The 47,260-nt window shown below is 72.2% G+C and carries 45 protein-coding genes (1 of these 45 only partly in view); 24 read left to right on the top strand and 21 right to left on the bottom strand.

Going from position 1 to position 47,260, the window contains the following annotated elements:
- Nucleotides 1-156 precede the first annotated feature (156 nt).
- Together ACIA77_RS05265 and ACIA77_RS05260 are read right to left on the bottom strand one after the other, a co-directional pair.
- Nucleotides 157-999, bottom strand: a complete 843-nt coding sequence (locus ACIA77_RS05265) for an undecaprenyl-diphosphate phosphatase (protein WP_395884532.1) — start codon at nucleotides 997-999, stop codon at nucleotides 157-159.
- Nucleotides 999-2,042, bottom strand: a complete 1,044-nt coding sequence (locus ACIA77_RS05260) for an LLM class F420-dependent oxidoreductase (protein ID WP_395884531.1) — start codon at nucleotides 2,040-2,042, stop codon at nucleotides 999-1,001. The genes ACIA77_RS05265 and ACIA77_RS05260 overlap by 1 nt, the downstream gene beginning before the upstream one ends.
- A 123-nt stretch (nucleotides 2,043-2,165) precedes the next feature.
- Between ACIA77_RS05260 and ACIA77_RS05255 the strand changes: the two genes are divergently transcribed.
- The 3 genes from ACIA77_RS05255 to ACIA77_RS05245 all read left to right on the top strand — a co-directional run bounded on the left by ACIA77_RS05255 (nucleotide 2,166) and on the right by ACIA77_RS05245 (nucleotide 4,470).
- Nucleotides 2,166-3,134 carry an aldo/keto reductase gene (locus ACIA77_RS05255; protein WP_395884530.1) on the top strand — a complete coding sequence of 323 codons (969 nt, stop codon included), beginning with the start codon at nucleotides 2,166-2,168 and terminating at the stop codon, nucleotides 3,132-3,134.
- Between the two features lie 98 nt (nucleotides 3,135-3,232).
- Nucleotides 3,233-4,249 carry a YncE family protein gene (locus ACIA77_RS05250; RefSeq protein WP_395884529.1) on the top strand — a complete coding sequence of 339 codons (1,017 nt, stop codon included), beginning with the start codon at nucleotides 3,233-3,235 and terminating at the stop codon, nucleotides 4,247-4,249.
- On the top strand, nucleotides 4,246-4,470 hold the full coding sequence (locus tag ACIA77_RS05245; protein ID WP_204096177.1) for a DUF5703 family protein: 225 nt from the start codon (nucleotides 4,246-4,248) through the stop codon (nucleotides 4,468-4,470). The genes ACIA77_RS05250 and ACIA77_RS05245 overlap by 4 nt, the downstream gene beginning before the upstream one ends.
- Nucleotides 4,471-4,488: 18 nt before the next feature.
- Here the strand turns inward: ACIA77_RS05245 and ACIA77_RS05240 are convergent, their stop codons facing one another.
- Genes ACIA77_RS05240 through ACIA77_RS05220 form a run of 5 tightly spaced genes read right to left on the bottom strand, consistent with a single transcriptional unit; the run spans nucleotide 4,489 to nucleotide 8,826 of the window.
- Nucleotides 4,489-5,238 carry an SRPBCC domain-containing protein gene (locus ACIA77_RS05240; RefSeq protein WP_395884528.1) on the bottom strand — a complete coding sequence of 250 codons (750 nt, stop codon included), beginning with the start codon at nucleotides 5,236-5,238 and terminating at the stop codon, nucleotides 4,489-4,491.
- Nucleotides 5,239-5,240: 2 nt separating this feature from the next.
- Nucleotides 5,241-5,849, bottom strand: coding sequence for an ArsR/SmtB family transcription factor (locus tag ACIA77_RS05235; RefSeq protein WP_395884527.1), 609 nt, complete (start codon nucleotides 5,847-5,849; stop codon nucleotides 5,241-5,243).
- A gap of 31 nt (nucleotides 5,850-5,880) precedes the next feature.
- Nucleotides 5,881-6,774, bottom strand: coding sequence for an alpha/beta fold hydrolase (locus tag ACIA77_RS05230; protein ID WP_395884526.1), 894 nt, complete (start codon nucleotides 6,772-6,774; stop codon nucleotides 5,881-5,883).
- A gap of 18 nt (nucleotides 6,775-6,792) precedes the next feature.
- Nucleotides 6,793-8,115, bottom strand: coding sequence for a M20/M25/M40 family metallo-hydrolase (locus tag ACIA77_RS05225; protein WP_395884525.1), 1,323 nt, complete (start codon nucleotides 8,113-8,115; stop codon nucleotides 6,793-6,795).
- Nucleotides 8,116-8,154: 39 nt separating this feature from the next.
- Nucleotides 8,155-8,826: a GntR family transcriptional regulator gene (locus ACIA77_RS05220; protein WP_395884524.1), complete on the bottom strand. Its 672-nt coding sequence runs from the start codon at nucleotides 8,824-8,826 to the stop codon at nucleotides 8,155-8,157.
- 144 nt (nucleotides 8,827-8,970) lie between these two features.
- Here ACIA77_RS05220 and ACIA77_RS05215 point away from each other — a divergent pair, with 144 nt between their 5' ends.
- The gene (locus tag ACIA77_RS05215) at nucleotides 8,971-9,780 is read left to right on the top strand and encodes a carbon-nitrogen hydrolase family protein (RefSeq protein ID WP_395884523.1); all 810 of its coding nucleotides are present in this window, start codon (nucleotides 8,971-8,973) and stop codon (nucleotides 9,778-9,780) included.
- Here ACIA77_RS05215 and ACIA77_RS05210 read toward each other — a convergent pair.
- On the bottom strand, nucleotides 9,777-10,427 hold the full coding sequence (locus ACIA77_RS05210) for an enoyl-CoA hydratase-related protein (RefSeq protein ID WP_395884522.1): 651 nt from the start codon (nucleotides 10,425-10,427) through the stop codon (nucleotides 9,777-9,779). The genes ACIA77_RS05215 and ACIA77_RS05210 overlap by 4 nt on opposite strands.
- 173 nt (nucleotides 10,428-10,600) lie before the next feature.
- Here ACIA77_RS05210 and ACIA77_RS05205 point away from each other — a divergent pair, with 173 nt between their 5' ends.
- From ACIA77_RS05205 to ACIA77_RS05155, 11 genes are all read left to right on the top strand, one after another.
- Nucleotides 10,601-11,461, top strand: a complete 861-nt coding sequence (locus ACIA77_RS05205; protein WP_395884521.1) for a TetR family transcriptional regulator C-terminal domain-containing protein — start codon at nucleotides 10,601-10,603, stop codon at nucleotides 11,459-11,461.
- A complete protein-coding gene (locus ACIA77_RS05200) occupies nucleotides 11,461-12,354 on the top strand; it encodes a 3-keto-5-aminohexanoate cleavage protein (RefSeq protein ID WP_395884520.1) in 894 nt (297 codons plus the stop codon). The genes ACIA77_RS05205 and ACIA77_RS05200 overlap by 1 nt, the downstream gene beginning before the upstream one ends.
- Nucleotides 12,347-13,300 (top strand): 3-hydroxyacyl-CoA dehydrogenase NAD-binding domain-containing protein, encoded by a 954-nt coding sequence (locus tag ACIA77_RS05195; protein ID WP_395884519.1) that lies wholly within the window; start codon nucleotides 12,347-12,349, stop codon nucleotides 13,298-13,300. The genes ACIA77_RS05200 and ACIA77_RS05195 overlap by 8 nt, the downstream gene beginning before the upstream one ends.
- Nucleotides 13,293-13,727, top strand: coding sequence for a thioesterase family protein (locus ACIA77_RS05190; protein WP_395884518.1), 435 nt, complete (start codon nucleotides 13,293-13,295; stop codon nucleotides 13,725-13,727). Before ACIA77_RS05195 ends, ACIA77_RS05190 begins: the two co-directional genes overlap by 8 nt.
- 43 nt (nucleotides 13,728-13,770) lie before the next feature.
- Nucleotides 13,771-15,366 (top strand): ABC transporter substrate-binding protein, encoded by a 1,596-nt coding sequence (locus ACIA77_RS05185; RefSeq protein WP_395884517.1) that lies wholly within the window; start codon nucleotides 13,771-13,773, stop codon nucleotides 15,364-15,366.
- A 5-nt stretch (nucleotides 15,367-15,371) separates the two neighbouring features.
- Nucleotides 15,372-16,328 carry an ABC transporter permease gene (locus ACIA77_RS05180; RefSeq protein ID WP_395884983.1) on the top strand — a complete coding sequence of 319 codons (957 nt, stop codon included), beginning with the start codon at nucleotides 15,372-15,374 and terminating at the stop codon, nucleotides 16,326-16,328.
- Nucleotides 16,329-16,345: 17 nt separating this feature from the next.
- A complete protein-coding gene (locus ACIA77_RS05175; RefSeq protein ID WP_395884982.1) occupies nucleotides 16,346-17,233 on the top strand; it encodes an ABC transporter permease in 888 nt (295 codons plus the stop codon).
- Nucleotides 17,230-18,825 carry an ATP-binding cassette domain-containing protein gene (locus ACIA77_RS05170; RefSeq protein WP_395884516.1) on the top strand — a complete coding sequence of 532 codons (1,596 nt, stop codon included), beginning with the start codon at nucleotides 17,230-17,232 and terminating at the stop codon, nucleotides 18,823-18,825. Before ACIA77_RS05175 ends, ACIA77_RS05170 begins: the two co-directional genes overlap by 4 nt.
- Nucleotides 18,822-19,922, top strand: coding sequence for a serine hydrolase domain-containing protein (locus tag ACIA77_RS05165; protein ID WP_395884515.1), 1,101 nt, complete (start codon nucleotides 18,822-18,824; stop codon nucleotides 19,920-19,922). Before ACIA77_RS05170 ends, ACIA77_RS05165 begins: the two co-directional genes overlap by 4 nt.
- Nucleotides 19,923-19,992: 70 nt before the next feature.
- Entirely contained in the window at nucleotides 19,993-20,532 is a 540-nt protein-coding gene (locus tag ACIA77_RS05160; RefSeq protein WP_395884514.1) for a putative immunity protein, read from the top strand.
- Nucleotides 20,533-20,640: 108 nt separating this feature from the next.
- Nucleotides 20,641-21,549 (top strand): cobalamin-binding protein, encoded by a 909-nt coding sequence (locus ACIA77_RS05155; RefSeq protein WP_395884513.1) that lies wholly within the window; start codon nucleotides 20,641-20,643, stop codon nucleotides 21,547-21,549.
- A 2-nt stretch (nucleotides 21,550-21,551) separates the two neighbouring features.
- Here ACIA77_RS05155 and ACIA77_RS05150 read toward each other — a convergent pair whose 3' ends face one another.
- The 4 genes from ACIA77_RS05150 to ACIA77_RS05135 form a co-directional block, all read right to left on the bottom strand.
- Nucleotides 21,552-22,412, bottom strand: a complete 861-nt coding sequence (locus ACIA77_RS05150; protein ID WP_395884512.1) for a hypothetical protein — start codon at nucleotides 22,410-22,412, stop codon at nucleotides 21,552-21,554.
- Nucleotides 22,413-22,447: 35 nt separating this feature from the next.
- Entirely contained in the window at nucleotides 22,448-23,302 is an 855-nt protein-coding gene (locus tag ACIA77_RS05145) for a LysR family transcriptional regulator (protein ID WP_395884511.1), read from the bottom strand.
- 94 nt (nucleotides 23,303-23,396) lie between these two features.
- Nucleotides 23,397-23,765, bottom strand: coding sequence for a DoxX family protein (locus tag ACIA77_RS05140; protein WP_395884510.1), 369 nt, complete (start codon nucleotides 23,763-23,765; stop codon nucleotides 23,397-23,399).
- A gap of 138 nt (nucleotides 23,766-23,903) precedes the next feature.
- The gene (locus tag ACIA77_RS05135; protein ID WP_395884509.1) at nucleotides 23,904-26,264 is read right to left on the bottom strand and encodes a glycosyl hydrolase family 95 catalytic domain-containing protein; all 2,361 of its coding nucleotides are present in this window, start codon (nucleotides 26,262-26,264) and stop codon (nucleotides 23,904-23,906) included.
- Nucleotides 26,265-26,535: 271 nt separating this feature from the next.
- Between ACIA77_RS05135 and ACIA77_RS05130 the strand changes: the two genes are divergently transcribed.
- Complete coding sequence (locus ACIA77_RS05130) at nucleotides 26,536-27,144, top strand: TetR/AcrR family transcriptional regulator (RefSeq protein WP_395884508.1); 609 nt, start codon at nucleotides 26,536-26,538, stop codon at nucleotides 27,142-27,144.
- Here ACIA77_RS05130 and ACIA77_RS05125 read toward each other — a convergent pair.
- Nucleotides 27,138-27,914, bottom strand: coding sequence for an SDR family oxidoreductase (locus ACIA77_RS05125; RefSeq protein ID WP_395884507.1), 777 nt, complete (start codon nucleotides 27,912-27,914; stop codon nucleotides 27,138-27,140). The two genes, ACIA77_RS05130 and ACIA77_RS05125, sit on opposite strands and share 7 nt — an antisense overlap.
- Nucleotides 27,915-28,008: 94 nt before the next feature.
- Entirely contained in the window at nucleotides 28,009-28,446 is a 438-nt protein-coding gene (locus ACIA77_RS05120; protein ID WP_395884506.1) for a winged helix-turn-helix transcriptional regulator, read from the bottom strand.
- A gap of 144 nt (nucleotides 28,447-28,590) precedes the next feature.
- On the opposite strand from ACIA77_RS05120, the gene ACIA77_RS05115 reads away from it, so the two are divergent.
- Nucleotides 28,591-29,784, top strand: coding sequence for a thiolase family protein (locus ACIA77_RS05115; protein WP_395884505.1), 1,194 nt, complete (start codon nucleotides 28,591-28,593; stop codon nucleotides 29,782-29,784).
- 330 nt (nucleotides 29,785-30,114) lie between these two features.
- Here the strand turns inward: ACIA77_RS05115 and ligD are convergent, their stop codons facing one another.
- From ligD to ACIA77_RS05085, 6 genes are all read right to left on the bottom strand, one after another.
- Nucleotides 30,115-31,056, bottom strand: coding sequence for a non-homologous end-joining DNA ligase (gene ligD, locus ACIA77_RS05110; protein ID WP_395884504.1), 942 nt, complete (start codon nucleotides 31,054-31,056; stop codon nucleotides 30,115-30,117).
- Between the two features lie 35 nt (nucleotides 31,057-31,091).
- On the bottom strand, nucleotides 31,092-32,630 hold the full coding sequence (locus ACIA77_RS05105; RefSeq protein ID WP_395884503.1) for a DUF2079 domain-containing protein: 1,539 nt from the start codon (nucleotides 32,628-32,630) through the stop codon (nucleotides 31,092-31,094).
- Between the two features lie 10 nt (nucleotides 32,631-32,640).
- Nucleotides 32,641-34,155: a hypothetical protein gene (locus tag ACIA77_RS05100; protein ID WP_395884502.1), complete on the bottom strand. Its 1,515-nt coding sequence runs from the start codon at nucleotides 34,153-34,155 to the stop codon at nucleotides 32,641-32,643.
- 56 nt (nucleotides 34,156-34,211) lie between these two features.
- Nucleotides 34,212-35,699 carry a hypothetical protein gene (locus tag ACIA77_RS05095; RefSeq protein ID WP_395884501.1) on the bottom strand — a complete coding sequence of 496 codons (1,488 nt, stop codon included), beginning with the start codon at nucleotides 35,697-35,699 and terminating at the stop codon, nucleotides 34,212-34,214.
- Nucleotides 35,700-35,856: 157 nt separating this feature from the next.
- The gene (locus ACIA77_RS05090; protein WP_395884500.1) at nucleotides 35,857-37,905 is read right to left on the bottom strand and encodes a DHA2 family efflux MFS transporter permease subunit; all 2,049 of its coding nucleotides are present in this window, start codon (nucleotides 37,903-37,905) and stop codon (nucleotides 35,857-35,859) included.
- Nucleotides 37,906-37,998: 93 nt separating this feature from the next.
- On the bottom strand, nucleotides 37,999-38,838 hold the full coding sequence (locus ACIA77_RS05085; RefSeq protein WP_395884499.1) for an SDR family NAD(P)-dependent oxidoreductase: 840 nt from the start codon (nucleotides 38,836-38,838) through the stop codon (nucleotides 37,999-38,001).
- 64 nt (nucleotides 38,839-38,902) lie between these two features.
- Between ACIA77_RS05085 and ACIA77_RS05080 the strand changes: the two genes are divergently transcribed.
- Nucleotides 38,903-40,015, top strand: a complete 1,113-nt coding sequence (locus tag ACIA77_RS05080; protein WP_395884498.1) for a pyridoxal-phosphate dependent enzyme — start codon at nucleotides 38,903-38,905, stop codon at nucleotides 40,013-40,015.
- A 19-nt stretch (nucleotides 40,016-40,034) separates the two neighbouring features.
- Here the strand turns inward: ACIA77_RS05080 and ACIA77_RS05075 are convergent, their stop codons facing one another.
- A complete protein-coding gene (locus ACIA77_RS05075; RefSeq protein ID WP_395884497.1) occupies nucleotides 40,035-40,973 on the bottom strand; it encodes a catalase family peroxidase in 939 nt (312 codons plus the stop codon).
- Between the two features lie 276 nt (nucleotides 40,974-41,249).
- On the opposite strand from ACIA77_RS05075, the gene ACIA77_RS05070 reads away from it, so the two are divergent.
- The 6 genes from ACIA77_RS05070 to ACIA77_RS05045 form a co-directional block, all read left to right on the top strand.
- A complete protein-coding gene (locus tag ACIA77_RS05070) occupies nucleotides 41,250-42,659 on the top strand; it encodes an amino acid permease (protein ID WP_395884496.1) in 1,410 nt (469 codons plus the stop codon).
- Nucleotides 42,660-42,770: 111 nt separating this feature from the next.
- Nucleotides 42,771-43,769, top strand: a complete 999-nt coding sequence (locus tag ACIA77_RS05065) for a LacI family DNA-binding transcriptional regulator (RefSeq protein ID WP_395884495.1) — start codon at nucleotides 42,771-42,773, stop codon at nucleotides 43,767-43,769.
- Nucleotides 43,770-43,863: 94 nt separating this feature from the next.
- A complete protein-coding gene (locus ACIA77_RS05060) occupies nucleotides 43,864-45,153 on the top strand; it encodes an extracellular solute-binding protein (RefSeq protein ID WP_395884494.1) in 1,290 nt (429 codons plus the stop codon).
- A complete protein-coding gene (locus ACIA77_RS05055; protein ID WP_395884493.1) occupies nucleotides 45,150-46,130 on the top strand; it encodes a carbohydrate ABC transporter permease in 981 nt (326 codons plus the stop codon). Before ACIA77_RS05060 ends, ACIA77_RS05055 begins: the two co-directional genes overlap by 4 nt.
- On the top strand, nucleotides 46,127-46,951 hold the full coding sequence (locus tag ACIA77_RS05050; protein WP_395884492.1) for a carbohydrate ABC transporter permease: 825 nt from the start codon (nucleotides 46,127-46,129) through the stop codon (nucleotides 46,949-46,951). The genes ACIA77_RS05055 and ACIA77_RS05050 overlap by 4 nt, the downstream gene beginning before the upstream one ends.
- A 9-nt stretch (nucleotides 46,952-46,960) precedes the next feature.
- Nucleotides 46,961-47,260, top strand: partial view of a glycoside hydrolase family 2 TIM barrel-domain containing protein gene (locus ACIA77_RS05045; RefSeq protein ID WP_395884491.1) — the 5' end (the start) only. It continues 2,547 nt past the right edge of the window; 300 of the gene's 2,847 nt are visible here — the first part of the coding sequence; its start codon is at nucleotides 46,961-46,963; its stop codon lies off the right edge, out of view.

The raw sequence follows: 47,260 nt of genomic DNA, 5'->3' as shown, positions 1-47,260 counted from the left end.
GCGGCGGCCGGCCGGCGGGGGGCGGTGTCTCTTGGCGGGGGGGGTTTTGCGGGTGGGGGGGGGGGGGGGGGCGCCCCCCCCCCCCCCCCCCCCCCCCCCCCCCCCGGCGCGATCTCGCGTTGTGGTTACGAAGGAGTGGCGAAGGCGGGTAGGGGTTCAGCTGCTGACGGGGCCGGCGTTGGGGTCGAGGACGCCGCTGAAGATCAGTGCGAAGAGGAGCACGCCGAGGACGATGCGGTACACGACGAAGGGCACGAAGCTGCGGCGCTTGATGTAGGCCATCAGCCACGCGATGACCAGGTAGCCCACGCCGAACGCCACCAGGGTCGCCAGGATCGTCGGGCCCCACTGCGCGGTCTCGCCGTTCTTGCCGATGTCGGTGAGCTTGTACAGGCCCGAGCCGAACACCGCGGGCAGCGCGAGCAGGAACGAGTACTCCGCGGCGTCGGCCCGCGTGTAGCCCATCAGCAGGCCGGCGCTCGTCGTGCCGCCCGAGCGCGAGACACCCGGGATCAGCGCCAGCGCCTGGGCGAAGCCGTACCCGAGGCCGTGGGGCACGGTCAGGTCGTCGAGCGTGCGCGTCTGCCGGCCGATGCGGTCGGCGATGAGCAGGATGATGCCGAACACGATCAGCGTCGACGCGGTGATGCGCAGGTCGCGGAAGGCCTCGTCGATCGCGTCCTGCAGCAGCAGGCCCAGCACCACGATGGGGATCGAGCCCACGATGATCAGCCAGCCCAGCCGCGCGTCGGGGTCGTGGCGCCAGCCGCGGCGGTAGAGCGAGAAGAACCAGGACCGCAGGATGCGGCCGATCTTCTTGCCGAAGTAGAGGATCACGGCGAGCTCGGTGCCGATCTGGGTCACGGCGGTGAACGCCGCGCCCGGGTCGTCCCAGCCGACCAGCGCGGCCACGATCCGCAGGTGCGCGCTGGAGGAGATGGGCAGGAACTCCGTGAGCCCCTGCACCAGCCCCAGCACCAGTGCTTCGAACCACCCCATCAGGCCACTCCCGCCAGCTCGATCGCGTCCACGGCGGTCCGCAGCGCCGCCTCGAAACCCGGTGACTCCCCGTACGGGGTCACCGACAACGTCGTCACACCCGCCCGCGCGAACTCCGTCATGCGCTCGGCGATCCGCTCGCGCGGCCCGAGCAGCGACGTCGCGTCGAGGAACTCCAGCGGCACGGCCGCCTGCGCCCCCGCGTAGTCGCGGGCCAGGTACTTCTCCTGCACTTCGGCGGCCGCGGCCTCGAAGCCCATTCGGGCGGCCAGCCGGTTGTAGAAGTTCTGCTCGCGGCTGCCCATGCCACCCAAGTAGAGCGCGGCGTGGGCGCGCACCGCGTCGGCGCACTCGCGCCAGTCGGTGCCGACCACGAGCGGCACCGACGGGGCGATGTCGAACCCGTCGAGCGAGCGTCCGGCCGCTTCGGCGCCGGCGCGGATGCGGGCGAGCTGCTCGCCGGCGTGGGCGGGCGAGAAGAAGACGGGCAGCCAGCCGTCGGCGACCTCGCCGGTCAGCTCGAGGTTCTTCGGTCCGATGGCCGCGAGGTAGATCGGCACCTGCTTGCGTTCGGGCCGGAAGGTCAGGCCCAGCGCCAGTCCCGGTCCGCCGGGCAGCGGGAGCTCGAAGTGCTCACCGCGGAAGCGCACGCGCCGCCGCGTCTGCACCGCGCGCACGATCTCGACGTACTCGCGGGTGCGGCCCACCGGGTCGGTGAAGCGCACGCCGTGCCAGCCTTCGGACACCTGCGGGCCCGACACACCGAGGCCGAGCCGGAACCGCCCGCCCGAGAGCGTGTCGAGGGTGGCTGCGGTCATGCCGGTCATGGCCGGCGTCCGGGCCGGGATCTGCAGCACCGCGCTGCCGACGTCGATCCGTTCGGTCCGCGCCGCGATCCAGGTGAGCATCGTCACGGCGTCGGAGCCGTAGGCCTCGGCCGCCCAGGCCACGGCGTAGCCGAGTTCGTCCGCTTTCCCGGCCAGCGCCAGGTTCGCGGAGTTGTCCCCGGTGCCCCAGTAACCGAGGTTGAGTCCGATTCGCACGGCCGAAAACGTACCGATCACGTCTCGGCGGCCCGGCCCTGGGTGCACCGTAGGGGTGGCGGGCCGCGACACGGCGTCACCTTGGTCAAGTCCGGGCCGCGTGGCCGACTAGGCTCGGCGGTCGTGGAAAAGCGACAGCTCGGCCGGTCGGGCCTGCGGGTCTCGCGCCTGGCACTCGGCACGATGACGTGGGGCGGGGACACCGACGCCGAGGAGGCGGCCAGCCAGCTCGTCGCGTTCGTCGACGCGGGCGGCACCCTCGTGGACACCGCGGACATCTACGCCGACGGCGAGGCCGAGCGCGTGCTCGGGAGCCTGCTGGGTGACCTGGTGCCGCGCGAGGACGTCGTGGTGGCGACCAAGGCCGTAGCGCGGCGCACCGACGGCCCGTTCGGCGGCGGGGCCTCGCGCGGCGCGCTGCTGGCCGCGCTGGACGGCTCGCTGCGCCGGCTCGGCACCGACCACGTCGACCTGTGGCAGCTGCACGCGTGGGACTCGGGCGTGCCGATCGAGGAGACCCTCTCGGCGCTCGACTACGCGGTGACCAGCGGCAAGGTCCGCTACGTCGGCGTCTCCAACTACGCGGGCTGGCAGCTGGCCACAGCCGCCGCCCGCGCGAGCGCGGCCGCGCCGATCGTGTCGGGACAGTTCGAGTACTCGCTGCTGGAGCGCGGGATCGAGCGCGAGGCCGTGCCGGCCGCGGTGCACCACGGCATCGGGCTGCTGCCGTGGGCTCCGCTCGGCCGCGGCGTGCTGACCGGCAAGTACCGCACGGGCACGCCCGCCGACTCGCGCGGCGCGTCGAGCGAGTACGCCGGGTACGTCGAGCACCACCGCACCGACCGCGCGGCGCGGATCGTGCAGGCCGTGGCGACGGCCGCCGACGGGCTGGGCACGTCACCGCTGGTCGTCGCACTGGCCTGGGTCCGCGACCGCCCCGGGGTGGCCGCGCCCGTGGTCGGCGCCCGGGACACCGGCCAGCTGACGGGGTCGCTCGCGGCGGAAGAGCTCACGCTCCCGCCGGCGATCCGCAGCGCGCTCGACGACGTGAGCTGCGTCGAGGTGGGCTATCCCGAACGAGGACTGAAATGAGGCGCAGGTGTCTGTTGGATGACGCTGACGTGACGGCACGAGGATCGTGGGGGATGCTGGTGGGGACACCTCGCCGAGGGACAGCTGGAGGCTTCAAGGTGCGTCGGCTCACCGCCGTGTCGCGGATCGCGATCCCGCTGGCCGGTGCCCTCGCGCTCTCGGCGTGCTCGTCATCGGGCCAGAACAACACGGATTCGCTGCAGGTGGTGGCGAACCCGGTCGCCGCGAAGCCCGCGCCCTCCCCCGCCGTGACGGTGAAACCCGCTGGTCAGGTCCTCGCGACACCCGCGGTGTCGGCGCTGGCGACCGACGAGAAGACGCACACGCTCGCCGTCGCGGTCACGCAGCCGCCGTCGGTGCTCGTCTACGACCTCGACTCGCTCGGCACCCCCAAGGCGACCGTGCCACTGCCCGGCCCGGCGGAGTCGCTGACCGCCTCCAATGGCCAGGCGATCGCGAGCGTGCCGGGCAAGGGGCAGCTCGTGAAGATCACGCTGCCGACCGGGCAGCGGGCCACGGAGCCGGTGGCGGGCCAGCCCGCGGCCGGCGTCGCCGACGGGCCGGACACGCTCGTCGCGGTGCGCGACCGCAAGGCCGTGGAGGTCCTGGCGAACGGCGCGGTGACCAAGACGATCACCGGCCAGCTCTACAGCGCCGACGACGTGGTCAACACCGGTCAGGGTGTGGTCGTGCTCGACCGGCTGCGCACCGCGGTGTTCAGCGTCGACGTGAACGCCGGGACGATGGGCGAAGGCCTGCGCGCGGGCGAAGGCGCCGCCAACGCCACGAGTGACAACTACGGCCGCGTGCTGGTGACCGACGCCCGCGCGGGCGCGCTGCTCGCGTTCTCCGTCGGCCCGCTCATCCTGCGGCAGCTCTACCCGGTGCCGGGCGGGATCTACGGCATCGCCTACGACCACCAGCGCAACCTGGCCTGGGTCACCCTGACCGGGCAGAACCAAGTGGTGGGCTTCGACGTCCGCGGCGGCGAACCCGTCGAGAAGTACCGATTCCCGACTGTGCGCCAGCCGAATTCGGTGAGCGTCGACGACCGGAGCGGGCGCGTGCTCGTCGGCTCGGCCTCCGGAGAAGGGACCCAGGTGATCCAGCCATGACGACGGTCGACGAGGCGGTGGTCGAAGGAGATTGGGAGTATCGCCGCCTGCGGCTGCCTCCGGGTGTGTCGCGGCGCGCGGCGACGATCCAGCTCTCGATCCACGCCGAGTTCGCCGGCTGGGAGCTGCGCACGGTGCGGCTCTACGCCGATGGCACCCGGCGGGTCTGGTTGCGGCGCAAGCGCACCGCGGCGGACCGGCTGCCGGGCCTGGCCACCTGAGGCCGGCCCACCCGCGGCTCAGGCGCCGAAGCGCCCGAGCCACTCCTGCCAGCTCTGCTCGTCGCCGCCCGCGTCGGTGAACACGTGGTGGCAGGCGACCAGCGGGCCGCGGAAGCCTTCCAGGAAGCAGAGCAGCGCGTCGGCCGTGCGCACACCGACCGTCTGCGTGTTGACGAAGTACACGACGCCTTCGGTGGTCTGCCCGGCGCGGGTGATCCGCACGCGGTCGCCTTCGGCCGGCCGCCGGTCGAGCCCGAGTTCTCGGCCGAGCGCCGTCCACAGCCGCTCCCAGTCGCCGACCGGGGGACCGAACGCCGTGACCGGCGTGGCCGTGCGGCCCGCGAAGTGCGTGACGTATTCGAGCAGGTTGCGGAAGAACAGCGCGCCGCCCGCGGTCATCGCTTCGAACTCCTCCTCCCAGTCGTCGCCGGGCAGGAAGCCGCTCGTGACGCAACGGATCACGGAGCTGCCGCCGCCTCGGCCCTCCACGAGGAATTCGTAGGCGATCCGGCGCCCGTCGGCCGCGGGTTCGGTGCCGTAGGCGAGCCGCTCGAGCGGCTCCCACGCCGTGATCGAGAACTCGGGTTCAAAACCCGCGAACGCGCCGCGCACGATGCCACCGACGCCGGCTTCGACCTCGTTGCGGCCCATGTACCACGAGTCGATGCCCGGGCCGGTCGAGATCGCCGCCCAGATCTCCTCCGGTTTCGCGTCGACCTCGGCGGTGTCGTGCGCCTCGAAGTCCTTGCCCGGCAACCGGTCCCCCATGATCAGCCCTCTCCGCTCTCGGTGGCCGGCTCGTCCGGCACGCTCGGGTGCACCGCGATGACCACGCGGTGCGTGCGCCCGTTCTCGGCGTCTTCGTCGTGGTACTTGCTCACCAGCGTGGTCACGGCCGCCGTGAGCTCTTCGGCGAACGCCGCGCGGTCGGCCGCCGACGCGAAGCGGACTTCGCCGTCGAGCGCGAACGTCGCGACGCGCTTGCGGGCGTGGGCGGCGCCGGTGATCAGGATGCCGACGTCGCGCACCAGCCGGCCCGCCACGGCGAGCAGCCAGCGGGCCGAAAGCCGGTCGGGCGACTGCGCCGGGTCGGGCTGCACCGCCGCCAGGGCCGCCGGAGAGATCACGTACGAGGCGGCGGTCGCGCGCATCATGCGCTCGGTGACGTTGCCCTTGCGCCGCTCCTCCACCAGCTCCACGAGCCCGTGCTTCTCGAGCGCGCGCAGGTGGTAGTTGACCTTCTGGCGGGGCAGGTCCACGCGGGCGGCGAGCATCGTCGCCGACGCCGGCTGGGCGAGCTCGGCCAGCAGCCGTGCCCGGACCGGGTCCAGCGACACCTCGGCCGCGGCCGCGTCCTCGATCACCGCAACGGGAAACATGCGGTCATCGTCGTACCGAAAAACTAAGTTGTCAAGAACCGTTGTCTTGTCGGTGCGCGTCGCGGACCAGCGCGACGATCCGCGGCACGACCTGGGCGGCCGCCTCCAGCGGCACGACGTGCCCGACCCCCGGCAGCACCACGGCCGTCCCGTGGTCCAGGGACCCGGCGAACTGCTCGACGTCGGAGACCGCCACGATGCGGTCCCGCTCCCCCACGATCGCCGTGACCGGCAGCGCGCCCACCCGCGCCAACGCCGCGTCGCGCGCGTACGCGTCGAGCGCCGGGCGAAAGATCGCGACGGTGTGCGGCCAATTGCGCTTGATCATCTTGACGGTCAGCTCGACGAGATCGGGATCCGCGTCGTCGCCGAAGAGCCACCAGCGCAGGCCGGCGCTGACCGCGCGGCTCGTGTGCTCGCGCACCAGGCCGAACAGCTTCGCGCCCAGCACGAGTTCCAGGTCCTGCGCGAGCATCCCGAGCGCGCCCGGCCATGCGGCCGCGGCCTCCGTGGCGAGCCGGCCCGAAGACGTCGCGAGCAGCACCAGCCCCGCGGCGCGGGCCGCGAACAGCCGCGGGTGCCGCTGCGTCAGCGCCATGATCGCGAGCCCGCCCATGTCGTGGCCGACCAGCACCACGCGCCCTTCGGGCACGGCCCGCTCCAGCACTTCGGCGAGGTCGTCGCCCAGCTGCGCCATCGTCGCCGTGCCGCGGCCGGCACGGCCGGACCTGCCGTGGCCGCGGTGGTCGTAGGCCACGACCGACAGCGGGTGCTGCACGGCTTCGGGCAGCAGTGGCGCGATCCGTTCCCAGCTGCGGCGGTCGAGCGCGTAGCCGTGCAGCAGCACGACGGTCACGCTCGCCGCCGGATCGCCCCAGCGCACCAGGTGCAACGGGGTCCCGTCGGCGAGCGTGAACGCGGGCATTCCGGCGGTTCCCGGCGGTCAGGACGAACGCACGAACCGGTCCAGCACGCGGGTGCCGAACTCGAGCGCTTCCACCGGCACCCGCTCGTCGACGCCGTGGAACAGCCCGGAGAAGTCGAGGTCGGCGGGCAGCTTCAGCGGTGCGAAGCCGAAGTTGCGGATCCCGAGCTGCTGGAAGGACTTCGCGTCGGTGCCGCCCGAAAGCATGTAGGGCAGGGTCCGCGCGCCCGGGTCCTCGGCGAGCACCGCGGCGGTCATCGCGTCGACGAGGGCGCCGTCGAACGTGGTCTCGACCGGCGGGAGCTCCATCCACTCCTTTTCGATGTCCGGGCCGAGGATCTCGTCCAGCTCGCGGTCGAACGCGTCGATGCGCCCGGGCAGGATGCGGCAGTCGACGGCGGCTTCGGCGACCGAGGGGATCACGTTGGACTTGTAGCCCGCGGTGAGCATCGTCGGGTTCGCGGTGTCGCGCAGGGTCGCGCCGATCATGCGGGAGATGTTGCCCAGCTTGGCGACCGCGCCCTCGAGGTCGTCCTCGGGGAAGTCCCAGCCGGTGATCTCGGTGACGCCCGCGAGGAACTCGCGCACCGAGTCGGTGAGCACGAGCGGGAAGCGGTGGTTGCCGAGCTTCGCGACGGCCTCGGCCAGCTTGGTGACCGCGTTGTCGCGGTGGATCATCGAGCCGTGGCCCGCCGTGCCGCGCACGCGCAGCTTCATCCAGCGGATGCCCTTCTCGGCCGTCTCGATCACGTACGCGCGCACGTCGTCCTTGAGCGTGATCGAGAAACCGCCGACTTCGCTGATCGCCTCGGTGACGCCTTCGAAAAGCTCGGGCCGGTGCTCGACGAGCCACTGCGCGCCGTACTTGCCGCCGGCCTCCTCGTCGGCGAGGAAGGCGAACACGACGTCGCGCGGGGGCACGATGCCGTTGATCTTGTAGTGCCGGGCCAGGGCCAGCGTCATGCCGACCATGTCCTTCATGTCCACCGCGCCGCGGCCCCACACGTAGCCGTCCTGCACGGCGCCGGAGAACGGGTGCACCGACCACTCGGCGGGGTCGGCCGGGACCACGTCGAGGTGACCGTGGATCAGCAGCGCGCCGCGCGACGGGTCGGCGCCGGGCAGCCGCGCGATGACGTTGTGCCGGTTCTTGCCGCCGGACTCGACGTAGGTGATCTCGTAGCCGGCGTCGGTGAGGCGCTCCGCGACGTACTCGGCGGCGGCGCGTTCGCCGATCAGGGTCTCGGGGTCTCCGGTGTTCGTGGTGTCGATGCGGATCAGCTCGCTCGTCAGCGTGACGGCCTCGGCAGCGGCGGCATCGATCGAGTTCGGTTCGGTCACCCGACCTTCCTATCATCAGGGGCGGGCCCGGGCGCCGTGCTACGTCCGGTCGAGGGCCGAAACCACCTCGGAAACGGGCCGCAGGTGCTGGTTCAGGATCCGCAGCGCCTCGTCGGCGTCCGCCGCGTCGAGCGCGGCGACGAGCTGCCGGTGCTCGGCGTCGATGATCGTCAGGCGCTCCGGGCGGGCCTCCAGCGCCCGAACGGTCACGCGCTGCTGGCGCGAGCGCAGGGTGTCGTAGAGCTCGGTGAGCACGGTGTTGCCCGCGGCGCCGACGATCGCGCGGTGGAACTGGCGGTCGAACCCCGAGACGGCGAACCAGTCGCGCTCGGCTCCGGCGCGGACCAGGTCCTCGATCAGGCCGGCCATCTCGGCCGGGGCACCCGCGCGGGCCGCGCAGACCTCGGCGATCGCGTGGCCCTCGATGAGCCGGCGGCTCTGGTACACCTCTTCGAGTTCGCGCGCGGTGACCGTGCGGACCTGCGCGCCCTTGCGGGGCAGCAGGCTGATGAACCGCTCGGCTTCGAGCCGGTGGAACGCTTCGCGCACGGGCGTGCGGGACACACCGACCACCCCGGAGACCCACTGCTCGTCGAGGAACCGGCCACCCTCGAGCGCGCCGGAGATGATCCCGTCGCGCAGCCAGGCGTACACCCGTTCCCGAGCCGGTCCGCCCTCGACCGGGGTCGTCCCCGGTTGGGTGGTGGTCATGCGTCTCCCCTCGTCGGGCGCCCGCGTCGGCGCGGTGGCGAGCCTACACCCCTGGACCACGGGAAACCCTTCGTGTATACACGAAGTACACCGAGATCGGAACCTTTTCGGTGCCCCGCTCCCCGCTCCCGAAAGGACCCCCGCATGGCGCACGTCGCCGTCGCGCAGTTCGCGCCCACCGAAGACAAGACCGCCAACCTGGCGGAGCTCACGCGGCTCGTCGGCGAGGCCGCGGACCGCGGCGCCGAGGTGGTCGTGCTGCCCGAGTACTCGATGTTCACCGCGCCCGCCGTGGACGAGCGGTTCGTCGCGTCGGCCGAGGACCTCGACGGCCCGTTCGTGACCGGCCTGCGCGAGGTGGCCCGCGAGCGCGGCGTCGTCGTGGTCGCCGGGGTCAACGAAGCGGTGCCGGGCGGTGGGAAGATCCGCAACACGCTGGTCGCCGCGGGTACCGACGGCGAACTCGCCGCGCTGTACCGGAAGATCCACCTCTACGACGCGTTCGGCGTCCGTGAATCCGACTTCATCGTCGCCGGGGAGATCACCGAACCGCCGACGTTCAAGGCCGCCGGCCTGGCCTTCGGCCTGCAGACCTGTTACGACCTGCGCTTCCCGGAGGTCACGCGCCGGCTGGCCGACGCGGGCGCGCAGGTCGTGCTGCTGCCGGCGGAGTGGGTGCCGGGGCCGCTGAAGGAGTACCACTGGACGACGCTGGTGAAGGCCCGCGCGATCGAGAACACCGTGTACGTCGCCGCGGCGGGGCAGATCGCGCCGATGGGGTCGGGGTCCAGCCTGATCGCGGACCCGATGGGCGTCGTCGCCGCGTCGCTCGGCGAACGGCCCGGGGTCGCCGTCGCCGAGGTCTCGGCGGATCGGCTCGAGCAGGTCCGGACCACGAACCCCGCACTGGCGTTGCGCCGCTTCGCCGTGGTGCCGAAGGAATCCGACAACTAGCCGCCCGAATCCCGGTGGTGCGGCGGCAGGATCGCGAACTCGTCGCCGGCCCGGTGCGCGCCGCGGCCGATCTCCTTCACGGCCGCGGCCGCGCCGGGCGTGGCGCCGAGCGAACGTGCGAGGTCGAGCGCCACGGCGAGTTCAGTGCCCGCCGGGACGACCCGGTGCACCACTCCGCAGCTCGCAGCCTCGGCGGCGCTCAGCCGCCCGCTGCGGTACAGGGCGCGAACGGCCTCTTCGGACAGTCGCTCCGGCAACGGCACCGCGCCGCGGTGGTCGGGCACCGTGAATTCGGCGTGCTCGGCGGCGACGATGAGGTCGGTCATCAGCGCGAGTTCGAACCCGCCGCCGCGGGCGAGGCCGTTGACGGCGGCGATCATGGGCTTGGCGAGGCGGAAGAAGTCGGCCACCCCGGCGAAACCGCCGGCGGCGGGCGCGAGATCCCAGCCGGCGGAGAAGTACTCGCGGCCGGCGCCGGTGACGATCCCCGCGTGCACGGCCGGGTCGTCGCGCAGCCGGGCCCACGCGGCGTAGAGCTCGAAGCTCACCTGGGAGTCGATCGGGTTGCCGCCGGGGCGGTCCACGGTCGCGACGAGCACGCCGTCGACCACCTCGGTGCGGACGGCCCGGGGCAGTGCGGCGGTCACGGTCGCCGACGGTAGCCGGACGGCTGCTCGCGGTCAAACCGACCGCCCCCGACTGACGCGACAGTCAGGCGACGATCGCAATTCTCTTCTACTCCAACGGAATTCCGCGCATGTTACACCGTGAGTGGCGCGAGTATTGCGATAATCGCAACGCCGGGTTACGGTCTTGCGGCATGGACGAGTCGGAGGAGCTGCGGAGCAGAGTCCGGGAACTCATCCGAGCCGTGCCGGGAGCCCAGCGGGAATTCGCCGCGGCCATCGGGCTCGACGAGACGAAACTGTCCAAGGCGCTGACCGGCACCCGCCGGTTCTCGCCGCACGAACTCGTCCGGGTCGCCGAGTACTGCGGCGTCACGGTCAACTGGCTGCTCAACGGCAGCGACGACGCGAAGACCGTGACAGCGATCCCCGCGCTCGCGGCCCGCCCGGCGAGCGATCCCGAGCACCACACGCAGTCCGAGCCGCGGCGGCGGATCCTCGAAACGGCGTGGGAGCTCATCGCCGAGCGCGGGTACCACCACGTGCGCATCGCCGACATCGCGAAGGCGTGCGGCACCAGCACCGCCACCATCCACTACCACTTCCCCAGCAAAACCGAAGTGCTGCACGAAGCGTTGCGGCGCAACGTGAAGCTCGCGTTCGACCGGCAGGTCGCCGAGCTGCACGCCGTCGCCGACGCCCACGACCGGCTGCTGGAGCTGGTCGAACTGCAACTGCCGGCCGACGGCGTGCTCCGCGCCGAGTGGTCGGTCTGGCTCCAGGTGTGGAACGAGGTCGCCCTCGCTCCGGAACTACGGTCGCTCTACACCGATTCCTACGACCGCTGGCACCGGACGATCCTCATGACCATCCGCACCGGCCAGGAGCAGAAGGTGTTCCGCGTGGCCGATCCCGAGGCCGCCACCGAGCAGCTCACCGCGCTGATCGACGGGCTCGGCATCCAGGTGCTGACCCGCAAGCCGGGCAGCACGGTGGCCACGATGCGCGCGCACCTGCACGACTTCATCGAAAGGTCGATCGTCAAGGGAGCCTGATGAACCACGAGGTCATCGTCACCTGCGCCCTCACCGGCGCGGGCGACACCGTCGGCCGCAGCCCCCACGTGCCGGTCACGCCGGCGCAGATCGCCACCAGCGCGATCGAGGCGGCCAACGCGGGCGCCGCCGTCGTCCACATCCACGTGCGCGAACCCGGAACCGGCGCGCCCTCGCGCGAAGTCGCGCTGTACCGCGAGGCGGTGCGGCTGATCCGGGAGTCCGGAGTGGACGTGGTGGTCAACCTCACCGCCGGCATGGGCGGTGACCTCGTGCTCGACGAGGAGGACCCGCTCAAGCCGGTCGACGGCACCGACCTGGTCAACGCGATGGACCGGCTGCCGCACATCGAGGAACTGCTGCCCGACATCTGCACGCTCGACTGCGGCTCGCTGAACTTCGGCGAGGGCAGCCAGCTCTACGTGTCCACTCCGGACATGCTGCGCGCCGGGGCGAAGCGCATCCAGGAGCTGGGGGTGAAGCCGGAGCTGGAGATCTTCGACACCGGGCACCTGTGGTTCGCGTCCAAGATGGTCGAGGAAAGGCTGATCGACGCGCCGCCGCTGTTCCAGCTGTGCATGGGCATCCCCTACGGCGCGCCCGCGGATCCGGGGCTGCTGCAGGCGATGGTGCGGCTGCTGCCCGAAGGCGCGCAGTGGGCGTCGTTCGCGATCGGGCGCGACCAGATGCCGTGGGTCGCGCAGTCGGTGCTGCTGGGCGGGCACGTGCGGGTGGGCCTGGAGGACAACCTCTACCTGGCCCGCGGGGTCAAGGCGACCAACGGGCAGCTCGTCGAACGCGCGGTGCGGATCGTCGGTGACCTCGGCGCCACCGTCGCGACGCCCGATCGGGCGCGGGAGATCCTCGGCCTGAAGGAGCGGGTCCGTGCCTGAGATCCCCACCGTGACCGAAGTGGACACTGTCGCGTGCGTCGGGGCCGGGGTGATCGGGGGCGGCTGGGTCGCGCACTTCCTCGCCCGCGGCTACCGCGTCCGGGCCTGGGACCCCGCGCCGGACGCGGCCGACCGGCTGGGCCGGCTGGTCGACGCCGCGTGGCCCGCGCTCGCCTCGCTCGGGCTCGCCGGCGGTGCGAGCCGCGACGCGCTGACGGTGACCGGCACGCTGGCCGAAGCGGTCGAGGGTGCCGGGTTCGTGCAGGAAAGCGCTCCCGAAGACCTGGCGCTCAAGCAGAAGCTGCTCGCCGACATCGATTCGGTCACCCCCGCCGGCGTGGTGATCGCCTCGTCCACGTCGGGCTACGGCATGACCGAGATGCAGGTGGCCGCGAAGACGCCGGAGCGCCTGGTGGTCGGGCACCCGTTCAACCCGCCGTACCTGATCCCGCTGGTCGAGGTGGTGGGCGGCGAGCTCACCGCGCCCCGGGCGGTCGAGTGGGCGAGCGCGTTCTACCGGCACGTCGGCAAGACCGTGATCACGATGGACCGAGAGGTGCCGGGGTTCATCGCCAACCGGCTGCAGGAGGCGCTGTGGCGCGAAGCCCTGCACATGGTGGCCGAAGGGGAGGCGACGGTCGAGCAGATCGACACCGCGATCACCGACGGGCCCGGGCTGCGCTGGCCGGTGCAGGGCCCGATGCTCACCTTCCACCTGGCCGGCGGCGAAGGCGGGATGGCCCACATGCTGGACCACTTCGGACCGTCGCTGAAGTCGCCGTGGACCCGCCTCGAAGCGCCCGAGCTCACCAAAGACCTGCGCGATGCCGTCGTCGCCGGGTGCGAGGACGAGGCCGGGCCCCGCACGATCGCCGACCTCGTGGCCGAGCGCGACCGGGCGATCATCGCGATCCAGCGGGCCGTGGACGAGGCCCGCCGTGGGTGACCCGCTGACCCACCACGACCGCGTCCGTCCCGAGTGGATCGACTACAACGGTCACCTCTCCGAGCCCTACTACGTGCTCGTCTTCGGCGACGCGACCAGCGCGCTGATGGACGCCGTCGGTCTCGACGCCGCCTACCGCACGGCCACGGGCGCGTCGCTGTACACAGTGGAGGCTCACGTCCGGTACCTGCGGGAAGTCGCGCCGGGCGCGGAGCTGACTGTGCGGACCTCCGTGCTCACCGTCGGGCCGAAGAAGGTACGGCTGTGGCACGAGCTGCACGTCGGCGGCGAGGTCGTCGCCACGGAGGAGCTGCTGTGCCTGCACGTGGCCGGCGGCAGATCCTCGCCGATGCCCGACGCCGTGGCGGAGAAGTTCCGCGCCTACCTCGCGCCGTTGCCCGAGCACGCCGGGCGCGCGATCGCCTGACCTCCCGAACCCCACCGCACCACCACCCACCCGAAAGTCATCCATGGAAGAACGATGTGAGCCGAACTCCCTGCCCCGCCGCCGGTTCCTCGCCGCGGCGCTCGGCGGCGCCGCGCTGCTGGGCGCCGCTCCCCTGCTCGCCGCGTGCGGCGGATCCGCCGTCGCGGCCGCCGCACCGACCGGGCCGCCGAGAAGAGGCGGCACCCTGCGCGTCGGCGTGACCGGCGGCGGGTCCTCCGACACGCTCGACCCGCACATCCCCGCGACCAACCCGGACATCGCGCGGGTGATCAACCTCTACGAACCCCTGCTGCTGCGCGACCACGACTACCGGCTGCAGATGCTCGTCGCCGAATCCCTGACCTCCTCGCCCGACGCGCGGACCTGGACCGCGGTGCTGCGCGAGGGGGTGCGGTTCCACGACGGGCGCGCGGTCTCCCCCGCCGACGTGGTGGCGACCTTCCGCCGGATCCTCGACCCGAAGGACCCCAAGAGCGGCGCCGCGGGACTTTCGATGCTCGGCGAGGTGGTGCCGGTGGGGCCCAATACCGTGGAGTTCCGGCTCACCGAACCCAACACCGGGTTCGACGACCTGCTCGGGCAGTACTCGCTCGGCATCGTGCCGGCCGACTTCGACGTGAAGCGCCCGGTCGGCACCGGCCCGTTCCGGCTCGAGGAGTTCACCGCCGGGCTGCAGAGCACGTTCGTGCGCAACGAACACTACTGGCGGCCCGGGCAGCCCTACCTCGACGAGCTCGTGCTCATCAACTTCGCCGAGGACGACGCCCGCATCAACGCGCTGCTCTCGTCCCAGGTGGACGCAATCGACCAGGTGCCGGTGGCCCTCATCGACGTGCTGCGCAGCGATCCGCGCATCCGCGTGCTGCGCTCGGAGACCGGCACGTGGCTGCCGTTCACGATGCGCGTCGACCGCCCGCCCTTCGACGACGCGCGGGTCCGCCAGGCGCTGCGGCTCGTGGTGGACCGCGAGCAGATGATCAACCAGGTCCTCAGTGGACAAGGCCGCGTCGGCAACGACCTCTACGCGCCGTTCGACCCGGCCTACGCGAAGGAACTGCCGCAGCGCAAGCAGGACATCGAGACGGCGAAGCGGCTGCTGGCCGAAGCCGGGCACGCGAACCTCGACCTCGAGCTCGTCACCGCGCCCATCCAGGCCGGCGCGGTCGAGGCGGCGCAGGTGTTCCAGCAGCAGGCCAAAGCGGCCGGTGTGAACATCCGGATCCGCAAGGTCGACACCACCACGTTCTACGGCGAGAACTACCTGTCGTGGGACTTCGCGCAGGACTTCTGGTACACGCGCAACTACCTGCCCCAGGTCGCCAGCGGCTCGCTGCCGAAGTCCCCCTACAACGAAACCCACTGGCACGACCCGCAGTTCACCGACCTCGTCACGCGCGCGAGCGCCACCGTCGACCCCACCGCGCGGACCGACCTGCTGAAACAGGCTCAGCGCATCGAGTACGAACGCGGCGGGCTCATCGTGTGGGGCTTCGTCGACCAGGTGGACGCCTACCAGGTGTACGTGGCGGGGCTGGTGCCCGACCGGACGGGGATCTCGCTGTCCGGCTACCAGTTCCGCGAGGCCTGGCTCGGCACGGCGCCGGGAGGTGCGGCATGAGCGGGCTGACGCGGATGATCGTGAAGCGGCTGCTCGTGAGCCTGGTGGTGCTGTGGCTCGTGACGCTGCTCGTGTTCGTGGCGACGCTGCTGCTGCCGGGCGATCCGGCGCGCGCGATCCTCGGCCAGCAGGCGACACCGGAGCGGATCGCCGCGCTGCAGCACCAGCTGCACCTCGACGAGCCGGTCTGGCAGCGCTACCTCACGTGGCTGGGCGGGCTGTTCACCGGTGACCTCGGCACGTCGACCTCGACGCAAGGCCCGGTGACATCCTTGCTGGGCGACCGGATCGTCGCCTCCCTCGTGCTGCTGGTGCTGGCCGCGGTCATCGCGACGCCGCTCGGGCTGGCGCTGGGTACGTGGAGCTCGATGCGGCGCGGGCGCGCGGCCGACCAGACGGTGTCGGGCATCAGCCTGGTGATCGCCGCGCTGCCGGAGTTCGTGATCGGCGTGGCGCTGATCGTGCTGTTCGCGACGACGGTCTTCAAGGTCCTGCCCTCGGTGACGCTGACGCCGCCGGGCGAACCGGTGTGGCGGCAGCCGAGCCAGCTCGTGCTGCCGGTGGCGACGCTCGTGCTGGTGGTCACGCCCTACATCACGCGGATGATGCGAGCGACCATGAACGAGGTCCTCGACTCCGGGTACGTCGAAATGGCGCGGCTCAAAGGCGTGCGGGAGCGCACCGTGCTCGTCCGGCACGCCCTGCCGCACGCCGTCGGTCCCGTCGCGCAGGTCGTGGCGCTGCAGCTGGCGTGGCTCGCCGGCGGGGTCGTGGTGGTGGAGTTCCTCTTCCGCTACCCCGGCATCGGGCAGGCGCTGATCGACGCGGTGAGCAAACGCGACGTCGCCGTCGTCCAGGCCGTGACCCTCATCATCGCCGCGGTCTACATCGTGGTGAACCTGCTGGCCGACGTGATCGGCATCCTCGCCAACCCCAAGCTGCGGACGGAGGCGACCCGGTGACCGCCGTCGACGACCCCATCACCCCGGCCACCACCACCGGCGACGCACCGGTCAAGACCAGGGGCCTCCTGCGCACGGCGTGGGCGTTCCCGCAGGCGAAGGTCGGCACCGTCCTCGCCGGTGTCGTGGTGCTCGTGGCCCTGCTCGGCCCGTGGCTCGGACCGGTGCTCACCGGCTACAGCACCACGGACTTCGCGGGCAAGCCGTTCAAACCGGACGGGCTCGCCGGCACCGACGGGCTGGGCCGCGACGTGCTTACCCGGTTCCTCGCCGGCGGCACCACGCTGCTGCTGTATGCCGTGCTCGCGACCGCGCTCGGAATCGTGCTCGGCGCGCTGCTCGGCATGGTCGCCGGCTACGGCGGCGGCTGGCTCGACAGCCTGCTGATGCGCGGCAACGACGTGCTGCTGTCGTTCCCGCAGCTGGTGATCGCGCTGCTGGCCATCGCGGTGATCGGGCCGAAGGGCTGGCTGCTCGTGCTCGTGATCGGCCTGACCCACGCCCCGCGCACCGCCCGCGTCGCGCGCCAGGCGACAGTCGCGGTGCGCGGCGAGGACTACATCAAGGCGGCCGAGATGTACGCGGTGCCGCGCAGCCGGATCCTGCTGCGGGAGATCCTGCCGAACATCACCGGCCCGCTCATGGTCGAACTGGGGCTGCGGCTGACCTACTCGATCGGCTACATCGCGTCGCTGTCGTTCCTCGGCCTCGGCATCCAGCCACCGGCGGCCGACTGGGGCCTGATGATCAACGAGAATCGGATCGCGCTGGTCGTGCAGCCGTGGGGTGTGCTGCTGCCGGTCGTCGCGATCGCCCTGCTCGCCGTCGGCACGAACCTCGTGGCCGACTCGCTCGCCTCGGCCGCGGCCGGGCGCACCCGGGACACCGCGGAGGTGCAGTCGTGACCACAGTGGACAGTGCTGCCGGCGGTGCGCCGGTCGCCCTGGAGGTGGCCGGCCTGCGGGTCAAGACCGCCGCGGGCCGGCCGGTGCTGCGCGGGATCTCCTACCGCATCGCGCCGGGCGAGGTGCTCGCGCTCGTCGGCGAATCCGGCTCGGGCAAGACCACGGCGGGGCTCGCCGCGCTCGGCCACTTCCGCCGCGGGCTCACCGAGGACGGCGGCCGCGTGACGCTGCACCCGCGGGAGGGAGACCCCGTCGACGTCCTCGCCCTCGACCCGGTGCGGCGCCGGAAACTGCGGGGCACCACGGTGTCCTACGTGCCGCAGGACCCGGCCCTGTCGCTCAACCCCGCGCTCCGGATCGGCCGGCAGATCGCCGAGGTGCTCGAGACCCACGGTCACGCGGGCTCGGTCGAGGAGCGCGTGGCGGAGGTGCTCACGGAGGTCGGGCTCCCTGCGGACCCGGCCTACCGCCGCCGCTACCCGCACCAGCTCTCGGGCGGGCAGCAGCAGCGCGTCGGGATCGCGATGGCGTTCGCGTGCCGGCCGAGCGTGGTGGTGCTCGACGAGCCGACCACCGGGCTCGACGTGATGACGCAGGCGCTGGTGCTGGAGACTGTCCGGCGGCTGACGGCCGAGCACGGCGTGGCCGCGCTCTACATCACCCACGACCTCGCGGTGGTGGCGCAGCTGGCCGACCGCGTCGCGGTCATGTACCAGGGCGCGGTCGTCGAAACCGGCTCGGCCGCCGACGTCCTCAAGCGGCCGGAGCACGCCTACACCCGCGAGCTGCTCGACGCGGTGCCCGACCTGGGCGCCGATCCCGCCGCGGCTCCCCCGCCGTCGGACGCCGTGCTGGCCGCGCGCGAGATCCGCGTCGCCTACGGCCGCCAGCACGTGCTGCGCGGCGTGGACGTGCAGGTGCGCCGCGGCGAATGCGTCATGCTGCTGGGCGAATCGGGGTCGGGCAAGACCACACTGTCGCAGTGCATCGCGGGGCTCACCCACCGGTTCACCGGCACTGTCGCGCTCGACGGCACCCCACTCGCGGCCGCCACCCGGGCCCGCAGCGACGACGAGCGGCGCCGGATCCAGTACGTGTTCCAGAGCCCCTTCTCCTCGCTCAACCCGCGCCGCACGATCGCCCAGTCCATCGAGGTGCCGCTGGTGCGGCTCACCGAGCTGTCGCGGGCCCGCCGGCGCGAACGCGTCGCTGAGGTGCTCGACCGCGTCCGCCTCGGCCGGTCGCTGGCGAACCGGCTGCCCGACCAGCTCAGCGGCGGCGAACGCCAGCGCGCGGCGATCGCCCGCGCCCTGGTCACGACCCCCGACGTGCTCGTGTGCGACGAGGTGACCTCGGCGCTCGACGTGTCGGTGCAGGCGACCATCGTGGAGCTGCTCGGGGAACTGCGCCGCGAACTGGGGATGGCCGTGCTGTTCGTGACGCACAACATCGCGCTCGCACCCGAGGTGGCCGACCGGATCGCCGTTCTGCGCGGCGGAGAGATCGTGGAAGAGGGTACGGTCGAAGCCGTGCTGACCGCGCCCGCCCACTCCTACACCGGCGAACTGCTGGCCACCACACCGCGGTTATGACCGGTTACGGTGCGGTCCGGCCCGGGTTCGACGCCGTGCGCGAGGCGTTCGCCGAGGTCGCCGCCCAGACCTCCGGCGGCGTCGCGTTCAGCGTCTTCCGCCGGGGCGAGCCGGTCGTCGAGCTGTGCGCCGGGGCAGCTTCGCCCGGGGTCCCGTGGACACCCGAAACGCGGGTGGTGCTGTTCAGCGGCACCAAGGGGATCGTCGCCACGCTGCTGGCGATCCTCACCGCGCGCGGGGTGCTCGGCCCGCGCGAACGCGTCGCCCGCTACTGGCCGGAGTTCGCGGCGGCCGGCAAGGGCGAAGTGCCCGTCTCCCAGGTGCTTTCGCACACCGTCGGGCTCCCCTACGTCGAAGCCGACCTGCCGATGGCCGACAACGCCGCCAACGCGATCGCGCTCGCCGAGCAACGTCCCTTGTGGACACCGGGCACGCGCGTCGCCTACCACGCGCTGACCTACGGCTACCTGGCCACGGAGCTCATCCGCCGCGTCACCGGGCAGCGCGTCGGCGAACTGCTCCACGAGCTGCTCGCCGCCCCGTACGGGCTGAACCTGCGGCTCGGTACGCCGGCGTCGGTACCGGTCGCGACGCTGCTGCGCGCGCCCGGCTACCGCATCAGCACGTTCCTGCAGGACGAGGAACGCCGCCGGATCGTCGAGCGGATGTACCGCGGGCTGCTCGACTCCACCGACACCATGAACTCCCCCGAATACCGCGGCGCCGAACTCGCCGCCGGCAGCGGCGTGGGCACCGCGACGAGCATGGCGCGGCTCTACGACCTGCTGCTGTCCGGCTCCCTCGTGCCCTCCGCCGTGCTGGCGCAGGCCACCCGCACCTGGTCCGGCGGCATCGACGCGGTCAACGACCGGCCCCTGCGCTTCGGCCTCGGCTACGAACTCGCCGACCCGATCGGCACCTACGGCCCGGCCGCTGCGGACCCGGCCGCGTTCGGCCACTCCGGCGCCGGTGGCGGCCGCCACGGCGCCTGGCCCACCCGCGGCGTCTCGTTCTCCTTCGCCACCAACGAACTGCAGGCCGAGGACGTCGACACCCGCGCGACCACGCTGCTCGCGGCGCTGCACGAGTGCGTCTGACCGGAACCGGCCCCCGGTCCACAGTGGAATTCCGCTGCCGGTGCGCCGCCCGGCGCGGCAAGATGGCGCGATGGCCGACGACTCCCCCGCGATCGCCCTGAGCAAGGCCGAGCTGCGCGCCGTGGCCGCCTACGCCGTGGCGTGCGCGCTGCCCGCGCTGGTGATCTTCGAACGCGAGCAGCCCGGCGATCCGCGTCCGCGGGCCGCGCTCGACGCCGCGCAGGGCTTCGCGGCCGGCGGCGAACGCACGAAGGCGATGCGCGACAGCGCGTGGGCAGCACACCGCGCGGCGCAGGAAGCTCGGGACACCGGTCAGGCCGCGGCGAGCGCGGCCGCGCGTGCCGCCGGCAGCGCGGTCGGCGCCGCGTTCCTGCACCCGCTGGCGAAAGCGACGCAGGTCAAGCACATCCTGGACTCGGCCGCCTCCGCGGCGCTCGCCTTCGAGCTCTCGGCCGGTGGCGACCCCCAGGTCGGAGCCGGGCACCTCGAGCAGGCCCGCGATCACGCCGGGCCCGTGGTCGTCGACGTCCTCAGGCGGTATCCCCCGGCCCCGCCCGGCGGCGGCCGGACCGGCGAGCTGATGCGGGCCCTGGACTCGTCCTTGCGGTAGTGGGTTTTGTCGGGCGGAGCGATGCTGACGCGCACTCCGCCCGACTGTATATGTCGTTATACACTTTTCGCAGCGCGTCTCCTGGCGGGGCGGGTTAGGTTCGAGGGCATGCGGATCGTGTCGTTGCTGCCGGCTGCGACCGACCTCGTCGCGGAGCTGGGGCGGCTCGGTGATCTGGTCGGGCGGACCCACGAGTGTGATTGGCCGCCCGGTGTCGAGGCGGTGCCGGTCGTGACCGCGGCCGAGGTGGACGGCGCGGTGCTCACGAGCCGGGAGATCTCCGCCGCTGTCGGCGGTTCGGCGCACAGTGGTTCGTCGCTGTATTCCGTGGACACCGCGCGCCTGGCGGAGCTCGCGCCGGACCTCGTGCTGACGCAGGACTTGTGCGAAGTCTGCGCCGTGTCGTACACGCGCGTGGCCGAAGCAGTGCGGGTGCTCGACGTGGGGACGAAGGTGCTGAGCCTCGAACCGCGCCGGCTCACTGACGTCCTCGGCTGCGTCACGACCCTCGGCGACGCGCTCGGTGTGCCCGAGCTCGCCGCGGACCGGGTCCGGGCACTCACCGCCCGGCTCGACGCCGTGCGTGCCCGGGTGGCCGGAAAACCGCGGCCGCGGGTGGTCGCGCTCGAGTGGCTGGATCCGTTGTGGCCGGCCGGGCACTGGGTGCCGGAGCAGATCACCGCGGCGGGTGGGGAGCCCCTGCTGGCGCACCCGGGTGAGCACACGCACCCGATGTCGTGGGACGCCGTGCGAGCGGCGCGGCCGGACGTGCTGCTCGTCCTGCCGTGCGGTTTCAGCCCCGATCGCACGGCGGCGGAATCCGGCGTGCTCACGGCGCTTCCCGGCTGGGCGGACCTGCCGGCCGTGCGCGCCGGCGCGGTGTGGCTGCTCGACGGCCCGGCGTACTTCAACCGCCCGGGCCCGCGGGTCGTGCGCGGCGCGGAGGTCCTGGCGCACGTGCTGCACGGCGTCGAGGCGGACCCGCCGGTGACGCCCGGCGAAGCGCGGCTCGCCTGAGCTCAGCCGAACACGACGTCCGCTGTCGCGACCGCCTCGGCGCGGGCCGCGTCCACTTGCAATGCCACTCCCCCGTCGCCCGGAACACCCGTCGCGACCAGGTGCTCACCGGCGAACACCGGGCGGCGCAACCGGTACGACAGCGACGAGATCGCGCGTTCCGGCGCGCGGGTGCGGGTCAGTTCCAGCAGGGCCAGCACGAGCAGCGGCCCGTGGACGACCAGGCCCGGGTAGCCTTCGACGCCGGTCACGTAGGGGTGGTCGTAGTGGATGCGGTGCGCGTTGGCCGTGAGCGCGCTGAACCGGAACAGCAGCACGGGATCCGGCGTCCACGCCTGCTGCCACTGGGCGGCCGACGACGGCGTGCCCGTCAGGTCGAGCCCGGCGAGCGCCGTGCGGCCGGAGTCCTCGCCCGAACGGTAGACGATGTCCTGCTCCTCGACGACCCGCACGGCACCGCCCTGACTGAGCTCGGTCCGCACGGTCACGAACAGCATCTCCCCCGTGCGGCCGTGCTTCACCGCGACTTCGCCGAGCGAGCGCACGCGCTCGGCCGGCGTGCCCAGCACGAGGGGCGCCCGCACCTCGAGCCGGCCGCCGGCGAACATCCGCCGCCGGTCCGGCAGCGGAGGCAGGAAGTGGCCGCCGGCCGGGTGGCCGTCGGCGCCGATCTCCGAGCGCAGCGGCCACTCGAGGAAGTAGAGCCAGTGCCACAGCGGCGGCAGCGGCTCCCCCGCGACTGCCGCCGGACGTGGCAGGTCCAGTGCCGCCGACAGCGCGGCGGCCGGTCCCGCCGCCAGTGCGTCGGTGTCGGTGAGCGGTTCGGGGGACCACGACTCCACGTACGAGCCCAGCGCGTTCATGGTCTTGGGTTACCACACAACGGCGTGCTGTGCAGTCACGCTGTGACGAGCTCCGCGAACTCGTAGATCAGCCGCGAGCGCCGCGAGGCGACCCACGCCACGGCGACCTGGCCGGGCGGCAGGTCGGACACGGGCACGTGCGTCACGTCGGGCCGCGTGTAGTACTCCGAAGTGGACAGTGGCACGATCGCGATGCCGAGGCCCGCGGCCACGTGCTCGAGCTTCTCCTCGATGCTGCGGAACCCGCGCGGGCGCGCGGCACCCCCGGCGCGCAGCTCGGTCGCGACGGCGCGCCACTCCGGCACCGCGTCGGGGTCGTTGAGCAGGTGCTCCCCGGCGAGGTCGGCCACTTCAACGGATTCCTTGCCCGCCAGCCGGTGCGTCACCGGCAGGATCGCCACGCGGGGTTCGCCGTACATCGGCCGCACGGTGAGCCCGCGCGGCTGCACCGGGAGCCGGACGATGCTCACGTCGGCCCGTCCGTCGTGCAGCACTTCGGCCTGGTCGTCCCACGTCGTCCGCACCAGCTCCACCGACAGTTCGGGGTGGCGCGCGGTCAGCGCCCGCACGGGCTGGGTCACGGTGATGCCCGGCATGAAACCGATGGTGAACGTCGAGGTCCCCCGCGCGGCCAGGGCGACCCGGCGCCGCAGCGCCTCGGCCGCGGCGAGGATGGGCCGGCTGTCCTCCAGCAGCTGCCGGCCCGCGGCCGTCAGCTCGGTGGAGCGGCGGTCGCGGACGAACAGCTGCGCGCGCAGCTCCTCCTCCAGCGCCCGGACCTGGCGCGAGAGCACGGGTTGCGCGATGTGCAGCCGCTCCGCCGCGCGGCCGAAGTGCAGTTCCTCGGCCACGGCGACGAAGTAGCGCACCTTCCGCAGGTCGACGTCCACCGCGGACCTCCCGTCCCCTCGCCTGGCACCCGCCCAGCCTAGGTCAGGGACGGCGGCCGGCGTCGGCTGCGACCGACGCGAGGGTGAGCCCGGTTCAGCCCGCGAAGCGGCCGATCGCGACGAACGCCGAGAGCACCAGCAACAGCACGTTCATCGGGATGCCCTTGGGTTCCTTGCGCCGGCCGTGCACCACGATCGCGCCGATCGCGATGATCACGAAGCCGACGGCGGCCAGCGGCGTGAGCACGGGCGCGATGCCGAACGCCTGCGGGAGGATCAAGCCGATCGCGCCCAGCACCTCGACCAGGCCGATGAACTTGACCATGCCGCCGGAGAAGTCCGCGACCCAGCCCATGTTGGGGTTCTCCAGCAGTTTCTCCTTGGGCGTGGCCAGCTTCATGCCGCCCGCAGCCAGGTAGATCGCCGCCGCGATGCCCGCAGCGATCCACAACGCGATGTTCATGCCGCCTCCCGATCCGCTCCGGCAGTCAGTGCGACGCCGGATAGTTGAACGCTACACTGTACGGAGTCGAAGCGTCGAGACGGCGGGGAGTGCTCCCGGTGCCGGGAGGGATCGGGGGCCTCCCGGCACCGGAAGCGGTCAGTGCGGCGTGACGGTGATCGATTCGTGGGGGCGCAGCCGGATCGTCTCGCGCCAGCTGCCGGCCCGCAGTTCGGTCTCGGTGCCGCCCACGCTGCGGACCACGGCCTTCATGACCTTCCCGCGCCGCCACTCGAGGTCCACTTCGAACCCGCCGCGCGCGCCGATCCCCGTCACGCGCCCGGTTTCCGCCCACGCCTTCGGCAGCGCGGGCAGGAACTCGATCACGCCGGGCCGCGAGTACAGCAGCATCTCGAGCATCGCCGCGGGCGCGCCGAGGTTGGCGTCGATCTGGAAGATCGTGTAGCTACCCTGGCTGTACATGTCGAAGAAGTTCGCCGCCGTGCCGTTGCCGTTGCTGACCGAGGGCCGCAGCACCGTGAGGAACAGCTGGTAGGCGCGGTCGGCGTCCTTCAGCCGCGCCCAGCAGGCCGACCGCCACGCGCAGCCCCAGCCGAACGTGTCCATGCCGCGGGCGATCAGCAGGTTGCGCACACCCTCGATCAGATCCGCCGGCGCCGTGTCGGTGGTGATGCGGTCACCGGGGAAGAACCCGACGAGCGGCGAGAGGTGCCGGTGGGTGGTCTCCCCCAGGTTCTCCGGCGAGAGCCACTCCTGCAGCCAGCCGGTCACCGGGCTCACGGCCGGCAGGTGCAGCCGGTCGCGCATGCCGGTGATCGTTTTCCCGTACGCGGTGTCGCGGTCGAGGATTTCGGTGGCCTGCGTGAAGTGGCCGAACAGGTCGTGGACGAGCTCCTGCGAGTACGTGTTGCCCACCGCGTCCGGGCCGTGCTCCGGCGACCAGTCGGTGTCGCTGACCAGGTAGTCCTGACCGTCGATGGTCCGGGTGATGAGCCGCGCCTCCCAGAACTCGGTGGCGCCCTTCAGCACGGGGTAGACCTTGGCGAGGTACGCCGCGTCCCGCGTGTATTCGTAGTGGTCCCAGAGGTTGTTGCACAGCCACGCGTTACCGGCTGGGTGCCACGCCCAGCCGGAGCCGCCGTAGATGTTGGTGGAGAACGCGATCGCCCAACCCGCGATCTTGCCCGTCGAGTTGCGGAACCGGTTGCGCGGGTCGTTGAACAACCGCTGCGTCGTGTCGCTCCACGCGGGCAGCTGAGCGAGGCAGTAGTCGGCCAGCGCGTCGAAGCACTCCTTGAGGCCCGCGCGGTCGGCGAGCCAGTAGTTCATCTCGAGGTTGATGTCGGTGTGGTAGTCGCTGTACCAGTCGGGCGAGTTGTTGCTCAGCCACAGGCCCTGGAGGCTGATCGGGAGGCCGTCGCGCGAGCCGGTGATCGTCAGGTACCGCCCGAACTGCAGGTAGCTGGCCTCGAGTTCCGGATCCGGCGTACCGGGGTCGGTGTAGCGCACGGCGAGTCGCGACCACGAGTCGAGCCCGCGCCGGCTCTGGGGCGAGCTGCCGAGGTTCACGCTCATCCGGTCGTAGAGGCCGCGGTAGTCCTTCACGTGCGTGGCCAGCAGCGCGGTGGCGGGCACGGCCGCGGCGGCCGTCACCTTCCCGGCGGCCACGGCGGCGGGATCCGCGGTGGCGTCGAGGTACTCGCGGGCGGCGTCGGGGACGTAGCTGGTGCCGCCGCACACGACGATCACCACTTCGCTGCAGCCGGTGAACGTCACGTCGGTGCCCGACACCGCGACCTGCCCGCCCTTGCCCGCGGCGGTGACCGCGGTGCTGTACTTCAGGCCGTTGGCGAAGGTGCCGCCGAGCGACACGACGCCGGCGCCGGCCGTGGGCTGTTCACCGCGGGTGCCTTCGAGCGTCACGGAGCCCGTGTAGGACCCGCCGCCCTGCTGCGTCAGGTGGATCACGACGACGTCGTCGGGGTGGCTCGCGTAGACCTCCCGGCGGTACTTCGCGCCCCGGAGGCCGTAGGTCGCGGTGACCAGGCCGTTGCTGAGGTCGAGGGTGCGGCGGTAGTCGCGGACGCCGGTGTGGGCCGGCAGCTTGAGCCGCACCTTGGCCAGCAGGCCGAAGCTCCCGAAGTCATCGCGGCCGTAGGGCAGCTGCCCGTCGGACTGCACCTGGTCGTTGATCCCGCCGGTCCACAACGAGGAATCGGTGAAGTAGAGGTAGTCGGCCGCGGGGTCGCCCCCCACGAGGCCACCGATCCGACCATTGCCGATCGGCAGGGCCTGCTCGATGACGTGGTCCTCGGCCGCGGGCGCGGGGTACCACAGGGTCGTCGCGGCGGTGTCGGCGACGAGGTCGGCGACCGCCGGTCTCGCGGGCGCCGCCTGGGCCGTGAACGGGCGAAACCCGCTCAACGCGAAGCCGGCGCCGACCGCGCCACCGAGCTTGAGAAAGGTCCGACGAGAGGGCGGGGACGAGAAGTTCGACATGGCGATTCCGTTCGGCGTCGAAGGCGGAAACCGGCTGTGAAGCTCGCCAAAGATAGGATGTCTGCACGAAGCGGGTCAATATTTTTCGGAATTTTTCCCGCCCTTGGCGCCCTCACCGGGGTCGATCCCGTACTCGATCGCAACGGGTCCAGGAACCCTGGCGGACGCGCGGAACCGACCCGGGGCCGGTTCGGCACAGCGGGCTGCCGCCGCCTCCGGCCGCGCCGCGGCGGAGGTAAAGCTCCAGGTGAGGGAGTTGTAGTCTCCGGCCATGGCTCCCTCCCCGACCCCGCGCCGCCCGAGCCGCGCCGAGACGCGGCGCAAGATCATCGACGCCGCCACCGAGGTGTTCGCGCGCCAGGGCATCGCGGCCACGTCGCTCAACGACATCGCCGCGGCGGCGGGGCTCACGAAGGGCGCGGTCTACTCGAACTTCGAGGGCCGCGACGACCTCGTGCTCACGATCATGGAGGAGCACATCGTCGAGCGGATGCGCCTGGCCACCACGGTGTTCGACGAGCTGGACGACCTCGGCGAGGCCACCGCGGAAGCGGGTGCGCGGCTGGCCGCGGGAGTCGACACCGACGCGACGTGGCACCGGCTCCTGCTGGAGTACTGGGGCATCGCGATGCGCAACCCGGCCGTCCACAAAGGACTCGCCCTGCGCCGGGCCCAGCTGCGCGACGCGATCACGGCCGCGATCGCACGGGCCGCGGGCCGGCACGACGTCGAGCTGCCGCTGCCGCCGGAGCAGCTCGCGGTGGTCGTGCTGGCGCTGTCGAACGGGCTCGCGGTCGAGCGCGGCATCGAGGCCTCGGCCGTGCCGGACACCCTCTTCGCCGATGTGCTGAAACTCCTGGTGACCCCGCGAGATCAGTGATACCGCAGCGCGCCCGGATCCGGCCGCTCCGCGAGGTAGCCGGCGAAGGTGAGCACACCGTCGGCGTGCTCGGGGGTGAGGTTGGCGCCGCCGGCGTACGCGCGGTAGAGCGCACCGGGCACCGACACCGGCACCACGCGTTTGGTCCGCCCGGCCGCCGCCAGCACGGCCCCGGCCAGGTCCGCCGCCGCCAGCACCTCCGGGCCGCCGAAGTCCGGCGCGCGGCCGGCGGGCTCGGCCTTGGCCAGCTCGGCCAGCCGCCCCGCGAGGTCGCGCACGTCCACGGGCTGGAACCGCCACCGCGGCACCGGCACCACGGGCAGCCGGCCGGCGGCGGCGAACACGGTGCGCACGAGCGAGTGGAACTGCGTCGCGCGCTGGATCGTGTGCGGCAGCCCCGAATTCACGATCAGTTCCTCGGCGGCGAGCTTCGCGCGGTAGTAGCCGAGCGGCACGCGGTCGACGCCGACGATCGACACGTACACCAGGTGCGGCGGGTTTCCGGTCCAGCGCGCGGCTTCCACGAGCGTCCGGATCGCGTGGACCTCGCGCCGGTAGTCGGTGGCGCAGTGCAGCACGACGTCGCAGCCGGCCAGCGCGGTGTTGATGCCGCGGCCGGTCCGCAGGTCGCCGACCACCCACTCCGCGCCCCGGCCGCCGCGCCGCTTCCGGCTCAGCGCGCGCACGCGCTCCCCCGCCGCCCCGAGCCGGTCCACGACCGCGCTGCCGAGCTGACCGGTCCCACCGGTCACCAGGATCCGTTCCGGCACGCCGCCCCTTCCCGGCACCACCGCCCGTCCGGACGGTTTCCGCGGCCATCCTGGCACGCGGGCGCCGGGCCCGAAAGCGCCTGGCCGCGCTGGATCAGCGCACGGCGCCCACGCGCAGCGGGTGCGTGCCCGCCGCGTTCACCGGTTCACCGCAGTGCGCGCACACGCTCTTCACCTGCAGCTGTTCACCGCACGCGTGTTCGTAGACCGTCGGCGGCGGGCCCTGGTGCACGTACCGGTCGCCCCACTGCATCAACCCGAGCAGCACCGGCTGCAGGGCGCGCGCCGACTCCGTGGGCAGGTACTCGAAGCGCGGCGGGTGGTCCTCGTACTGGCGCTTCTCGAGCACCCCGGCGTCGACGAGCTTGCGCAGCCGCGCGGCGAGGATGTCCCGGCTGGCTCCGGTGTTGTCGGCGATCTGGTTGAACCGCCGCTCCCCCAGCAGGATCTCCCGCAGCGCGAGCAGGCTCCACCGCTCGCCCACCACCTCGAGCGCGTCCGCGATCGAGCACTCCCGGCCTCGCGCTGCCATCCGCCTCACCTCCGCCGCTAGGAATTTCCAACCTAGCACGTCACCACTGTTGTGTGAGCTGGCCGACACCCACGCCCAACTCAGTTGTGTTCTCCAACTTACGCGGCGTAGAACGGAAGAACCGGCTACGCGAGGAGGCAGGGCATGAGGGACGCAGTCATCGTCGACGCGGTGCGGACACCGATCGGCAAGGGCAAGCCCACCGGGCGGCTGGCGGGGGTGCACCCGGTCGACCTGCACGCGCACGCGATCCGGTCGCTCGTCGAGCGCACGGGCCTCGACCCGGCGCTGATCGACGACGTGATCAGCGGCGCGGTCGGCCAGATCGGCGAGCAGAGCATGAACACCGCGCGCTGGGCCGCGCTCGCCGCGGGCCTGCCGGAGTCGGTGCCCGCCGTGACCGTCGACCGCCAGTGCGGCAGCAGCCAGCAGGCCATCCACTTCGCCGCGCAGGGCGTGCTGAGCGGCGCGTACGACGTGGTGGTCGCCTCCGGCATCGAGTCCATGGGCCGGGTGCCGATGGGCAGCCAGGTCGCGGGCGAGGACCCGTTCGGCGCCGGCGTCGCCGCGCGCTACCCCGAAGGACTCGTGCCGCAGGGGATCAGCGCCGAGCTCATCGCCGCCAAGTGGGGCTTCTCGCGCGAGCAGCTCGACGCGTACTCGGCCGAGAGCCACCGCCGCGCTGCGCAGGCGTGGGCCGACGGCAAGTTCGCCGGCGAGGTCGCGGCGCTCAAGGCGCCGGGTCCCGACGGTGCGCTCGCCGACGTGACCACGGACGAATCCGTGCGACCGGGCACCACACCCGAGGTCCTCGCGGGCCTCAAGCCGGCGTTCAAGGCGGACGTGTGGGAGCAGCGCTTCCCGCAGCTCGACTGGCGCGTGACGGCGGGCAACTCCTCGCCGATCAACGACGGCGCGTCCGCCGTGCTCATCACCAGCAGCGAGACCGCGGCGAAGCTGGGCCTCCAGCCCCGAGCCCGCCTGCACACGTTCTCCGTGGTCGGCGACGACCCGCTGTACATGCTGACCGGCGTGATCCCGGCGACGCGCAAGGTGCTGGACCGCGCCGGGCTGAAGCTGGCGGACATCGACGCGTTCGAGGTCAACGAAGCCTTCGCCAGCGTCGTGCTGGCGTGGCGGGCCGAGCTCGGCGCGGACCTGGACAAGGTGAACGTCAACGGCGGCGCCATCGCTCTCGGCCACCCGCTCGGCGCCAGCGGTGCCCGCCTGATGACGACGCTCCTGTCCGTGCTCGAGCAGACCGGCGGCCGCTACGGCCTGCAGACGATGTGCGAAGCCGGCGGGCTCGCCAACGCGACGATCATCGAGCGCCTCTGACCCGGTGCCGGGACGTCCGCCATCCCCGGCGTCCCGGCACCCGCTCGGTCCTCAGAGGACGGACAACATCCCGTCGGCGTAGCGGATCTGCCCCGCCACGAAGTCCGACGCCGGGTGAGCACAGGAACAGCACCGGCCCGACGAGGTCGCTCACCTCACCCCGGCGTCCCGCGGGCGTCCTCGTCCGCACCCACGCGCTGAAACCTCGTCGGCGGCCGGCGCGGCCGTCAGCTCGGTGCGGAAGTGGCCGGGGCCCAGCCCGTTGACCTGGCTGCCCGCGGGGACCCGGTGACGGGGCGACCTGGCCACGCACGTCGAACCCGGGATGGCTCAGGAGTCCTCTGCGTCAAGCCCGTCGCGGTCGGCCCACTCCAGCAGCGGCTCCAGCGAGAAGGCCGTGTCGTCGATGCCCGCGTGCAGGTCGCCCAGCTCGGCGAAGCGGGCCGGCACCGTCGCGATGGTGCACTCGCGTGGTTCGACGTCGTCCACCTCGTCCCAGCGGATCGGCGTCGACACGGTGCCCTCGGGGACCCCGCGCACGGAGTAGGCGCTCGCGATCGTGTGGTCGCGGGCGTTCTGGTTGTAGTCCACGAAAAGCTTGCTGGGATCGCGATCCTTGCGCCACCACGTGGTCGTCACGTACTCCGGCGCGCGCCGTTCGACCTCGCGCGCGAAGGCGAGCGCGGCGCGGCGGACCTCGGCGAAGCCCCAGCGCGGTTCGATGCGCACGTAGACGTGCAGGCCGCTGCCGCCCGAGGTCTTCGGCCAGCCGATCGCGCCGAGTTCGTCCAGCACCTCGTGGGCGACGTGCGCGATGCGGCGGACCGTGTCGAACGGGCAGTCGGGCATCGGGTCCAGGTCGATGCGCCACTCGTCGGGCTTCTCCGTGTCGGCGCGGCGGGAGTTCCACGGGTGGAACTCCACAGTGGACATCTGCACCGCCCACGCGACGTGCGCCGCCTCGGTCACGCACAGCTCGTCGGCGTAGCGCCCGTAACGCGGGAAGTGCACGCGGACCGTTTCCAGCCACGGCGGCGCGCCGTGCGGCACGCGCTTCTGGTGCACCTTCTCCCCCGCGACCCCCGACGGGAACCGGTGCAGCATGCACGGGCGCTCCCGCAGGGCGCGCACGATGCCCTCGCCCACGGACAGGTAGTAGTTGACGAGGTCGAGCTTCGTCTCGCCCCGCGCCGGGAAGTACACCCGGTCCGGGTTCGAGATCCGCACCATCCGGTCCCCGACCGCGACCTCCACCGCGGAGTCTTTCGCCATGCCGTGACCGTAACCGCTGCGCGGCTCCGCCGCGATCAGATCCGCACGAGCCGCACCCAGCCGTTACCGGTGGCGGGTGAGAACAGGTGCCACGTGCCGGGCCCGGAGATCGGCGTCCAGCTCCAGTCGAGCCGGTACTGGGCGGGCCGCGGTTCCCGCGTCCGGTCCAACCAGTGGTAGTCCAGCCGGAGCAGGAACGAGCCGACCGGCCCGGTCTCCGCGATGCGCCGGTCGACCAGCGGCACGACCCGGCCCTGGTCGGCGAAGGTGTCGACCATCGGGCAGCGGCAGAAGTACGCGAGCGTGCCGACCTCCGGCGGCGCCGCCACCGTCGCGTCGCCGACCCGGGCGCCGATCGCCTCCCCGACGCGCGCGTAGTCGGCGGCCGTGGCCCAGTTCCCGAAGATCGGCGGGGCCGTCCACGGCACGCCCCGGCGGACGTCGAGGTAGCCGGCGGGCAGCACGACGCCGGTGAACGCCAGCACCGCCACGGTCACGGCGACCGCCCGCCGGAAGCCGTGACCCAGAGTCGCGACGTGGCCGGCCACGACTACGAACACGACGGTGAGCGCGACGATCGGCGGCACGTAGTACCACTGGTATGGGGGCACGCCGAGGCCCGAATAAGCGCTGTAGTACGCGAGCCCGCCGAGTCCCAGCACGGCGACCGGTCCGAACCGCGCGGCCCGCTGCCGGCGCACGAGCAGCCAGCCGGCCAGCCCGAACAGCGCGAGCAGGCCGGCCGCCGCCGGTCCGAACGAGATGAGCGTGGCCTGCCACCGCTTCGGGTCGAGGTAGTAGACCGGCCCGTTGCCGTAGGTGTACTCGCCGAACGCGCCCTGCGTCGTCTTGATCAGGAACGTGTCCGGGATAGCCGAGCCGAGGGCGAACCAGCTGAACACGAACCACGGCACGCACACCGCCGCGACGACGCCCGCGACCGGCCACAGCCGGCGCCGCAGCGCGCCCGCGCCGAGCGCGAAGAGCACGACGAACACCACCAGGTCCAGCCGCACCAGGACCGCGAGGCCCGCGACCACACCGAAGCCGATCGCGCGGCCTTCCAGCGCGTACGCCGTGAGCAGCACCAGCGCCGCCGAGATGAGGTGCACCTCGAGCCCGGTCGCCGACAGCACGAACGGGTTCAGCAGGATCGCCGCAGTCCCGGCCACGGCCGTCGCGAACGGCAGCCGCAGCGCCCGCGCGATCCGCGCGAAACCCCATCCCGCGGCCGTCATCGCCGCCACGAAGATCAGGCCCAGCCCCGCCACCGGGTGGACCCGGCCACCGGCGACCCGGGTGAGCGTGCCGCCGAGCGCGAGCAGCACGACGTTGAGCGGCGATGTCGCCGAGTTCGCGGTCTCGGCGCGGACCAGGCCCCAGTGGAAGTGCTCGGCGACGTTGCGGGCGTAGCCGAGCGTGATGTAGGTGTCGTCGATCAGGCTCCCCTTGACCCCGAGGAACACCACGGCCGACCCGGCGGCCACCGCGACCGGCCACAGCAGGGCCCGGCCGCGGCCGCGTCTCGGCACCTCCCCGTGCTCGGCCGGGAGACGCTGCGACGGGGCCGCCACGCCGTCCACCTCAGCCGCCGCCGGCCCGCACGAGGTAGAGCTCCTGATCGCCGGCCCACGGCGACGCGATGCGCCACTGGGCGAGCACGTTCGCGGGCGCGGGCGCGCCGACCGGGGTCGGGGTGAGCGCGTACTGGGGTTCGACGGGTGCCACGCCGTAGTCGAAGTTGTGGAAGTTCCAGCGGACGAGCGTGCGCCCGAGCGAGCTCATCGTGGCCTCGCGCTGCGCGATGGCCGGGCCGACCGCACCCCGGTCGTCGAACAGGTCGACGATCGAGCAGCCGCAGCTGTAGGCGAGCACGCCGATCTCGCCGCCGCTGCGCACGGTCGAAGTGCCGACGAACCGGCCCAGCTCGGGCCCGATCCGTTCGTACTGCGCGGTGGTGGTGTGGTTGGACATGATCGGCGCGAACGGCCGTGGCAGGCCGCCCCACGCGTAAAACGCGGCGCTCACGCCCACGAGCCCCAGCGCGGAAAGCGCCGCGGGGGCGCCCACCGTCCACCGGGCCGCGGCCGGCGCGCGCCCGGCCACCGCCGCGACGGCAGCGGCGAAGAAGATCGTGCTCACGGCGATGCTCGGCCCGTAGTACCAGTGGTACGGCGGAACGTGCAGGCGCGAGTACGCCAGGTAGTGCACGGCTCCCGCCGGCACGAGGGCCACGAACGGCAGCAGCGCGGAGGCGGCCGGGCCCCGCCGCACGAGTGTCGGCAGCCAGCACACGAACGCGACCGCGCCGAGCACAGCGGGCAGGAACGACAGCCACGTCGCCCACGGGAACACGCCCTCGTACAGCACCGGGCCGTTGGAGAACCCGAAATCGCCCCAGGACTTCTGCAGCGTCTTGATGATCAGCGTGTCGGGCACCGCCGAGCCGAGCACGAACCAGCTGAACACGAACCACGGCAGCGAGACCACCAGCGCCGCCAGCACCGTCTTGCCCAGCCCCGCCCAGAACCGCGCCCGCAGCACGATCACGACGAGCGCGATGAGCAGCAGGTCCACCCGGATCAGCACGAGCACCCCGGCCGCCACGCCGACGAGCACCGGGCGCCATTCGGCCGAAAAGACGAGCAGGCACACCACCGCGGCGATGCCGAACTCGACTTCCAGCCCGATCGACGAGAGCAGCAGCGGGTTCACCGTCAGCAACGCGATCGCCAGCGGCGAGAACCACCGCGGCAGGCCCGCCTGGTCACCGAGCCGGGCCAGCCCGACGGCGATCACCACCTGGCACAGCACGAACAGGATCGCCGCCGCGAGCACCGCGTCGCGCACCACGAGCGTGAGCGCCGCGAGCACCAGCACGCTCAGCGGTGACGTCGCCGTGTTCGACGTGCCGAGTTCGATGAGCCCCCAGTGCCCGTGGAACGCGAGGTTGCGGGCGTAGGCGAGGGTGATGAACGCGTCGTCGATCAGGTGGCCGCGCACGAGCACCCACACGCCCGCCGAGAGCGCGGCCACCACAAAGGCGAGGACAACGTGGCGCCGGGGCCGTTCTCGCCCGGCGTCGTCGACTTCGTCCATCTCGGTTGTGCTGGCAGACGCCACGTTCGCTCCTCTTCAGGAGGCCGGGCAGGTCCTCAGCGGGCGGGGACCAGCGTGAAGTGACCGATGCCCTTCGCCGCTGAGTACACCGTCCACGAGTCGGGTCCGGTGGCCGGGCCCTTGTCGTAGAGAAGTTTGTAGTCTACTTGCCGCGGCGGCTGGTTCCGGTCGAACCAGTGGTAGTTGATGCGCAGGCCCAGCCTCGACACGGCGCCGTCCTCGGCGATCCGCTTCCGCACGATGCTCGCGACCTGGGTGCGGTCGGAGAACACGTCGAGGATCTGGCAATCGCAGTAGTACGCGAGCGTGCCGATTTCACCCGGCCCCGCCACCGACGCGCCGTGCAGCCGCTGGCCGAGTTCACGGCCGACGCGCGCGTAGTCCGTCGAGCTGGCCCAGTTGCCGAAGATGACCGGCGACGGCCACGGCACGCCCTGCGCCAGGTCGATCGAGACCATGCCGAGCGCGGTGACCCAGGCCAGGCCCAGCGCCGTGAGCGGCGCGGCCTTGCGCAGCCCCGGCCGGCGGCCGGACTCCGCGAGCCAGATGCCGGCCATGAGCACGGCGAACGACGCGATCGTCGCCGTCGGCGTCACGTAGTACCAGTGGTAGGGACCGACGCCGAGCGTCGAGTACACGATGTAGTAGGCGATGCCGCCCAGACCGAGGCCGACGACCGGGGCCAGCGCCGGGAAATCGTCCCAGCGGCGCGCGAAGCGCACACCGGCCCAGGCCAGGAGCACGGCCACGCCCGCGACCGCCCCGGCGAAGGTGAACAGCACGGTCACCGGCTGGTACAGGAAGTACATGACCGGGCCGCTGAAGTACCCCCAGGCGCCGAACAGGCCTTCCTGGTCCTGCTTGATGACCAGCGTGTCCGGGATGAACGAACCGAGCGCGAACCAGCTGAAGAGGAACCACGGCGCCGCGACGAGGACGCCGGTGCCGAAGGCGCGCCAGAAGTGCCGCCGGATGGCGCCGGTGCAGAAGGTGATGATCAGGACGACCACGATCAGGTCGAGGCGCGTGAGCACCGTCAGCGCCGCGAACACGCCGAACAGGACCGGACGGCCCTCGACGGCGAACACGGTCAGCCACAGCAGGATCGCGGGCACGAGGAGCACCTCGAGGCCCGTCGCCGACAGCAGGAACGGGTTCACGACCACGATCAGCACACCGAGCAGGCCCACCCACGTGGGCAGCCGGAACGCCCGGACCAGCCGCTGCCAGGCCCAGCCGAGCGCGCCCGCCGAGAGCACCGTGAGCGCCCCGAGCGCGGCCACCGGGTGGGCGGCGCCGCTGATCCGCGTGAGCAGCGTCAGGAACCCGAGCAGCAGCACGTCCAGCGGCGAGGTCGCCGAGTTGGCCGTGGTGCCGGGGACGAGCGCCCACTCGCCGTGCACGGCGAGGTTCTTCGCGTACGCGAGCGTGATGTACCCGTCGTCGGTCAGGCTCCCGCGCACCAGGAGGAACGACAACAGGCCCAACAGGGCTGCGGCCCACGGGAGCCATCGGAAACGCACAGAGCGTGACCGTACGGCACCACCGGGCCGGGGCTCTACGCGGCTGTCCGCGTCGTCCGGGATCGTGACCACTGACTCATCCACCGACATGGTCCGGGAACAATAAGGGGTGTTCGTTTCGGCGATGCTAACGCCCCGTGTGTGAGGACCCCGTCGTTCACACCAGGGCGTGGCGACCGGCGCGTTCGGCGTCGGCGCTCTGGTCCAGCACGCGCGCCGCGACCCGGCCGATCGCCGCGTCGAGCTCGGCGCGATCGCCGGTGCCCCAGTCGGCGAGCCGCTCCGCGAGCCAGTCGTGCCAGGCCCGCGCGAGCTTGTCGAACTCCGCCCGGCCGGCCGCGGTGAGCGCCCAGCTGCCGCCCGAGAACGTCAGGTAGCCCGTGAGCTCCAGCCGCGCGAACGCCGGTTCCAGGACCTGCGGTGGCACGCCGTAGTACCGCCCGATGGCGGTGAGCGTGGCCGGTTCGCCGCGGCGGGCGCGCAGGTGGACCTGGACGAGGCACCACAACCCGCCGTGGTCGAGGTCCGACCCCGACCGAGCGGCGATGGCGGGCGCGACCTTGCGGCGCTCACGGAAGAACAGCGTGGCGATGGCGCGCTCCAGCTCGCGGTCGCCCTCGCGCGGTTCGGGCATGGCGAACCCGTCGCCGAGATCCGGCGCGGCGGCGCGGGACGTGTCGCGCAGTGGTACCTCTTTGAGGAAGAACGCGAGCACGAGCGCGACGAGCCCGACCGGCGCGGCGGACAGGAACACGACGTGCAGCGAGTCGCTGTAAGCGGTGATGATCGGTTCGGAGCTCGCCGCCGGCAGCTGGTGCAGCGCCTGGGGCACGGCTGTGGCCCGCGGGTCGACGTCCGGCGGCAGCGGGTGGGCCGCGAGCGCGGCGGCCAGGTTCGGGCCCAGCTGGTTGGCGTAGACGGTGCCGAAGATCGCGGCGCCGAACGAGCTGCCGATGGAGCGCAGGAACGTCACGCCAGACGTCGCGACGCCGAGGTCGCGGTAGTCGGCGGTGTTCTGCACCGCGATCGTGAGCACCTGCATGCCGAGGCCGATCCCGAGGCCCAGCACGGCCATGTACAGCGCCGATTCCCAGAACCCGGTGTGCGGCCCGAGCCGCGAGAGCAGGTACAGCCCGGCCGTCATCAGCGCCGACCCGGCGAGCGGGAAGATCTTGTACCGGCCCGTGCGGCTGACCAGGTTGCCGGACAGGATCGACGCGAACAGCAGCGCCAGCACCATCGGCAGCAGGCGCACCCCGGACGAGGTGGCCGAAACGCCCTGCACGTACTGCATGTAGGTCGGCAGGTAGGACAACGCCCCGAGCATCGCGAAGCCGACGACGAAGCTCATGATCCCGGCGACGGTGAACACGGGGTTGCGGAACAGCCGCATCGGCAGCATCGGTTCTTCGGCCCGGAGTTCCACGACCACGAACAGCCCCAGCAGCACCACCGACCCGGCGGCCATCCCGAGGACCACCGGCGAGCCCCACGCGTACGTGGTGCCGCCCCAGCTCGTCACGAGGGTCAACCCGGTCGCGGCGAGGCCGATGAGCAGGATGCCGCGGTAGTCGATCACGGGTTTCACGACCGCCCGCGCGTTGGGCATCGCCGCCGAGGCGACCACGAGCACCACCACGACGAGCGGGATGTTCACGTAGAACGCCCACCGCCACGACAGGTGGTCCACGAAGAAGCCCCCCAGCATGGGCCCGGCCACGGTGACGACCCCGAACACCGAGCCGAGCGCGCCCTGGTACTTGCCGCGTTCGCGCAGCGGCACGACGTCGGCGATGAGCGCCGTGGACGTCACCATCAGCCCGCCGCCGCCCAGGCCCTGCACCGCGCGCCAGACGATGAGCCACACCATGCTGTCGGCGAACCCGCAGAAGAACGACCCGGCCCCGAAGACCAGCACGGACAGCTGGAACATCAGCTTGCGCCCGAACAGGTCGCCGAGCTTGCCGACGACCACCGTCATGATCGTCTCGGCCAGCAGGTACGCCGTGACCACCCACGACAGGTGCCCCGCCCCGCCGAGGTCGCCGACGATCGTCGGCAGCGCCGTGCCCACGATGGTCTGGTCGAGGGCCGCCAGCAGCATCCCGAGCAGCACGGCGCCGAACACCGCGTTGATCTTCCGCCGCGACAACCCGGCCCCGACCGCGGCCGGCTCCCCCTGCGTCACCTCGGCGGTGGCCGTCATGCGCCCCTCCTTCTCACGCGGTCGTTCCCGCGGATCCACGGTAGGACGAGGTGTCCATTGTGGATAGCCACTCGTTCCGGTGACGGCCGGTGCTCAGAGCGACCAGCGCTCCCGCGCGGGCGGTTCCAGGTCCAGCTCGTCGGCCACCGCGGCGGCGACCGCGTCCACGTCCCACGCCTCGCGGCGCAGCACCGGGTGCTTCACCGCCGGCTGGCGGACCACGTGCAGGGCGTCGACCGCCAGGCGCAGCACCTGGCCCGTCACCGCGGCCGACAGGTCGCTGAGCAGGTAGGTGACCAGCGGCGCGATCCGATCCGGTGACTGGTGCGGCCCGCTGCGGTGGTTCGGGTCGGCCGCCATCATGCGGGTCCAGGCGATGGGGCACACGGCGTTGACGCGGACGCCGTGCGGGGCGAGGTCGCTCGCCCACGAGAACGTCAGCGACGCGACCGCGCCCTTGCTCGCGGAGTAGGCCGCGGCGCCGCGCTGGCCGACCATCGACCCCGACGTGACGTTGACGATCGAGCCGCTGCCCTGGGCGTGCATGTGCCGGATGGCGGCGACGCCGCAGGCGAACGAACCCAGCACGTTCGTCTCCAGCAGTGCGCGCGTGCGCGCCGGATCGGTGTCCTCCCACGGCGGCACGTGGTACCCGACGGCGGCGTTGTTGACCAGGCCGTCGAGCCGGCCGAACTCCGCCACGCACCGCTCGACCAGCTCATCGGCGTGCCGGGGGTCGGCCACGGAGCCGACGCACGCGACCGCCCGCCCGCCCGCCGACGCGATCTCCGCGGCCACCTCCTCGGCCGGGCCGCCGTCCACGTCGTTGACCACCACCGCCGCTCCGGCGTCCGCCGCGTGGTGCGCGTACGCCCGCCCCAGCCCCCGGCCCGCTCCCGTGATCACGACCGCCTTTTCCCGAAGTGCACCCATCGGCCCAGTCTGGCGCGAAACCGGCACGTTGACCGGACGGGTGAGCGTGGCCAGAGTGTCCCTCGTGGACTACGTGGACGAACGCTCCGGCCGGCGCTACCCGCTCGACCCGCTGCGGTGGCGCGGGGACGACGGCGCGCCGCTGACGGTCGAGGTGTTGCCGGGCATCACGCGTGAGCAGGTGGACACCGGCGACCGCTCGCTCTGGCGCTACCGGGCCGCGCTGCCCGGTGACCTGGCACCGGTCTCGCTCGGCGAGGGCTGCACGCCGCTCGTGGAGCGGCCGTGGCGGGGGCACGCCACGCGGTTCAAGCTCGAGTGGTTCTCCCCCACCGGGAGCTTCAAGGACCGCGGCAGCAGCGTCATGATCTCCGCGCTCGCGCGGGCCGGCGTGCGCGACGTGCTCGAAGACAGCTCCGGCAACGGCGGCTCGTCCGTCTCCGCGTACGCCGCGGCGGCGGGGATGACGGCGACGATCCTCGCGCCGGAGTCGACGTCGCCCGCCAAGATCCTGCAGAGCCGGGCGTACGGGGCGAAGGTGGACCTCGTGCCCGGCACGCGCGACGACACCGCGGCGGAAGCCCTGCGCCGGTCGGGGGAAACGACGTACGCGAGCCACAACTGGCACCCGTTTTTCCTGCAGGGCACCAAAACCCTCGCGTACGAGCTGTGGGAGGACTTCGGGTTCACCGCGCCGGACACCGTGGTGACCGTGGCCGGCGCGGGCAGCATCGTCCTCGGGCTCGACCTCGGCTTCGGCGAGCTGCTGCGCAGCGGGGCCATCCCGAAGCGGCCGCGGCTGCTGGTGGCGCAGCCGGCGAACTGCGGGCCCATCGACGCCGCGTTCCGGGCCGGTCCCGGCGAAGCCGTCACGACCGCGTTCGCACCGACCATCGCCGAGGGCACGGCGATCCGCGAGCCGGTGCGGCTGCCGGAGGTGCTCGCCGCGATCCGGCGCTCGGGCGGGGCGACGGTCGCGATCGCCGAGGAGGAGATCGCCCGGGCCACCCGCGAGCTGGCCGGGGTCGGGCTCTACGCCGAACCGACCAGCGCCACCGCGGCGGCCGCCGTCGACGAGTTCCGCCGCCGTGGCGTGCTCGCCCCGGACGAGAACACCGCCGTCGTCCTCACCGGCTCGGGGCTCAAGGCGGCCGCCGTGATGGGCACACTGGTCTGAACCTTCTCCGCCGGCGGTTTCAGCGCTGGTGGCTGCGCCGGTCGTAGGACACCGCGTAGATCGCACTGCGCGCGGCGAGGATCGGGTCGCCGGACAGCTCGATGCCCTCGGTCAGCAGGGTGGGGTCGAAGACCTGCGCGTCCCAGTGCTTCCGGTCGGTCACCTCGCCCGTGATGGCCAGCCGCCCCGCGGTGATCTCCGTGCGGTCCGCCGGCCACACGAGGGTGGCGTCGTCGGTCGGATCGCCCGGTTCGGCGAGCTGGACCTTCAGGCTGAACTCGACCGGGCCGCGCGCCAGCCGGGTGGCCAGTTCGCCGGTGAGGTGCTCGGCGGGCCAGTCGCCGCCTTCGCCGGCGCCGAGCACGTGCTCACCCGCCTCGGGCACCCAGCGGTAGCGCACGGGGCGGACGGCCCCGTCGGCCGCGCGCCACAGGAACGCGTGGATGGCCCAGTACGTCGTGGTGCCGTAGCTGACCGGCGTCGGGAGCTGCGCCGCGGTGAACAGCGCCGGCCCGGCGCTCGGGTGCGCGCCGACGTGCGCCTGGACCTTGGCGAGGTCGGGCTGCCCGGTGGCCGGGTCGGGCTCGGCCGACTTGAGCAGGCCGAGGAAGTCCTCGGGCGTCGCGGCGATGAACCGGTCGAGGTTGACCGCGACGAGGTCGGTGTTCCCGCCACCGGGCAGGTGGAACTTCACCGCGAGGCCGCGCACGGCCGTGCCGGCGTCGGGCAGGTGCGGGTTGGTGTCGGTGTGCGAGAACCGCACGGTCGCCCGCACCGGCTCGCCCCGCAGGTGGGCCGCGGTGGTCAGGTCGGCGGCGACGCCGGACGGCACGAACGTGGCGTCGTAGCAGACGCCGCGCGCGTGGGCCCGGCGGTAACCCGGGAAGGTGCCCTTCAGCTGCTCGATCTCGTCCACGATGGACACGGAGAGCTGGGACGCCGGCAGTTCGGTGGTCATGCCGCGAACGTAACGGCCGTCGCGGCCCCGCACCCGCCGCGCTACCCGCGCGGCCACGAAAGTGTTCCCCAAGTTCCCCGGAAACCGGGGATCGGCACCGTCCACAGTGGCGTCCCCGTTTCCTCAAGTCTTGATCAAGTCGCCGGACGGAATCGCGATCTGTCAAATCGAAAACGGGTTTTCTGCCCGTTCCACCGGGGTGATTTCTCACACACCTTAAGTTTTCCTTGGTGCGCCTGGTCGCCCGTCGCGGGCACCCGCTAGCGTCTCGCAACCATGGATTCCACAAGCGTCGCCAAGGAAGGCGACAGCTACACGAAAGCACTCGGCAACCGCCAGGTGCAGATGATCGCGATCGGCGGTGCGATCGGGGTCGGCCTGTTCCTCGGGGCCGGCGGAAAGCTCCAGCAGGTCGGGCCGTCGCTCATCTTCTCCTACGCCATCTGCGGCGTCGCGGCCTATTTCGTCATGCGCGCACTCGGCGAGCTGGTTCTGCACGAACCGAGCTCGGGCAGTTTCGTCACCTACGCCCGCAAGTTCATCGGGCCGTGGGCCGGGTTCGTGTCCGGCTGGATGTACTGGGTGAACTGGGCGATGACGGGCATCGCCGAGATCACGGCCGTCGCGATCTACGTGCACCGGTGGCTGCCCGACGTGCCGCAGTGGATCACGGCGCTCGTCGCGCTCGGCGTGCTGCTCGCGGTGAACCTGCTGAGCGTGAAGCTGTTCGGCGAACTGGAGTTCTGGTTCTCCGTGGTGAAGGTGCTCGCGATCGTGGTCTTCCTGATCACCGCGATCGGGCTCGTGCTCACGGGCGCGAACATCGGCGGCACCACCGCCGGCGTGCACAACCTCGTCGACCGCGGCGGCCTGTTCCCCGCCGGCCTCGGCATCGCGCTCATGACGCTGCAGGCGGTCATCTTCGCCTACTCCGCCATCGAGGTCGTCGGCATCGCGGCCGGCGAAACCAAGGACGCGCGCAAGGTGCTGCCGAAGGCGATCAACGGCGTGGTGTGGCGGATCGGCGTGTTCTACGTCGGTTCGGTGCTGCTGCTGGCGATGCTGCTGCCGTGGCCGTTCTACAACGGCGGCGAAAGCCCCTTCGTCACGGTCTTCTCGCGCCTGGGCATCGCCGGCATCGGCGACGTGATGAACGCCGTCGTGCTCACCGCCGCGCTGTCCTCGTGCAACTCCGGCCTCTACTCGACCGGCCGCATCCTGCGGGCGCTCGCGGACAAGGGCGAGGCGCCGAAGTTCGTGGGCCGGATGAGCAGCCGCCACGTGCCCTACGGCGGCATCCTGTTCACGTCGATCGTCTACGTGCTCGGTGTGGTGCTGAACTACATCGTGCCGCAGGAGGCCTTCGACATCGCCATCGCGGTCGCCTCGCTCGGCGTGGTCGCCACCTGGGCGACGCTGATCTACTCGCAGCTGCGCATGCGCCAGGCCGCGCTGCGGGGCGAGGTCGAGCGGCCGAGCTACCGGATGCCGGGCGCGCCCTACACCGGCTGGGCCACGCTCGGGTTCCTCGTGCTCGTCGTCGTGCTGATGGGCTTCTCCGACGGCGCCGAGAAGATCGCGTTCTACTCGATCCCCGTGCTCGTGGTCGTGCTGGCCGTGGGCTGGCGGATCGTTTCGCGCCGCCGCACCGCCGAGGTGCCCGCGGCCGCCGTCGAGGCGGACTGAGCCGACCGGGCCGTCGCGCGCCGGGCCGGGGACCACACCCGGGCCGGCGCGCGCGGTGCGGGCATACTCGGTGCCGGTGGCGCGTCCGCGCCGGACGGCGGGAGGTGCGTCATGGTGTCGCAGGAGACGTCGCGACGGGTGACGATCCACGACGTCGCCCGCAGCGCGGGGGTGTCGCGGCAGACGGTGTCGCGCGCGCTCAACGACAAGGCCGAGATCGACGGCGCCACCAAGCAGCGCGTGCTCGACGCCGCGCGTGAGCTCGGTTACCGGCCGAGCCGCTTCGCCCGCGGGCTCGTGCGCCAGGACACGACCACGATCGGGCTCGTGATCCCCGACCTGCTCAACCCTTTCTTCACCGAGGTCGCCGCGGCCGCGCTCGAGGCCGCCCGTGCCCGCGGCTGGCACGTCGTCGTCTACGACACCGCCGACAGCGCCGAGGAGGAACTGGGCACGCTGGAGGTGATCGGCTCACAGGTCGACGCCGTGGTGGGCTACTTCAGCCGGCCCGAGGACGAGCTCGACCGGTTCACGCGCGGGATCCCGATCGTCCTCATCGGGCGCGAGCACCACACCCCGCGCTTCAGCTCGATCCGCGTCGAGGGCGCCGCCGGCGTCCGGGCTGCGATCGCGCACCTCGCCGCCCGCGGCCACCGGCGCATCGGCATGCTCGACCACGCCGGGCGCGCCGAACCGAGCATCCGGCGCGAGTGGTTCGCCGGCGCGGTCGCCGAGCACGGCCTGGCCGCGGACGCCGTGGCCCGTGCCGAGCAGTCCGTGGACGGCGGCGCGGCCGCGCTGGAGGAGCTGCTCGCCGCGCACCCGGACGTGACCGCGGTGTTCACCTTCAACGACATCATCGCGATGGGCGCGCTGCGCGCCGCCCGCCGGCTGGGCCGCCGGGTGCCCGCCGACCTCGCGGTGGTCGGGTTCGACGGGCTGCAGCTCGGCACCGTCGTCGACCCGGCGCTCACCAGCGTCGCCCTCGACACGCGCCGCCTCGGCGCCCTGGCGATCGACCAGGCCGCCCGGCTGCTGACCGGTGCCGCTCCCCTGGCGGCCGACGAGCTGGTCGTGCACGCCGAACTGCTCGTGCGCGAATCCGCCTGATCACCCGCTTGACACGTCGGGGCTGCCCGCGCACACTTCCGAGCAATTCGTGAACGTTCACGGGAGCGTTCACGGACCTCCCGGAGGGTCCCCGATGACGTTGACTCGACGACGGTTCCTGACCGCCGCGGCCGCCCTCGGCGCCACCGCGTTCGGCGCAGGCGCCTGCACCAGTCCCACCACCGCGAACCCGGGGCGGATCACGCTCTGGTACACCTCGAACGGCCTGTCGGAGCAGGTGCTCGCCGAGGCCGTGAAGCGCTTCGCCGCGCAGAAGCTCACGCCGTCGCAGGTCAGCGGAGAGCTGAAACAGCGGCTGCTCGCCGCGCTGGCCGGCGAGGCCTACCTGCCCGACATCACCATGCTCGGCGACGACATCGCCACCTACTTCGCCGACACCGACCACTTCGTCGACCTGAACTCCCTCGGCGCGGACAGTGTGCGCGGCGAGTACCTGCCCTGGAAGTGGCAGGCCGGGCGAAGCCCTGCGGGGTTCCAGCTCGGGTTCCCGATCGACGTCGGGCCGGCCGCGCTCTACTACCGCCACGACCTGTTCGCCCAGGCCGGGTTCCCCAGCGAGCCCGCGGACGTCGCCGCCGCGGTGTCCACTTGGGACGACTACTTCGAGTTCGGCCTGCGGGTGCAGAAGAAGCTCCCGGGCCGGTACCTGATCACCGACACGAAGACGGTGTTCACCTACTCGCTGGCCCAGGAACCGGAGAAGTACTTCGACCGCGCCAACCGCTACCTCGACGACCAGTCGCAGGTGCGCCGGGCGTGGGACCGCGCGGTGCAGGCGTTCCGGATGGGCCTCACCGCGGGGTACGCGGGCTCGCAGAGCATCAACGGTGAGTCCATCGACCGGCACGCGGCCTGGAACAGCGGCAAGGAACTCAGCTTCGTCAACGCCTCGTGGATCACCGGCGAGCTGAAGCAGTCGGCGCCCGGCACGGCGGGCAAGTGGCGCGTGTGCCGCGCGCCGGGCGGCGCCGGCAACCAGGGCGGGTCGTTCCTCGCGATCACGAAGTACTGCCCCGACCCGCACGCCGCGTTCGAGATCGTGAAGTGGCTCCAATCGCCGCGGAACCAGCCGCAGACCTACCTGGAGCTCGGGCTCTTCCCGCCCAGCCCGTCGGCCTACCGCGACCCGCGGCTGCTCGCACCGGAGCCGTTCTTCGGCGGCCAGGTGACGATGGACGTGTTCGCGAAGAGCGCGCAGGAGACCAAACCCGTGTACTTCAGCCCGTGGGACATCACGATCAGCGACACCTACACCGACGAACTGACCACTGTGGAGAGTGCCGGCAAGGACCCGGAGCAGGCGTGGCGCGACGCCCGCGCTTCGGTCGAGCGCCTGCTGCGCCGCCAGGGGGTGCTGTCGTGACCGCGATCCTGCCCGCCGGGACCACCGGGGCCGCCGGCACCCGTCGCGCCCCCGTGCGCCGCACCGCCGCCGGGCGGCGCAAGCGGTGGCGCTACCTGCCGCAGTACCTGGCCGTCGCGCCGTTCTTCGTGCTGTTCGCGATCTTCGGCGCCTACCCGGTGCTGTACTCGCTGTACCTGGCGTTGCAGCGCTGGGACGGCGTCGGCCCGATGAAGTTCGTGGGCCTGCAGAACTTCGCGTACCTGCTCACCGACACGACGTTCTGGGACTCGATCGGCAACACGCTGATCATCTGGGTGCTCTCCACGGTCCCGATGACGGCGCTGGCGCTGCTCATCGCGCTCGGGCTCAACTCGTCCGTGCGCCACAAGGGCGTGCTGCGGGTCGCGTACTTCCTGCCCAACGTGACCTCGATCGTGGCCATGTCGCTGGTGTTCGGGTCGGTCTTCTCCGACGAGTTCGGGATCCTGAACTGGTTCCTGGGTCTGTTCGGCATCGGCCCCGTCGACTGGCTGAGCGACCCGTGGGCCATCCGCGGCGCGATCTCGATCATGATCATCTGGCGGTGGACCGGGTACAACGCCATCATCTTCCTCGCCGGGCTGCAGGCGCTGCCACCCGAGGTGTTCGAGGCGGCCCGCATCGACGGCGCCGGCCCCGTGCAGACGTTCTTCCGCATCACGCTGCCGCTGCTGCGCCCGGTGCTGCTGTTCTCGGTCGTGATGTCGGCGATCAGCGGGCTGCAGATCTTCACCGAGTCGCAGGTGCTGCTCGGCAACCGCGGCGGGCCCGGCGGCGCGGGCATGACGATGGTCCTCTACTTCTACAACACGGCCTTCGCGGACAACGACTTCGGCTACGGCGCGGCCATCGCGTGGGGCATCTTCCTCGTCGTCGTCCTCTTCTCGATCCTCAACTGGCGCCTCGTGCAACGGCCCGAGCGCGGCCAGGTCCAGACCAAGGGAGCCGGCCGATGACGAGCAGGCGCGCCCGGGTGGTGACGCTGGTGGCGCTGATCACCGGTGCCCTGATCACCCTCTTCCCCTACTACTGGCTGGCCGTGATGGCGTCCAACACCACGGCCGACATCTACGCGACACCGCCGCGGCTGACCTTCGGCGGGCACCTGTTCGCCAACATCGGCGAGGTGTTCGCGAAGATCGACTTCTTCGGCTCGCTGCTCAACACGCTGATCGTCGCCGTGGTCACCACGCTGCTGGTGCTGTTCTTCGACTCACTCGCGGCGTTCACCTTCGCCAAGTACGACTTCCCGGGCAGCAACCTCCTGTTCGGCGTCCTGCTGGCGACGTTCGTGGTCCCCACGCAGCTCTCGGCGATCCCGCAGTTCACGCTCATGGCGCACTTCGGGTGGGTCGGCGACCTCAAGGCGCTGATCATCCCGGCCGCCGCCAACGCGTTCGGCATCTTCTGGATGCGCCAGTACGCTCGCGGCGCGATCCCCGACGAACTGCTCGAAGCGGCCCGGGTGGACGGCGCCGGGTTCTTCCGCACGTACCTGTCGGTGGGGCTGCCGGTGCTGCGCCCGGCGCTGGCCTTCCTCGGGATCTTCACCTTCGTCAACGCCTGGAACGACTACCTGTGGCCCCTGGTCGTGCTCATCGACTCCGACCACGTGACGCTGCAGGTGGCGCTGGCGCAGCTGCAGGGCGTGTACGTGAAGGACTACAGCGTCGTGATGGCCGGGACCCTGGTGGCGATCGTGCCGCTGATCGTCGTCTTCCTGTTCGGCGCCCGTCACTTCATCCGCAACATCGCCGCCGGCGCCCTGAAGGGCTGAGAGGAACCCATGCCGTCGTACGTCGAAGACCCCGCACCCGGCACCGGCTCGCTGCCGCCCCGCGCCGCGTTCACCTCCGGCGCGCGCTCGCTCAGCCTCGGCGGCACGTGGCGGTTCCGCCTCTCGCCGTCGGTGGCGGCCGCTCCGGAGGGGATCGCGCGCGACGACTTCGACGACAGCGGCTGGGACCGCCTCACCGTCCCCGGCCACTGGCAGCTGCAGGGACACGGGAAACCGGCCTACACCAACGTGAACTACCCGTTCCCGGTGCAGCCGCCCTTCGTGCCCTCGGACAACCCGACGGGTGAC

The organism is Amycolatopsis sp. NPDC051903 (assembly GCF_044452505.1).
In the GTDB taxonomy this organism is placed as follows: domain Bacteria; phylum Actinomycetota; class Actinomycetes; order Mycobacteriales; family Pseudonocardiaceae; genus Amycolatopsis.
Note: the sequence above shows the minus strand (reverse complement) of the source record. Positions and strands in the feature narration are given on the sequence as shown.

Coding starts and splice junctions, on each gene's coding strand:
- ACIA77_RS05265 (WP_395884532.1), bottom strand. CDS start 999: ATGGGGTGGTTCGAAGCACTGGTGCTGGGGCTGGTGCAGGGGCTCACG.
- ACIA77_RS05245 (WP_204096177.1), top strand. CDS start 4,246: ATGACGACGGTCGACGAGGCGGTGGTCGAAGGAGATTGGGAGTATCGC.
- ACIA77_RS05240 (WP_395884528.1), bottom strand. CDS start 5,238: ATGGGGGACCGGTTGCCGGGCAAGGACTTCGAGGCGCACGACACCGCC.
- ACIA77_RS05235 (WP_395884527.1), bottom strand. CDS start 5,849: ATGTTTCCCGTTGCGGTGATCGAGGACGCGGCCGCGGCCGAGGTGTCG.
- ACIA77_RS05230 (WP_395884526.1), bottom strand. CDS start 6,774: ATGCCCGCGTTCACGCTCGCCGACGGGACCCCGTTGCACCTGGTGCGC.
- ACIA77_RS05220 (WP_395884524.1), bottom strand. CDS start 8,826: ATGACCACCACCCAACCGGGGACGACCCCGGTCGAGGGCGGACCGGCT.
- ACIA77_RS05215 (WP_395884523.1), top strand. CDS start 8,971: ATGGCGCACGTCGCCGTCGCGCAGTTCGCGCCCACCGAAGACAAGACC.
- ACIA77_RS05205 (WP_395884521.1), top strand. CDS start 10,601: ATGGACGAGTCGGAGGAGCTGCGGAGCAGAGTCCGGGAACTCATCCGA.
- ACIA77_RS05200 (WP_395884520.1), top strand. CDS start 11,461: ATGAACCACGAGGTCATCGTCACCTGCGCCCTCACCGGCGCGGGCGAC.
- ACIA77_RS05185 (WP_395884517.1), top strand. CDS start 13,771: ATGGAAGAACGATGTGAGCCGAACTCCCTGCCCCGCCGCCGGTTCCTC.
- ACIA77_RS05165 (WP_395884515.1), top strand. CDS start 18,822: ATGACCGGTTACGGTGCGGTCCGGCCCGGGTTCGACGCCGTGCGCGAG.
- ACIA77_RS05160 (WP_395884514.1), top strand. CDS start 19,993: ATGGCCGACGACTCCCCCGCGATCGCCCTGAGCAAGGCCGAGCTGCGC.
- ACIA77_RS05155 (WP_395884513.1), top strand. CDS start 20,641: ATGCGGATCGTGTCGTTGCTGCCGGCTGCGACCGACCTCGTCGCGGAG.
- ACIA77_RS05150 (WP_395884512.1), bottom strand. CDS start 22,412: ATGAACGCGCTGGGCTCGTACGTGGAGTCGTGGTCCCCCGAACCGCTC.
- ACIA77_RS05140 (WP_395884510.1), bottom strand. CDS start 23,765: ATGAACATCGCGTTGTGGATCGCTGCGGGCATCGCGGCGGCGATCTAC.
- ACIA77_RS05135 (WP_395884509.1), bottom strand. CDS start 26,264: ATGTCGAACTTCTCGTCCCCGCCCTCTCGTCGGACCTTTCTCAAGCTC.
- ACIA77_RS05130 (WP_395884508.1), top strand. CDS start 26,536: ATGGCTCCCTCCCCGACCCCGCGCCGCCCGAGCCGCGCCGAGACGCGG.
- ACIA77_RS05120 (WP_395884506.1), bottom strand. CDS start 28,446: ATGGCAGCGCGAGGCCGGGAGTGCTCGATCGCGGACGCGCTCGAGGTG.
- ACIA77_RS05115 (WP_395884505.1), top strand. CDS start 28,591: ATGAGGGACGCAGTCATCGTCGACGCGGTGCGGACACCGATCGGCAAG.
- ligD (WP_395884504.1), bottom strand. CDS start 31,056: ATGGCGAAAGACTCCGCGGTGGAGGTCGCGGTCGGGGACCGGATGGTG.
- ACIA77_RS05100 (WP_395884502.1), bottom strand. CDS start 34,155: ATGGACGAAGTCGACGACGCCGGGCGAGAACGGCCCCGGCGCCACGTT.
- ACIA77_RS05090 (WP_395884500.1), bottom strand. CDS start 37,905: ATGACGGCCACCGCCGAGGTGACGCAGGGGGAGCCGGCCGCGGTCGGG.
- ACIA77_RS05085 (WP_395884499.1), bottom strand. CDS start 38,838: ATGGGTGCACTTCGGGAAAAGGCGGTCGTGATCACGGGAGCGGGCCGG.
- ACIA77_RS05075 (WP_395884497.1), bottom strand. CDS start 40,973: ATGACCACCGAACTGCCGGCGTCCCAGCTCTCCGTGTCCATCGTGGAC.
- ACIA77_RS05070 (WP_395884496.1), top strand. CDS start 41,250: ATGGATTCCACAAGCGTCGCCAAGGAAGGCGACAGCTACACGAAAGCA.
- ACIA77_RS05065 (WP_395884495.1), top strand. CDS start 42,771: ATGGTGTCGCAGGAGACGTCGCGACGGGTGACGATCCACGACGTCGCC.
- ACIA77_RS05060 (WP_395884494.1), top strand. CDS start 43,864: ATGACGTTGACTCGACGACGGTTCCTGACCGCCGCGGCCGCCCTCGGC.
- ACIA77_RS05050 (WP_395884492.1), top strand. CDS start 46,127: ATGACGAGCAGGCGCGCCCGGGTGGTGACGCTGGTGGCGCTGATCACC.